This is a genomic window from Neoroseomonas oryzicola (assembly GCF_012163135.1).
GTDB classification, from domain to species: Bacteria; Pseudomonadota; Alphaproteobacteria; order Acetobacterales; family Acetobacteraceae; genus Neoroseomonas; species Neoroseomonas oryzicola.
Genome location: NZ_JAAVUP010000003.1, coordinates 644,569 through 685,653, shown reverse-complemented (window position 1 = coordinate 685,653; position 41,085 = coordinate 644,569). Strand labels below are relative to the sequence as shown.

General features: G+C 73.2%; 43 protein-coding genes (1 of these 43 only partly in view). 23 read left to right on the top strand and 20 right to left on the bottom strand.

The window, feature by feature from the left end; all coding sequences use genetic code 11:
• On the bottom strand, positions 1–725 hold a 725-nt coding region (locus GWK15_RS14830), incomplete at its 3' end, for an RraA family protein (protein WP_168042089.1).
• Positions 726–782: 57 nt separating this feature from the next.
• Positions 783–1,664 carry a diacylglycerol/lipid kinase family protein gene (locus GWK15_RS14825; RefSeq protein WP_245211639.1) on the bottom strand — a complete coding sequence of 294 codons (882 nt, stop codon included), beginning with the start codon at positions 1,662–1,664 and terminating at the stop codon, positions 783–785.
• Positions 1,665–1,861: 197 nt separating this feature from the next.
• Here GWK15_RS14825 and GWK15_RS14820 point away from each other — a divergent pair, with 197 nt between their 5' ends.
• Complete coding sequence (locus GWK15_RS14820) at positions 1,862–2,662, top strand: UDP-2,3-diacylglucosamine diphosphatase (RefSeq protein ID WP_168042088.1); 801 nt, start codon at positions 1,862–1,864, stop codon at positions 2,660–2,662.
• A 5-nt stretch (positions 2,663–2,667) separates the two neighbouring features.
• A complete protein-coding gene (locus GWK15_RS14815) occupies positions 2,668–3,723 on the top strand; it encodes a glycosyltransferase family 4 protein (RefSeq protein WP_209442194.1) in 1,056 nt (351 codons plus the stop codon).
• 102 nt (positions 3,724–3,825) lie between these two features.
• Here the strand turns inward: GWK15_RS14815 and GWK15_RS14810 are convergent, their stop codons facing one another.
• From GWK15_RS14810 to GWK15_RS14800, 3 genes are read right to left on the bottom strand one after another with little or no spacing between them, the layout of a single operon-like run.
• Complete coding sequence (locus GWK15_RS14810; protein WP_338147258.1) at positions 3,826–4,860, bottom strand: CobW family GTP-binding protein; 1,035 nt, start codon at positions 4,858–4,860, stop codon at positions 3,826–3,828.
• Positions 4,857–5,630, bottom strand: coding sequence for a response regulator (locus tag GWK15_RS14805; RefSeq protein WP_168042086.1), 774 nt, complete (start codon positions 5,628–5,630; stop codon positions 4,857–4,859). The genes GWK15_RS14810 and GWK15_RS14805 overlap by 4 nt, the downstream gene beginning before the upstream one ends.
• A 6-nt stretch (positions 5,631–5,636) precedes the next feature.
• Positions 5,637–6,971, bottom strand: a complete 1,335-nt coding sequence (locus tag GWK15_RS14800; RefSeq protein ID WP_168042085.1) for an aspartate aminotransferase family protein — start codon at positions 6,969–6,971, stop codon at positions 5,637–5,639.
• 165 nt (positions 6,972–7,136) lie between these two features.
• Here GWK15_RS14800 and GWK15_RS14795 point away from each other — a divergent pair, with 165 nt between their 5' ends.
• From GWK15_RS14795 to xdhB, 9 genes are all read left to right on the top strand, one after another.
• The gene (locus GWK15_RS14795; protein ID WP_168042084.1) at positions 7,137–7,790 is read left to right on the top strand and encodes a glutathione S-transferase family protein; all 654 of its coding nucleotides are present in this window, start codon (positions 7,137–7,139) and stop codon (positions 7,788–7,790) included.
• Positions 7,787–8,671: a VOC family protein gene (locus GWK15_RS14790; protein ID WP_168042083.1), complete on the top strand. Its 885-nt coding sequence runs from the start codon at positions 7,787–7,789 to the stop codon at positions 8,669–8,671. Before GWK15_RS14795 ends, GWK15_RS14790 begins: the two co-directional genes overlap by 4 nt.
• Positions 8,668–9,117, top strand: coding sequence for a tRNA (N6-threonylcarbamoyladenosine(37)-N6)-methyltransferase TrmO (tsaA, locus tag GWK15_RS14785; RefSeq protein WP_168042082.1), 450 nt, complete (start codon positions 8,668–8,670; stop codon positions 9,115–9,117). The genes GWK15_RS14790 and tsaA overlap by 4 nt, the downstream gene beginning before the upstream one ends.
• Complete coding sequence (locus GWK15_RS14780; RefSeq protein ID WP_168042081.1) at positions 9,114–9,866, top strand: FkbM family methyltransferase; 753 nt, start codon at positions 9,114–9,116, stop codon at positions 9,864–9,866. The genes tsaA and GWK15_RS14780 overlap by 4 nt, the downstream gene beginning before the upstream one ends.
• Positions 9,863–10,474 carry a DUF938 domain-containing protein gene (locus GWK15_RS14775; RefSeq protein WP_168042080.1) on the top strand — a complete coding sequence of 204 codons (612 nt, stop codon included), beginning with the start codon at positions 9,863–9,865 and terminating at the stop codon, positions 10,472–10,474. The genes GWK15_RS14780 and GWK15_RS14775 overlap by 4 nt, the downstream gene beginning before the upstream one ends.
• A gap of 24 nt (positions 10,475–10,498) precedes the next feature.
• Positions 10,499–11,464: a hydroxymethylglutaryl-CoA lyase gene (locus GWK15_RS14770; RefSeq protein ID WP_168042079.1), complete on the top strand. Its 966-nt coding sequence runs from the start codon at positions 10,499–10,501 to the stop codon at positions 11,462–11,464.
• Between the two features lie 181 nt (positions 11,465–11,645).
• A complete protein-coding gene (locus GWK15_RS14765) occupies positions 11,646–12,800 on the top strand; it encodes a CaiB/BaiF CoA transferase family protein (protein WP_168042078.1) in 1,155 nt (384 codons plus the stop codon).
• A 63-nt stretch (positions 12,801–12,863) separates the two neighbouring features.
• The gene (locus GWK15_RS14760; protein ID WP_168042077.1) at positions 12,864–14,261 is read left to right on the top strand and encodes a xanthine dehydrogenase small subunit; all 1,398 of its coding nucleotides are present in this window, start codon (positions 12,864–12,866) and stop codon (positions 14,259–14,261) included.
• 73 nt (positions 14,262–14,334) lie between these two features.
• Complete coding sequence (gene xdhB / locus GWK15_RS14755; protein WP_168042076.1) at positions 14,335–16,593, top strand: xanthine dehydrogenase molybdopterin binding subunit; 2,259 nt, start codon at positions 14,335–14,337, stop codon at positions 16,591–16,593.
• Here the strand turns inward: xdhB and GWK15_RS14750 are convergent.
• Positions 16,574–17,299: a trypsin-like serine peptidase gene (locus tag GWK15_RS14750; protein WP_168042075.1), complete on the bottom strand. Its 726-nt coding sequence runs from the start codon at positions 17,297–17,299 to the stop codon at positions 16,574–16,576. The two genes, xdhB and GWK15_RS14750, sit on opposite strands and share 20 nt — an antisense overlap.
• Complete coding sequence (locus GWK15_RS14745; RefSeq protein ID WP_168042074.1) at positions 17,299–17,472, bottom strand: hypothetical protein; 174 nt, start codon at positions 17,470–17,472, stop codon at positions 17,299–17,301. The genes GWK15_RS14750 and GWK15_RS14745 overlap by 1 nt, the downstream gene beginning before the upstream one ends.
• 181 nt (positions 17,473–17,653) lie before the next feature.
• On the opposite strand from GWK15_RS14745, the gene GWK15_RS14740 reads away from it, so the two are divergent.
• Positions 17,654–18,055, top strand: a complete 402-nt coding sequence (locus GWK15_RS14740; protein WP_168042073.1) for a hypothetical protein — start codon at positions 17,654–17,656, stop codon at positions 18,053–18,055.
• A 6-nt stretch (positions 18,056–18,061) separates the two neighbouring features.
• Here the strand turns inward: GWK15_RS14740 and GWK15_RS14735 are convergent, their stop codons facing one another.
• Positions 18,062–18,886 carry a DUF3473 domain-containing protein gene (locus GWK15_RS14735; protein WP_168042072.1) on the bottom strand — a complete coding sequence of 275 codons (825 nt, stop codon included), beginning with the start codon at positions 18,884–18,886 and terminating at the stop codon, positions 18,062–18,064.
• A 214-nt stretch (positions 18,887–19,100) separates the two neighbouring features.
• Here GWK15_RS14735 and GWK15_RS14730 point away from each other — a divergent pair, with 214 nt between their 5' ends.
• From GWK15_RS14730 to GWK15_RS14705, 6 genes are all read left to right on the top strand, one after another.
• Positions 19,101–19,367, top strand: a complete 267-nt coding sequence (locus GWK15_RS14730) for a phosphopantetheine-binding protein (RefSeq protein WP_168042071.1) — start codon at positions 19,101–19,103, stop codon at positions 19,365–19,367.
• A gap of 5 nt (positions 19,368–19,372) precedes the next feature.
• Positions 19,373–19,978 carry a COG4648 family protein gene (locus tag GWK15_RS14725; protein ID WP_168042070.1) on the top strand — a complete coding sequence of 202 codons (606 nt, stop codon included), beginning with the start codon at positions 19,373–19,375 and terminating at the stop codon, positions 19,976–19,978.
• A gap of 4 nt (positions 19,979–19,982) precedes the next feature.
• Positions 19,983–21,284, top strand: coding sequence for an AMP-binding protein (locus GWK15_RS14720; protein WP_168042069.1), 1,302 nt, complete (start codon positions 19,983–19,985; stop codon positions 21,282–21,284).
• 118 nt (positions 21,285–21,402) lie between these two features.
• Entirely contained in the window at positions 21,403–21,693 is a 291-nt protein-coding gene (locus tag GWK15_RS14715; protein WP_168042068.1) for a 3-hydroxyacyl-ACP dehydratase FabZ family protein, read from the top strand.
• Complete coding sequence (locus tag GWK15_RS14710; RefSeq protein ID WP_168042067.1) at positions 21,690–22,592, top strand: LpxL/LpxP family acyltransferase; 903 nt, start codon at positions 21,690–21,692, stop codon at positions 22,590–22,592. Before GWK15_RS14715 ends, GWK15_RS14710 begins: the two co-directional genes overlap by 4 nt.
• Positions 22,593–22,595: 3 nt before the next feature.
• Entirely contained in the window at positions 22,596–22,997 is a 402-nt protein-coding gene (locus GWK15_RS14705) for a DUF2237 family protein (RefSeq protein ID WP_168042066.1), read from the top strand.
• Between the two features lie 211 nt (positions 22,998–23,208).
• Here the strand turns inward: GWK15_RS14705 and GWK15_RS26580 are convergent, their stop codons facing one another.
• From GWK15_RS26580 to GWK15_RS14685, 4 genes are all read right to left on the bottom strand, one after another.
• Positions 23,209–25,401, bottom strand: a complete 2,193-nt coding sequence (locus GWK15_RS26580) for an ATP-binding protein (protein WP_168042065.1) — start codon at positions 25,399–25,401, stop codon at positions 23,209–23,211.
• Positions 25,402–25,513: 112 nt separating this feature from the next.
• Positions 25,514–26,728 (bottom strand): MFS transporter, encoded by a 1,215-nt coding sequence (locus tag GWK15_RS14695; protein ID WP_168042064.1) that lies wholly within the window; start codon positions 26,726–26,728, stop codon positions 25,514–25,516.
• A gap of 1 nt (position 26,729) precedes the next feature.
• Complete coding sequence (gene polA / locus GWK15_RS14690) at positions 26,730–29,564, bottom strand: DNA polymerase I (protein WP_168042134.1); 2,835 nt, start codon at positions 29,562–29,564, stop codon at positions 26,730–26,732.
• A 43-nt stretch (positions 29,565–29,607) separates the two neighbouring features.
• Positions 29,608–29,835 carry a zinc-finger domain-containing protein gene (locus GWK15_RS14685; RefSeq protein ID WP_168042063.1) on the bottom strand — a complete coding sequence of 76 codons (228 nt, stop codon included), beginning with the start codon at positions 29,833–29,835 and terminating at the stop codon, positions 29,608–29,610.
• 297 nt (positions 29,836–30,132) lie between these two features.
• On the opposite strand from GWK15_RS14685, the gene GWK15_RS14680 reads away from it, so the two are divergent.
• The 3 genes from GWK15_RS14680 (at position 30,133) to GWK15_RS14670 (ending at position 32,184) form a co-directional block, all read left to right on the top strand.
• The gene (locus GWK15_RS14680; protein WP_168042062.1) at positions 30,133–31,044 is read left to right on the top strand and encodes an alpha/beta fold hydrolase; all 912 of its coding nucleotides are present in this window, start codon (positions 30,133–30,135) and stop codon (positions 31,042–31,044) included.
• Entirely contained in the window at positions 31,041–31,700 is a 660-nt protein-coding gene (locus tag GWK15_RS14675) for an ElyC/SanA/YdcF family protein (RefSeq protein ID WP_168042061.1), read from the top strand. The genes GWK15_RS14680 and GWK15_RS14675 overlap by 4 nt, the downstream gene beginning before the upstream one ends.
• 97 nt (positions 31,701–31,797) lie before the next feature.
• A complete protein-coding gene (locus GWK15_RS14670; RefSeq protein ID WP_168042060.1) occupies positions 31,798–32,184 on the top strand; it encodes a hypothetical protein in 387 nt (128 codons plus the stop codon).
• On the opposite strand, the gene GWK15_RS14665 is transcribed toward GWK15_RS14670, so the two are convergent.
• On the bottom strand, positions 32,162–33,499 hold the full coding sequence (locus GWK15_RS14665) for an NAD(P)/FAD-dependent oxidoreductase (protein ID WP_168042059.1): 1,338 nt from the start codon (positions 33,497–33,499) through the stop codon (positions 32,162–32,164). The two genes, GWK15_RS14670 and GWK15_RS14665, sit on opposite strands and share 23 nt — an antisense overlap.
• 61 nt (positions 33,500–33,560) lie before the next feature.
• On the opposite strand from GWK15_RS14665, the gene GWK15_RS14660 reads away from it, so the two are divergent.
• Positions 33,561–34,379, top strand: coding sequence for a glycosyltransferase family 2 protein (locus tag GWK15_RS14660; protein ID WP_209442193.1), 819 nt, complete (start codon positions 33,561–33,563; stop codon positions 34,377–34,379).
• Entirely contained in the window at positions 34,363–34,848 is a 486-nt protein-coding gene (locus tag GWK15_RS14655; protein WP_168042058.1) for a hypothetical protein, read from the top strand. Before GWK15_RS14660 ends, GWK15_RS14655 begins: the two co-directional genes overlap by 17 nt.
• Positions 34,849–34,851: 3 nt before the next feature.
• Here the strand turns inward: GWK15_RS14655 and fabG are convergent, their stop codons facing one another.
• The 7 genes in view from fabG to GWK15_RS14620 are tightly spaced (at most 28 nt apart) and all read right to left on the bottom strand, a layout consistent with a single transcriptional unit that may run on beyond the window.
• Positions 34,852–35,556: a 3-oxoacyl-ACP reductase FabG gene (fabG, locus tag GWK15_RS14650; protein ID WP_168042057.1), complete on the bottom strand. Its 705-nt coding sequence runs from the start codon at positions 35,554–35,556 to the stop codon at positions 34,852–34,854.
• On the bottom strand, positions 35,553–35,978 hold the full coding sequence (locus GWK15_RS14645) for a phosphotransferase (protein ID WP_209442192.1): 426 nt from the start codon (positions 35,976–35,978) through the stop codon (positions 35,553–35,555). Before GWK15_RS14645 ends, fabG begins: the two co-directional genes overlap by 4 nt.
• Entirely contained in the window at positions 35,975–36,763 is a 789-nt protein-coding gene (locus tag GWK15_RS14640; protein WP_168042056.1) for a beta-ketoacyl synthase chain length factor, read from the bottom strand. The genes GWK15_RS14645 and GWK15_RS14640 overlap by 4 nt, the downstream gene beginning before the upstream one ends.
• Positions 36,760–37,944, bottom strand: coding sequence for a beta-ketoacyl-ACP synthase (locus GWK15_RS14635; protein ID WP_168042055.1), 1,185 nt, complete (start codon positions 37,942–37,944; stop codon positions 36,760–36,762). Before GWK15_RS14635 ends, GWK15_RS14640 begins: the two co-directional genes overlap by 4 nt.
• A gap of 5 nt (positions 37,945–37,949) precedes the next feature.
• Entirely contained in the window at positions 37,950–40,247 is a 2,298-nt protein-coding gene (locus GWK15_RS14630) for an MMPL family transporter (RefSeq protein ID WP_168042054.1), read from the bottom strand.
• Positions 40,248–40,275: 28 nt separating this feature from the next.
• A complete protein-coding gene (locus GWK15_RS14625; protein WP_168042053.1) occupies positions 40,276–40,863 on the bottom strand; it encodes a LolA-related protein in 588 nt (195 codons plus the stop codon).
• Positions 40,864–40,865: 2 nt separating this feature from the next.
• A protein-coding gene (locus GWK15_RS14620; RefSeq protein WP_168042052.1) for a phosphoenolpyruvate carboxykinase crosses the window boundary here: on the bottom strand, positions 40,866–41,085 show its 3' portion. 1,376 nt of this gene lie beyond the right edge of the window; the window shows 220 of its 1,596 coding nt (coding positions 1,377–1,596); the start codon falls outside the window, past its right edge — the gene reads right to left on this strand; the stop codon is at positions 40,866–40,868.

Sequence of the window (41,085 nt, the reverse complement as noted above, 5' to 3'; positions counted from 1 at the left end):
GGCGGGGGCCGCGCGCACGGGGCTGCGCCCGCTCCGCCCACACCCAGCCCCCAGGCCCCCTCGCACCCCTTCGCGCGCAGGCCCTCGAGCACCCAGGCCCGGTCATAGGTGCCGGCGTCGATCGCCGCCTGTGCCTTCTGTTCCTTCGCGTTATGGGCTTCGGCCAGCGCGATGACCTCCGCCGCATGGGCGCGCGGCACCACCACCACGCCATCGGCATCCGCCACGATCAGGTCGCCCGGCATGACCACCTGGCCGCCGCAGGAGATCGGGTAGCCGATCTCGCCCGGCCCATCCTTGTAGGGACCGGAGGGCGTCGCGCCGCAGGCCCAGACGCCGATGTCGAGCGTGGCGAGCGCATCCACGTCGCGCACCGCGCCGTCGAGCACGATGCCCTGCACGCCGCGCTTCTGCGCATGGCCGATCATGAGTTCGCCCATCAGCGCGATGGACAGGTCCGCCCCGCCGTCGCCGACGATGATGTCGCCGGGTGCTGCCATGTCGCAGGCGCGGTGCAGCATCAGGTTGTCGCCCGCGCGCGCCTTCACCGTGAAGGCCGGGCCGGCGATGACCTTCCTGCCGCCGAAGGGGCGGAAGCCGCCACGCATGGTCTGGATGCGGCTCATCACGTCGCCGATGTTCGCGGCCGGCAGCTTCGCCGCGCGGGCGATCAGCGCGGCGTCGACGCGCTCGGTGACGGGGGCGATGCGGAAGCCGATGGGCATTCTGGACGGTCCTTCGAAGCGGAAGGCGCGCAATGCAGCACGGGCGCCGGGGCGCCGCTAGGGCACCACGATCCGCATCGGCCTGGGCGCCGCACCAATGTCGACCGGCAGGTGCCCCGCCGCGTCGCCATCGGCCTGGATGGGGATGCCCTCGCCTGACAGGCGGACGTGATCGGCGCGGCGGATCTCGACGCTCGACAGGTGCGAGATCAGGCCGAGCGGCAGCGCCGCCCCGTAGCGCAGCGCGGCAAGCGCCCCGGCGTCGCGGAACAGCGCGACATGGAAGCCCTCGGCGCGCGGGTCGGCACCCGGCGCGAGCAGGAAGCGCCCGGCATAGAGCCGTCCCTTGGTGACGATGACGCTCGCCGCCGTCTCCTCCCGCCCGTCGAGGGTGACGGTGACGGGCGCGAAGGGGTAGCGCGGCATCTCCCGCATCGTCTGCCAGACATAGGCGCCCTTGCCGATCGCGCGCTTCAGCCCGGGCACCAGCGCGTGGACCACCGCCGCGTCGAAGCCCGCGCCGAGCATCTGGACGAACAGCAGCTCCCGCCCGTCCGCATAGCGCGCCAGGCCCGGATGCAGCAGCGCGGTGCGGCCCATCGCGAGCACCTCCGCCGCGCGATCGGGCGCGCGCGGCAGGCCCAGTTCCAGCGCCAGCACATTCGCCGTGCCGAGCGGCAGCACGCCGAGCGCGCTGTCCGACCCGGCGAGGCCGGCCGCGACCTCGGCGATGGTGCCGTCGCCGCCTGCCGCGACGACGGTGCGCACGCCGTCCAGCGCGGCCGCGCGCGCGAGCTCCGTCGCATGGCCGCGCCGCGCGGTCTCGGCGATCTCCGGCCGCAGGCCGAGGCCGCGCAGCAGGTCGAGCGCGACCAGCAGCCGGCGACGGCGGCGCGCGCCCGCGGCGGGGTTGAAGACGATGAGCATGCGCGTCGCCATGAGGCGGGGCTTCTCGCGTGCCGGCGTGACGATTCGGGGACGATCCCGCGACGGCAGCATGACATGGAACGCCCACGCCGCATGCTTCATCCAAGATTCACGCGCGGGGCGCGGGGCGCGGGCTATCGGCGCTGCGACATCGCAGCACGGCGCCGAATCGCACGCGCGACGCCGGCGTCCCACGGAGCATGGGCCGGATGCACGATTCGAATCCGCGACGCCGATACCGCAGCATCTTCCTCTCGGACGTGCATCTCGGCACGCGGGGCTGCCGCAGCGACTTCCTGGTGGATTTCCTCCGCCGCGTGGATTGCGAGCGGCTGTACCTGGTGGGCGACATCGTCGATGGCTGGCGGCTTCGGAAATCCTGGTACTGGGACGCCGACCACGACGAGGCGATCCGCCTCGTGCTGCGCATGGCCCGCCACGGCACCGAGGTCGTCTACATCCCCGGCAATCATGACGAGCTGTTCCGCGACTGGCTGGGCCTCGAGGTCGCGGGCGTGAAGCTGGTGCGGGAGGCCGAGCACACCGCGGCCGACGGGCGGCGCTTCCTGGTCATCCACGGCGACGAGTTCGACGGCGTGATCCGCTACGCCAAGGTGATCGCCCATCTCGGCGACTGGGCCTATGACTGGGCGCTGACGCTGAACCGCTGGTTCAACGCCGCGCGGCGGCGGCTCGGCTATCCCTACTGGTCGCTGTCGCAATGGCTGAAGCGCCAGGTGAAGGAAGCGGTGAAGGCGATCGACCGCTTCGAGAGCGCGCTTGCGACCGAGGCGAAGCGGCGGGGGCTCGACGGCGTGATCTGCGGCCACATCCACCATGCCGAGATGCGCACCGTGCAGGGCGTGCTCTACATGAACGACGGCGACTGGGTGGAATCCTGCACCGCGCTGGTCGAGCACGCGGACGGTCGCTTCGAGCTGATCGACTGGGTGCAGGAGAACCGGCTGTCCTTTGCGCGCCCGCCGCGCCGCGCCGTCGTTCCCGCCTGACCGCGATGGACGATTCCGCAACGGCGCCCGCCGCAGACTGCATCGGCGCGCGCGGCGCGCCGCTGCGCATCCTGATCGTCTCCGACGCCTGGTTCCCGCAGGTGAACGGCGTGGTGCGCACATTGTCGATCGTGGTGGATCATCTGCGCGCCGGTGGCGACACGGTGGAGGTGATCGGGCCCGACCGGTTCCTGAACATGCCCATGCCGGGCTATGCCGAGATCCGCCTCGCCGTCGCGCCGCGGCGCAAGCTCGCGCGGCTGGTCGATGCCTTCCGGCCCGAGGTGGTGCACATCGCGACGGAAGGGCCGCTCGGCTGGGCGATGCGCGCGATCTGCCTCAAGCGCGGCTGGCCCTTCACCACCGCCTTCCACACGCGCTTCCCCGAATACCTGCACGCGCGCACGCGCATCCCGGTGGCCTGGTCCTGGGCGGTGATGCGGCGATTCCACGAGGCGGGGGCCGGCACCTTCGCGGCGACGCGGTCGCTGCGCGAGGACCTCGCCGCGCGGGGCTTCACCAAGCTGCGGGCCTGGACGCGTGGGGTGGACCTCGCCCGCTTCCGCCCCGAGCCCCGCGAGGCCTGGGAAGGCCTGCCCCGGCCGGTCTTCCTCTATGCCGGACGCGTCGCGGTGGAGAAGAACATCGCGGCCTTCCTCGCGCTCGACCTGCCGGGCAGCAAGGTGGTGGTCGGCGACGGGCCGGCGCGGGAGGGGCTGCAGAAGCGGTTCCCGGAGGCGCATTTCACCGGCTATCGCGACAACGGGCTGCTGGCGCGGTCCTATGCCGGGGCGGATGTCTTCGTGTTTCCCTCGCGCACCGACACCTTCGGGCTGGTGCTGCTCGAAGCGCTGGCCTCCGGCACGCCGGTCGCGGCCTTTCCGGTGACCGGGCCGCGCGACGTGGTGACGGATCCGCTGGTCGGCGCGCTGAGCGAGGATCTGCGTGCCGCCTGCCTGGAGGCGCTCACCTGCGACCGCGCCGCCTGCCGGACCCATGCCGAGGCGTGGTCCTGGGAGGCCTGCGCGGCGCAGTTCCGGGCGGCGCTGGTGCCGGTCTAGCCGCTGTCCGACGCGACGGCGGCGATCCCGCCACGCGACGACACTCGCCGGGCGACGTTGCGGGCCGGCGCCGCCTCGGACCGAAGCTCCGGACGGCCGTCCTTACGCCGGCGGCGGGCTCCAGCGCGCGATCTCGGCCTGGATCTTCGCCTCGTCCTCGCCGGCCTGGCAGGCCTCGAAGCCCTTCCGCAGCCAGGGGCGGTTCAGGTCGCGGCCGATGAAGACGATCTTGGACCGCTTCGGATCGCCCTCCTTCACCTCGCCGATGAAGTCGCCATCGGCGATCATGTGCACCGCCTGGAAGGCGAAGCGGCGGCTGTCGCCCTCGTAGTAGAGGATGCCCTTGGTGCGCAGCAGGTCCTGGCCCTTCGACGCCAGCACCTGGGTGATCCAGGCGTTGAAGCGCTCCGGGTCGATCGGCTTCTCGACCTCGAAGGAGACGCTGTTCACCTCGGAATCATGCTCGTGGTCGTCCTCGCCGGAGAGGAATTCCGGCTCGCGCTCGAGGATGCGGTTGAGGTTGAAGGCATCGCGGCCGACCACGGCGTCGATCGGCACGTCGGACTTGGTCGCGCGGCGGATCTCGGCATAGGGGTTGATGGCGCGGATGCGGCGCTCGACCTCGGCGGCCTCCTCGGCGCTCACCAGGTCCATCTTGTTCAGCACGATGATGTCGGCGAAGGCGATCTGCTCCTGCGCCTCGCTGCTGTCGGACAGCCGCGCGGGCAGGTGCTTCGCGTCCACCACGGTGACGATGGCATCGAGCTTCGTCGCGCGCTTGACGTCCTCGTCCACGAAGAAGGTCTGCGCGACGGGGGCGGGGTCCGCGAGGCCCGTCGTCTCGACGATGATGCCGTCGAACCTGTCGCGCCGGCGCATCAGCCCGCCGAGGATGCGGATCAAATCCCCGCGCACGGTGCAGCAGATGCAGCCGTTGTTCATCTCGAACACTTCCTCGTCGGCATCGACGACGAGGTCGTTGTCCACGCCGAGCTCGCCGAACTCGTTGATCACCACGGCGAACTTGCGGCCATGGTTCTCGGTGAGGATGCGATTGAGCAGCGTGGTCTTGCCGGCGCCGAGGTAGCCGGTCAGCACGGTGACGGGCACGGGCTCGCGGGCGGTCGTTTCGCTCACGGGGTGTCTCCAGGGGATGTGTCGCTTGCGGCCCATATGGGGTCGCGGCGGGCGGCCGTCAGCCGGTCGTGGCGCAGCGCGCTGCGCGTCGCCGTCAGGGCAGAGGCCATGGGGTGGACGGCGCGGCGGCCCTGCGCCGATCGGTCCGCCATCTCGCGCGCCATGGCGGTGGCATGAAGGGCGCCGATCGCGTCCAGCGCCTCGGCCAGTGCCTCGGCCGCGGCCAGGATCTCCGCCGCCGGGGCGCCGTGCTCGACGATGGGGGGCAGCAGGCGGGCGGCGAGCGCCAGCGCCGCCTCGTCCAGCGCGGCGAGCGCGGCGGGGCCATGGACCTCGCGCAGCCCGGCCCGCCGCGCCGCGTCCAGCAGCAGGGGCGGCGCGCGGTCCAGCACCACCCGGCGCAGCGCGGCCTCGAGCGCCTCCGCACCGAAGGGCTGCATCAGCACGGCGTCGAAGCCCTCGGCCAGCGCCTTGTCGCGCGCGAGGTGATCCACGCCCGTCGCCAGGCCCAGCAGCGGCAGCGCGCCGTTCCGCCCGCCCGATCCGCGCAGCAGGGCGGCCGCGCTCTTGCGGCGGTTGCCGGGCGTCAGGACGCTCATCACCACCGCCTCGTGCGGCTGCAGCGTCAGGCGCAGCTCGGCCGCGGCCCAGTCATGCACGAAGGTGACGCGGTGGCCCGACGCCTCGAGCATCGTCCGCACGACGGCCGAGGCGCCGGCGCGCGGATCGATGAGCAGGACGCTGAGGGGCGGGCCCGGCTCGGCAGTCATGGCGCCTCAGGCGGCTTCCGCGCGGATGGCGTCGGTCAGCGTGCCGACGATCCGGTCCACATGCGGCTTCTCGACGATCAGCGGCGGGGAGAGCGCGACGATGTCCCCCGTCACGCGCACCAGCACGCCGGCGTCGAAGCAGCGGCGGAACACGTCCATCGCGCGGGCGCCGGGCTTGCCGGGACGCGGGGCGAGCTCGATGCCGCCGATCAGGCCGATGTCGCGGATGTCGATGACGTTCGGCGCGTCGCGCATCGAATGCATCGCGTCCTGCCAGTAGGGCTCGATCGCGCGGGCGCGGCCGGGCAGGTCCTCGGACTGGTGCAGCTGCATCGTCGCGATGGCCGCGGCGGCGGCGAGCGGATGGCCCGAATAGGTGTAGCCGTGGAAGAACTCGATGCCGCCCGCCACGCCGTTGACCACCGTGTCGTAGACGCCGTTCTTCACCGCCACCGCGCCCATCGGCACGGCGGCGTTGGTCAGGCCCTTCGCCATGGTCATGATATCGGGCACCACGCCCAGCCGCTCGGCGCCGAAATTGGTGCCGAGCCGGCCGAAGCCGGTGATCACCTCGTCGAAGATCAGCAGGATGCCGTGCTTGTCGCACAGCTCGCGCAGGCGCTTGAGGTAGCCCGCGGGCGGCACCAGCACGCCGGTGGATCCCGCGACGGGCTCCACCATCACCGCGGCGATGGTCTCGGCGCCGTGCAGCGCGACCAGGTTCTCGAGCACGTCCGCGAGATGCGCGCCGGCCGGCGGCTCGCCCTTCGCGAACAGGTTCTCCTTGAGGCCGTGCGTGTGCGGCAGGTGGTCGACATAGGGCAGCAGGGCGCCGAACTGCTTGCGGTTGGCGCCGATGCCGCCGACCGACATGCCGCCGAAGCCGACGCCGTGATAGCCGCGCTCGCGCCCGATCAGGCGCACGCGGGAGGATTCGCCCCGCGCCTTGTGGTAGGCGAGCGCGATCTTGAGCGCGGTGTCGGCGCTCTCGGATCCGGAATTCGTGAAGAAGACGCGGTCCATCCCCTCGGGCGTCATCTCCGCGATGCGGGAGGCGGCCTCGAAGGCGATGGGGTGGCCGAGCTGGAAGGTCGGCGCGTAGTCGAGGATGGCGGCCTGCTTCTGGATCGCCTCCTTGATCTCGACGCGGCCGTGGCCGGCGTTGCAGCACCACAGGCCGGCGGTGCCGTCCAGGATCTCCCGCCCCTCGGGCGTGTAGTAGGACATGCCCTCGGCGCGGGCGATCATGCGCGACGTGTCGCCCTTGAAGTACTTGTTGTCCGAAAAGGGCATCCAGTAGGCGTCCAGCGAATTGGGACGCGGCACGCTGATCTCGTTCATTCCGGGGCACTCTCCAGGCTCGGCAGTGGCGCAAGGAACACCCGGGCGGCCCGCGGGGCAAGCACTCTCCCGGCCCGTCATGGAATTCCGCCGCGCCGGCCCCTGCCCTTTGGCCCGGGCGCAGCCCGTGGCATGGTCCGCCCGCGCCGGAAGGAGGGCGCGCGCATGGCCCATGGTCGCCTCGTCATCGGCAGCAAGCGGTATTCGTCCTGGTCGCTCCGCGGCTGGCTCGCCGTCCGCCTGGCCGGCCTCGATGTCGAGGAGGTGGTGATCCCGCTCGCCGGCGGCGTGACGCCCGCCGTGCGGGAGATGACGCCCTCCGGCACGGTGCCCTACCTCGAGCATGACGGGGCGCGGATCTGGGAAAGCCTCGCCATCGTGGAATATTGCGCGGAGATCGCCCCGGAGCTCTGGCCGGCGGACCGGGCGACCCGCGCCCATGCGCGCTCCATCGCCTCCGAGATGCATGCCGGCTTCCGCGGGCTGCGCATGGCGATGCCGATGAATCTCGGCCGCACCTTCCCCGGCCAGCGCCGCACGCCCGAGGCGCTGGAGGACATCGCCCGGATCGAGGCGATCTGGGCCGGCGCGCTCGCCGCCCATGGCGGGCCCTTCCTGTTCGGGGAACGCTTCGGCCTGGCCGACGTGATGTACGCCCCGGTCGTCACCCGCTTCCTGACCTGGGGGCCGGAGCTGTCGGAGACCTCGCGCGGCTACGCCGCCGCGGTGCGCTCCCACCCGCTGATGGAACGCTGGTACGACGAGGCCGCGGCCGAGCCCGCCTCCTGGCAGATCGAGAAGTACGAGAACCCCGCATGAGCACCGCCGTCGCCCTCGACCATGTCGGCATCGCCTCGCGGGACCTCGGCCCGATGTGCGCGGCCTATGAGAGGCTCGGCTTCGCGCTGTCGCCCATCGCGCAGCAGAGCGGGCGCCGCCGGCCGGACCTGCCGGTGGAGAAGTTCGGATCCGGCAATCGCTGCGCCTTCCTCAGGCACGGCTACATCGAGCTGATCGCGATCCTCGACCCGGCGCTGTACGACAACACGCTCAATGCCTTCCTCGCGCGCTATCCGGGGATGCACATCCTCGCCCTGGCGATGGAGGATGCGGAGGGCAACCTCGCGCGGATGCGCGCGGCCGGGATCGACATCCCGGGCATCGCCTGGCTCGAACGCCCGGTCGAGGCCGGCGGGCCGATCGCGAAATTCGCCCGCCTGCCCTTCCCCGACCCGCCGGAGGGGCGCGTGCAGCTCATCCGCCACCTGACGCCCGAACTGGTGTGGCAGGAGAAATGGATGAACCACGCCAACAAGGCCGTGGCGCTGGAGGAAGCGATCCTCTGCGCCAAGGCCCCGGCAGAGACGGCGGCGCGGCTGTCGCGCACCTCGGGCCTGCCGGTGGAACCGGACCCGGCGGGCGGCTTCCTGCTGCGCCTGCCGGGCGCGGCCCGGGCGGCCGGGCCCTTCGCTCCGGTGATGGAAACCCGCGTGCGCATCCTGACCGAGGAGGCGCTGCCGGCCGTGCTGCCCGGCGTGAGCCCGCCCGCTTCCCCCTTCATGGCCGGGATCGTGGTGCGGACCGAGGATGGCGGCGCCGCCGCACGCCAGGTGCTGCAGGGCATCCCGGTGGTCGAGGCGCCGCAGGGCGTGATGGTCCCGCCCGCCTACGCCGCCGGCGCGGCGGTGGTCTTCGCGTGAGCGAGGCCGACTGGCACGCGACGCGCCCCGGCGAGGTCGAGGGCGGCGATCCCGCCCGCGCCGATGCGTCGGTCGCCTTCATCGGGCGCATCCGCACGCCCTTCGCGACGCGCGCCGAGTGCCCGCATCGCGGGCGGGTCGATGGCCCCGACTGCCACATCGACATAGACGCGCCTTGGCGGCCGGCCCTGCGCGGCATCGCGGCGGGGGATCGGCTCGAGGTGCTCTACTGGATGCATCTCGCACGCCGCGACCTGCTGGTGCAGGTGCCGAAGGGGCGCGGGGCGATGGGCACCTTCGCACTGCGATCGCCCAACCGACCGAATCCGATCGCGACCTCGATCGTCGACGTCGTCGCGGTGGACGAGGCCGGGGTGACGGTGCGCGGGCTCGACTGCGTGGACGGCACGCCGCTGGTCGACCTCAAGCCGGCGCGGGCGGCATGACGCGATTCGCGGCCGCCATCGGCGCCTCGCTGCGCACCTACTACGCGCCAGGGCGGGCCGGGCTGCTCGATGCCTTCCATGCGCGCTTCCTCACGGCGGGAGACCTCGCCTTCGATGTCGGCACCCATGTGGGGGACCGCACGGCGTCCTTCCGGCGGCTGGGCGCGCGGGTGGTGGCGGTGGAACCGCAGCCGCGCCTGGCGCGCGCGCTGCGGCTGATGTTCCGCCGCGACCCCGGCGTGACGCTGGTGGCGGCGCTGGTCGGCGCGGCGCCGGGCGAGGCGGTGCTGCGGCTGAACACGGCGAACCCGACGGTCGCGACGGCCTCGGCGGACTTCATCGCCGCCGCGGACGGCGCCGCCGGATGGGAAGGGCAGCGCTGGGATGCCGAGGTCGCGCGGCCGGTGACGACGCTCGACGAGCTCGCCATGCGGCACGGCCTGCCCGCCTTCGTGAAGATCGACGTGGAGGGCTTCGAGGCCGCCGTGCTGCGCGGCCTGACGCGCCCGCCCCGCGCGCTGTCCTTCGAGTTCACCACCATCCAGCGCGGGGTGGCGCGGGAGTGCCTCGGGCTGCTCGATGCGCTCGGCTACCGCGCCTTCAATGCCTGCCTGGGCGAGAGCATGGCATTCGCGCATCGCGGGCCGGTTGGCGCCGCCGCGATGGCGGACTGGATCGATGCCCTGCCGCACGCGGCGAACAGCGGCGACGTCTATGCCGCGCTGGCGCCGGAAAGGCTCATGCCATGACGGACCCGCGCCGCTTCGCGCCCGCCGCGGCGCGCAACCGCGACCCCATCCTCGACGTGCTGCGCGGCATCCTGCCGGCGCGCGGCGTGGTGCTGGAGGTCGCGAGCGGCAGCGGCGAGCACGCCATCCACTTCGCCGCCGCCATGCCCGCGCTGACCTTCCAGCCGAGCGACCCCGACGCCGATGCACGGGCGAGCATCGATGCCTGGGCGCGCGAGGCGGCGCTGGCGAACCTGCTGCCGGCGGCCGCGCTCGACGCGAGCGCCTGGCCCTGGCCGGTCGGGGCGGCGGATGCGGTGGTGTGCATCAACATGATCCACATCTCGCGCTGGGCGGCGACCGAGGGGCTGCTGCACGGCGCGGCAGCGCTGCTGCCGGAAGGCGCGCCGCTGGTGCTCTACGGGCCCTACAAGCGTGGCGGGGACCATACGGCGCCGTCCAACGCGGCGTTCGACGCGGACCTGCGCGTACGCAATCCCGAATGGGGCGTGCGGGACCTCGAGGCCGTGGCGGCGCTCGCGGCGACGAAGGGCTTCGGGCCGCCCGAGGTGACGGAGATGCCGGCCAACAACCTGACCGTGGCCTTCCGCCGCGGCCCGCGGCGATAGACGGGAACACCGGAGGAGACGGCGATGAGCGACCTGCCAGAAGCGGTCCGCATCACGGAGGAAGGCCCGCGCGAGGGCTTCCAGATCGCGACGACGCCGGTGCTGACGGCCGACAAGATCGCGCTGATCGACGCGCTGTCGGCGACCGGGGCGCCCCGCATCCAGGTCGCGTCCTTCGTCAGCCCGAAGCGCGTGCCAGGCTGGGCCGATGCAGATGCGGTCGTCGCGGGCTTCGCGCCGAAGCCGGGCGTCACCTACACCGCCCTGTGGTTCAACCCGCAGGGGCTGCAGCGGGCGCTGGCCTTCAAGGACCGGCTCGCCGTCTACGGGTCCATCACCGTGGCGGCGTCCGAGGCCTTCTCGCTCAAGAACCTCAATCGCGACCGCGCGGGGCAGATCGCCGCGCAGCGGGAGAACGTGGCGGAGCACCTGGCCGCCGGCGTGCCGGTGACGCGGGTGTCCGTCCAGGCGGCCTTCGGGTGCAACTTCGCGGGCGACATCGCGCCGGCGCAGGCGATCGCCGCGGTGGCCGTCGCCATGGGACTGGCGCAGGAGACCGGCTGCACGATCGAGCGCATATCCCTGGCCGACACCATGGGCTGGGCCAACCCGCTGCTGATCGAGCGCGTGGTCGGCGCGGTGCGGTCGCGCTGGCCGGAGCAGAAGGTCTCGCTTCACCTGCACGACACGCGCGGGCTCGGCATCGCCAATGCGCTCGCGGGGCTGCGGATGGGGGTCGCGGATTTCGACGCCGCGGTGGGAGGCGCCGGCGGATGCCCCTTCGCGGGGCATCCCGGCGCGCCGGGGAACATCGCGACCGAGGAACTCGTGATGCTCTGCGAGGAGATGGGCATCGCGACGGGCATCGACATCGATGCGCTGATCGCCGCGGGGCACCTCGCGGAACGCGTGCTGGGCAGGACGCTGCCCTCGGCGCTGCTGCGGGGCGGGTCGCTGACGGCGTTCCGGGCGAAGGCGCGCGCCGCGTGATGGAGGGGCTCCGCCCCTCCGGACCTCCCGGCCAGGGCTCTGCCCTGGACGGGACGAAGGCCCAGAGGCCTTTGCCAACCATGATTTGGCGCCACCCCCGTATCGGTTCCCAAAGGCCTTTCGGCCTTTGGTGGGGTGGCTTGGAGGGGCAAGGCCCCTCCAATCCCGAAGGACGCATCGCATGACGACCGCCTCTCTTCCCCTCGCCGGCATCCGCGTCGTCGAGTTCTCCCACATGGTCATGGGCCCGACCTGCGGCCTGGTGCTGGCGGATCTCGGCGCCGAGGTCATCAAGGTCGAGCCGCCGGGCAAGGGCGATCGCACGCGCTACCTGGTGGCCTCCGGCACCGGCTTCTTCCCGGCCTTCAGTCGCAACAAGAAGTCGGTGCAGCTCGACACCGAGAGCGAGGAGGACCTCGAGACGCTGAAGCGGCTGATCGACACCGCCGACGTGGTGCTCGAGAATTTCCGCCCCGGCGGGCTCGAGGCGAAGGGCCTCGGCTACGAGGCGCTGTCGGCGCGCAATCCGCGCCTGATCTACCTCTCGCTCAAGGGCTACCTGCCGGGGCCGTACGAGAACCGCACCGCGCTCGACGAGGTGGTGCAGATGCAGTCGGGCCTCGCCTACATGACCGGCCCGCCGGGGCGGCCGCTGCGCGCCGGCGCGCCGGTGAACGACATGATGGGCGGGATGTTCGGCGCCATCGCGATCCTCGCCGCGCTGCGCCAGCGCGATGCGACCGGCAAGGGCCAGCACCTGCAGTCAGGGCTGTTCGAGAACGCGGCCTTCCTCGTCTCCACCGCCATGCTGCAGCAGCGCATGACCGGGCAGGACCCGACGCCGATGCCCGCCGGGCGCCGCGCCTGGGGCGTCTACGACGTGTTCGACACGAAGGATGGCGAGCAGATCTTCATCGGCGTCGTCACCGAGCGGCAGTGGGAGATCTTCCGCCGCGAGCTGAACGAACCCGCGCTCGACAACCCCGACTATGCGACCAACACCGAACGCGCGAAGCGGCGCGAGACGCTGATCCCGCTGGTGCAGTCGCTGCTGGCGAAGCACGAGGTCGCGGCGCTGGAGACGATGTGCGAGGCGGCCGGCCTGCCCTTCTCCCGCATCGCCCGGCCGTGGGACCTGTTCGAGGATCCGCACCTGCTCGCGAATGGCAGCCTGCTGCCGGTGACGCTGCCCGATGGGCGCGCGGCCAGCGTCCCGGCCCTGCCGATGCAGTTCGGCGCGGAGAGGCTCGGCGTGCGGCTCGACCTGCCGAAGCCTGGCGAGCACGACGCGGAGATCCTCGGCCCGCTGCGCGCGGGACGGAAGGCGGCGGAATAGCGCGACGGCGACGGCGGCAAAGTCCTTCTCCGCCGCGGCCCGATGCTTGCTACGCTTGGGGCCATGATCCGGTTCACCCTGAATGGTGAGGTGGTGGCGGTGCCGGAGGGCACCTCGCCCACGATCACCCTGCTGGACTGGCTGCGTGGGCCAGGCCGGCTGCCCGGCACCAAGGAAGGCTGCGCGGAAGGCGATTGCGGCGCCTGCACCGTGGTGCTCGAGAACCCGGACGGCACGCGCACGCCGGTGAATGCCTGCCTGATGCTGCTTGGCCAGGCAGCAGGGCGGGCGATCCGCACGGTGGAAGGGCTGCGCGGCGAGGATGGCGGGGCGCATCCGGTGCAGCAGGCGCTCGCCGCGCATGACGGCACCCAATGCGGCTTCTGCACGCCGGGCATCGTCATGTCGGCCTGGGCCTGGACGCGCGGCGGCGGCGATCCGCATGAGGCGCTGGCGGGGAACCTGTGCCGCTGCACGGGATACCGGCCGATCCTCGATGCCATGACGGCGATGGAGGATGACGGCGCGCCGCCGCCGCTCGCGCCCGATGCGCCGCGCGAGGTTGCCGCAGGGTCGCAGCGCTTCTTCCTGCCGCAGGGGCCGGAGGAGGCGCTGGCGCTGCGCGCAGCGCATCCCGGTGCCTGGCTGCTCGCCGGCGGGACCGACCTCGGGCTGCGCGTGTCGGAGCATCGCGAGGCACCGGAGGTGGTGATCTGCCTGCTCGGCGTGCCGCGCTGGCGGCGGATCGAGGTGACGGCGGAGGGGATCCTGGCCGGGGCGACCGCCTCCTATGCGCGGTTGCTCGACGCGTGCGCGGGGGATGCGGATTTCGCGCCGGTGGCGGCGCTGCTGCGACGGCTGGGGTCGCGGCAGATCCGGGGGATGGGGACGCTGGGCGGGAATCTCGGGACGGCGAGTCCGATCGGGGATGCGCTGCCGCCGCTGATCGCGCTGGGGGCGCGGGTGACGCTGGCCTCGGTGCGCGGGGAGCGCGAGATGGCGGTGGAGGATTTCCTCATCGGCTATCGCGAGACTGCGCTGGCGGCGGACGAGATCGTCACGCGCGTGCTGCTGCCGCGGCCGCCGAAAGGCGCGCTCCTGACGTGTGAGAAGCTGTCGAAGCGGCACGACCAGGACATCGCGACGGTGGGCCTGTCTGTGCTGCTGACGTTTGCCGATGGCGTGGTGGCCGCGGCGAGGGTCGCGCATGGCGGCTGCGGGCCGCGGGCGGCGCGGGCGCCGGGGGCGGAGGCGGCGCTGGTCGGTTCGCCCTTGGATGTGGCCGCGGCGGAGCGTGCGGCGCGGGCGCTGGAGGCGGAGGTGACGCCGCTGTCGGACCTGCGCGGCAGCGCGGCGTATCGCCGCCGTGCCGTGGGCAATCTCTTGCGCCGCATGGCGTTGCGGCGCGTCGGCGTGCCGCCCGAGGTGATGGCGCTCGATGCCCCGGGTGTCGTCGCATGATGGAGCGTCGCGGTTCGAGTATCGAAAGAAGGGAGGGGGTTCGGGGGAGGTTCCCCTCCACCGACCTGCTGCCATGACCACCGGCGTCCCCGTTCCCCATGACAGCGCCCTCGCCCATTGCACCGGCGCCGCGCGCTTCGCCGACGACCTGCCGGACCCGCCTGGCCTGCTGCATGCCGCGCTGGTGCTGAGTCCCGTCGCGCATGGCGTACTCGGCGCGATCGAGGCGCCGCCGGGCGTGATCCTGGTGACCGCGCGCGACGTGCCCGGGGCGAACGACGTCTCGGCGTCCGGCAAGGGCGGGGAGCCGTTGTTCGCGGAGGCGTCCGTGCAGCATCACGGCCAGCCTATCGCGATGGTGCTGGCGGAAACGCGCGATGCCGCGCTGCGAGCGGCGGCGGCGGTGCGCTGCGCGATCTCCCCGCTGCCGGCGCTGCTCGACATGGAGGAGGCGATCGCGCGGGAGTCCTTCCTGATGCCGCCGCAGGTGGTCGCGCACGGCGATGCGGCGTCGGCGATCAGGGCGGCGCCGCTGCGCGCGGAGGGCACGTTCCGCGCCGGGGGTCAGGAGCATTTCTACCTCGAATCCCAGGTCGCGATCGCGGTGCCGGGGGAGGATGGGGAGATCGCGATCACCTCCTCGACGCAGCATCCGACGGAGGTGCAGCACATCGCGGGGCGGGTGCTGGGGATGGACTACAACCGGCTGCCGGTGACGTGCCGGCGCATGGGTGGCGGCTTCGGGGGGAAGGAGAGCAACGCGTCCTGGATCGCCGCGGCGGCGGCCCTCGGGGCCTGGCGCACGGGGTGGCCGGTGAAGCTGCGGCTGGCGCGCAAGGCGGACATGGCGGCGACGGGCAAGCGCCATCCCTTTCTGTTCCGCTGGCGGGCGGGGTTCGACGCGTCGGGGCGGATCCTGGGGCTGGAGGCGACGCTGGCGGCGGATGGGGGGCATAGCCTCGACCTCACGCCCGGCGTGGTGTTCCGCGCCATCACCCATGCGCTGAACTGCTACGACGTGCCGGCGGTGCGGATCACCGCGCTGGCGCTGCGAACGAATACGGTCTCGCACACCGCCTTCCGCGGCTTCGGCGGGCCGCAGGGCGTGCTGCTGATGGAGGACGTGATCCGCGGCGTCGCCCGCGGGACGGGCCTGGCGCCGGAAGCCGTGCGGGAGCGCAACTTCGCGGGTGGGCCGAACGATGCGCTCACACCCTACGGCCAGGCGCTGGAAGGCGACCTGATCCGCCGCGTCTGGGCCGAGTGCAGGCAGGATGCGGAGTGGGACCATCGCCGCGCGGAGATCGCCGCCTTCAACGCGACGCATCCCTTCATCCGGCGCGGGCTGGGGTCCTTCGCGCTCGCCTTCGGGATCTCCTTCGGCGTTCGCCACCTGAACCAGGCGGGGGCGCTGGTGCATGTCTACACGGATGGCTCGATCCGCCTGAACCATGGCGGGACGGAGATGGGCCAGGGGCTCAACATCAAGGTCGCGCAGGTGGTGGCGGAGAGTTTCGGCGTGCCGCTCGACCGCGTGCGCATCACGGCGACGAGCACGGCGGAAGTGCCCAACACCGCGCCGACGGCGGCGAGCACGGGGTCGGACCTCAACGGCTGGGCGGCGCATCTCGCGGCGACGACGATCCGCGGCCGCATGGCCGAGGTCGCCGGCGCGCTGTGGGAGGTGCCGGCGGAGGATGTGCGCTTCGCGGAGGGCCGCGTCTTCGTCGCGCGGCCCGGCGACAACCGCGCGATGGGCTTCGCCGACCTCGCGCATCGCTGCTGGATGGAACGCGTGTCGCTCTCGGCGACGGGCTTCTACCGCACGCCGGACATCCACTGGGATCCGGCGACGATGACGGGGGAGCCGTTCTTCTATTTCTCCTACGGCGCCTCGGTGGCCGAGGTCGCGGTGGACCTGCTGACCGGCGAGCACCGCGTGCTGCGCGCCGACCTGGTGCAGGATTGCGGCCGCTCGCTGAACCCGGCCGTCGACCGCGGCCAGATCGAGGGCGCCTTCGTGCAGGGCATGGGCTGGCTGACCTGCGAGGAACTGGTCTGGGATGCGGAAGGACGCCAGCGCACGCTCGGGCCGTCCACCTACAAGATCCCCGGGTCGCGCGACGTGCCGCCCGCCTTCAACGTGCGGCTGCTGCAGGACGCGCCGGCGCGGCAGGACACGATCTTCCGGTCGAAGGCGGTGGGCGAACCGCCGCTGATGCTCGCGACCGCGGTGTGGAACGCGATCCTGGACGCGACGGGGCTCGATCGGATCGACCTGCCGGCGACGCCGGACCGGATCCTGACGGCGCTCAGCGCAAGGGGATCGTGAAGGCCGGCACGGCGACGCCGAGCGGCCGGCCCAGCGCCGCCTTGGTCTGGATGCCGACGACGACGTAGGACCCGTCCTCGCCCCGCGCGATCAGCGGCGCGCCGGAGGACCCGCTGGTCCCGGCGCAATTGTGCCCGACCATCACGCCCTGGCTGCCGAAGGTGCCGAAGACGACGACGCGGCAGGCGAGGTCGGCCAGCAATTCCCCCGGCCGGTCGTGCTGCCAGGCGGGCAGGGTGAGGGCCAGGCCCTCGCGCGGGGGTTCCTGGCCCATGCGCATGGCGCGGCCGGTGCCGAGCGGCGCGTCGAGCGTCACCACGGCCCAGTCGGCCCGCCAGGGGGCCTCCTGCCGCGTGTCGAAGTTCGGGCCGCTGCGCAGCGACACGCCGCGCGCGCTGCGCCCGCCGATGCGGAAGGTGATGGAAGCGGCCGGCACCAGCGCGCCGGCATCCTCGGTCACCAGGCAATGCGCGGCAGTGACGATGCTGCGCGGGCCGACCAGCGTGCCGGTGCAGCGATTGCCGGAAGTGGTCTCGACCTCGCCCACCGCGTTCCAGGGGACGCGGTCGGCCGGGACGGGCCGGCGCGTGTCGACGCTGCCGAGGCCCGGGACCGGCTGCGCCACGGCAGGACCGGCGAGCAGAAGCGCGAGGATGGCGGCGCGCAGAACCGGCGCGCGGCATGCACCGAAGATGCGGGTGGTCATCAGGTGGTGGGCGGCGCCGGCGGCGGATGACAGGACCGCGGCGGGCGCGGCACCGGCGAACTCGGCGGCTGGTCCGGCGACTGGGTCTGCGCCGCGGCGCCGGACAGCGGCGCCGGCGCGGGCGCCGCCCAGAAGGCAAGGCCGAGGCCGGTCAGGATGAGGATGCGCCGCATGGGCGAAGGCTAGAATCATTTGCCCCCGGAAGAAAACGGGGAAGCGGCGTGTCGCGAGGCACCGGCCCGTGCCCGGCCACCCGGTCCAGGGTCCTGGCGTGGTACTCCGGGTGGGGGTGCCGCGCGCGTCGAACAGCCGCTGGGCTGGACCGGCTTGGGCCTGCGGTCCAGGCTCGGCCGCGTGATCGTCACCTTCCTGCGCATCCTGCTGCTCGGCGGCGTCGTGTTCGGCGCGGTGGTCGCGGCGCTGAACCACCTGCCGGCGATGCTCCCACGCGCGCCGGCGCCCGCGGTGGCGGTGGCGGATGCGGAACCGGCAGTGCCGCGCCGGTCGCTGGCGCAGGTCGCGACCTCGGTCGAGACGCCGCTGGGCGATGCGACCTTCCGCGCCTGGTGCACCTGGACGCTGCGGCAGAAACTGGCGGGCCAGGCGGAATGGACGCTGGCCCGCACCGCCTCCTTCTGCCTGTGCATCGCGGACCGGGCGCGCGAGCGCCGCGTCGGCGACCTGCCGGATGTCGGCCGTGCCGATTTCGTCGCCGCGGTCGGGATGCTGGAGGCGCGGCTCTGCCGGGCCGGCTGAGGCCGCCTATTCCGCCGGGGCGGGCTGCAGCGCGCCGGCCGGCAGCCAGGTCGCGGCGCCGCGCCGCAGGGCGGGCAGGCGCTCGGCGAAGGTCACCGACCGCCGGCCTTCCAGCAGCCCCTGCAGCCGCGGCAGGGTCGGGCCGCGGTTGAGCCACAGCATCAGGCTGCCGAAGGCCCCGGCGTCGCGGCGATGGACCAGGGCTTCCTCCTGGTCCAGGTCGTAGGGGTGGCAGTAGGACCAGAGCGCGCCCTCGGCCTCCTCGGCCGCCCAGCGCCCGGCCATCCAGCGCAGCCGCCAGGGCGGCAGCCAGCGCAGGTACATCCCGCCCAGGAAGGGCAGGCGGAGCGGCCCGACGCGCGCCACCGGCACCGGCAGCTCGAGCAGCCCCGATGCCCACAGGAAGGGCCGCCGCGGCGCCCCCGGCCAGCCCGCCAGCGGGTTCCAGGCCGGCAGCACCGAGGAGGAATAGGAAAAGCCCAGCCCGGCCAGGATGTCGCTCGCCCAGGACGCCTGGGGCGTGAGGGAGAAATAGGGCGCGCGGTAGCCCATCGGCGCCTGGCCGGTGACGTCCGCCAGCCGGTCGCGGGCCGTCGCCATGCCCGCGCGGAAGACTACCGGCGTCTCCTCGGCGATCGGGCAGTGGCGGTGGCCATGGGAGGCGACCTCGTGCCCCCGCGCGGCGATGGCCCGCACCAGCGCGGGGTCGGCGGCCACCACCGCGTCCTCCACGAAGAAGGTGCCCTGGGCGCCGGCCGCCTCCAGCAGGTCGAGCAGCCGGCCGGTCTGGGCCGCCGCCCTCTGGCCTCCGGCATGGTCCTCGACGTCCACGGTGAAGGTGAACAGGGCCGGAAGCGCGGCCAGACGCCGGGCCGCACGCGCCGTCGCCCTTGTGAGGCCACTTTCGCGTTGGTAATTTCGGTATCCGAGGGTAGGCGGCATCGAAGCGGAGGTCGCTGGTCGGGCGCGTTCCGTCAAGGGCGCGCCGCAGGGCCATCGGTGGTACGGGACCGGAACCGTAACGGAAAGCTGCGGGAGACCGATTTTGACGACGACCCTCTCCTTGGAAGCGGAGGTCGCCAAGCTGATCGTCGAGGCCCTTCACCTCGAAACGGCGCCGGAGGAGATCGATCCGGAGGCGCCGCTGTTCGGGGAAGGGCTGGGCCTCGATTCGATCGATGCGCTCGAGATCGCGCTGGCGGTGTCCAAGCGCTATGGCTTCCAGCTGCGCTCGGACGACGAGCGGAACCACCGCATCTTCGCCTCGCTGCGCGCGCTCGCCGCCCATATCGAGAAGAACCGGACGGGCTGAGGCGCATGCGCCTGGCGCCGCGGCTCGCGATATCGCTGCCGCTCTCGGGACTGTTGCTGGCCGCGCGGGCGGGCGGGATGGATCTCGCCTCGGCCGCGCTGGCGGCCGGGCTGATCGGGGCCATGGTCTCGCCGGCGGGCGGCGTCGCCGGCGTCGCGGCGACCGCGGCGCTGGCTGCCGCGGGTGCCGCCGCCTGGGCGAGCGGCCCGGGCGGGCCCGCCATGGTGTTCGCCGCCCTGCCGCTGGTGGGCAACCTGGTGCTCGCCTGGCATTTCGGGCGAACGCTGCGGCCGGGCGCCGAGCCGCTGATCACCCGCTACACCCGCGCCGACCATGGCGAGGTCTCCCCCGCCCTCGCGGTCTACACGCGGTGGCTGACGCTGCTGTGGACGCTGTTCTTCCTGGGCTTCGCGGCGGTGAACCTCGCGACGCTCGCGGGCCACGGGCCGGCGCCGGGGCCGGTGGCGGCGCTGAACCTGCTGCTCTCGCTTGCCTTCTTCCTCGGCGAACATGCGGTCCGCGCGCTGGTCTTCCCGCGCCTCGGCCCGGTGGGGCTGGGGCGGACGCTGCGCGCGATCTGGCGGGCGGATGTGCAGGGCCATGCGGGATGACGCCATGCTGCCCCTGACCTCGCGCACGCCGGAGGAGGTGATCTTCCACCGCGGGGACGTGCCCGTGACGGTCCGGCGCTTCCTCGCCGAGGTCGCGTCGCTCGCCGCGCGGCTGCCCGAGGACGGGCCGGTGCTGAACTTCTGCGCCGACCGGTATCTCGCGCTGCTGTCCTTCGCCGCGGCGCTGTCGCGCGGGCATGTCACGCTGCTCTCGGCCGACCGGACGCCGCAGCGGCTTGCCGACATCGCGCGGCTGCACGGCGCGCGCTACGCCCTATCGGACACCGAGGTCGCGCTGCCACTGCCCGTGCTGGCGCCCGAAGCCGAGGCCGGCGCCGCCGCGCCCAACCCCGCCATTCCCGCCGCGATGGTCGCGGCGATCGCCTTCACCTCCGGCAGCACGGGGGAACCGCGGCCCCATGCCAAGCCCTGGGGCGCGCTCGTCGCCGGGGCGCGGGCGGCGGCCGAACGCTTCGCCGTCACACCCGGGACGAGCATCGTCGGCACCGTCCCGGCGCAGCACATGTACGGCTTCGAGACGACGCTGCTGCTGCCGCTGCAGGGCGCCGGCGCGGGGCATGCGGGGGCGGTGTTCTATCCCTCGGACGTGGCGGAGGCGCTTGCCGCCGTCCCCGCGCCGCGGCTGCTGGTGACGACGCCGCTGCAACTCCGCGCGCTGCTCGGCACCGGCATCGCGCTGCCGGCGGTCTCGGCCATCATCTCCGCGACCGCGCCGCTGGCCGACAGCCTCGCTGCCGAGGCGGAGGCCGCCTTCGGCGCGCCGGTGCTCGAGATCTACGGCGCCACCGAGGCCGGCTCGATCGCGTCGCGCCGCACGCTCGAGGGCGAGGCCTGGTCGCCCTATCCGGGCGTCGCCTTCGCGATCGGGGAAAACCGCGCCGAGGTCACCGTGCCCGGCCTGCCCGCGCCCGTGCCGCTGTCCGACGTGCTGGAAGCGGCGGGCGGCGACCGCTTCCGCCTGGTGGGCCGGCAGGGGGACATGGTGAAGCTCGCGGGCAAGCGCGCCTCGCTCGCCGGGCTGGGGAAGATCCTCTCGGACGTCGAGGGCGTGCGGGAGGCGATGTTCCTCGCGCCCGAGGACCTCGACCACAATCCACGGGCGCGGCTCGCCGCCTTCGTGGTGGCCCCGGGGATGAGCGCGACATCCGTCGTCGCGGCGCTGCGCGGGAGGGTCGAGCCCGCCTTCCTGCCGCGGCCGGTGGTGATGCTCGACGAACTGCCGCGGGACGAGGTGGGGAAGGTCCAGCACAAGGACCTGGCAGGGCTCGCGTGGCGCAGGTCGTGAGGCGGGGGGAGAAGGGAACTTCTCCCCCCGAACCCCCCTCAACCTTCTTTGGAACCAAGGAACCAGAAAAGGGAGGGGGTCCGGGGGAGGTACACCCTCCCCCGGCCTTCAGCCCGCCATGACGGGGTCCTTCGTGATCCCGCCGGATCACCCATCGCTTGCCGGCCACTTCCCCGGCCGCCCGATCGTGCCCGGCGTGCTCTTGCTCGATCAGGTCGCGCAGGCCGCGCGCGCCGCCTTCGGTCTCGGCCCGCCGGCCGGCCTGCCCCGCGCGAAGTTCGCCGCGCCCGTGCTGCCGGGCGAGGAGGTGCGCATCGCCCTCGACCGCCGCGGCGCGGCGCGCGTTGCCTTCACGCTGACCGTCGGGGAGCGCGTCGTCGCCTCCGGGGACATGGCCTTCGCGCCATGACCGGGGGCTGGGCCGCCACGCCGGAACGCGGGACCGGCGCGGCGCTGCGGCTGATGGCGCGGATCGCGCTCGGCCTCGGCTGGCCAGTCGCGCAGGCGCTGCTGCATCCGATCACCGCCTTCTACCTCGCGACCTCGCCGGCGGCGCAGAAACGCGCGGCGCGGCGCTACCTGACGCGCGCGCTGGGGCGGGAGGCAGGCTGGGGCGACCTCTGGCGGCTGTATTTCTGCTTCGCCTCCACCATGCTCGACCGCGTCTACCTGCTCACGGGGCGCAGCGCGGGCTACCGGGTGGAGATCACCGGGCTCGAGACGTTGCACGCCGCCGCCGAACGCGGGCAGGGGCTGGTGCTGCTCGGCGCGCATATGGGGTCCTTCGAGGCGCTGCGCGCCGTCGGCGGCGCCGGCGCACCGGTCGAGGTGCGGATGCTGATGCACACCGCCAATGCCGGCCCGGCGGATGCGCTGTTCGACAGCCTGGACCCGACGCGGCGCGCGGCGGTGATCGAGCTCGGCCGGCCCGAGGCGATGCTCACCGCGCGGGAAGTGATCGAGCGCGGGGGCGTGGTCGGCATCCTCGCCGACCGGGCGCCGCGCGGGGAACGCATGGTGCCGGTGGACTTCCTGGGCGACCCGGCGCCCTTCCCGAGCGGACCGATGACGGTCGCGGCGGTGCTGCGCGCGCCGGTGGTGCTCGGCTTCGGGCTGTGGGTCGGCCCGCGCCGCTATGCGCTGCACTTCGAAGCCTTCTCCCCCGCCCTCGCCCTGCCGCGGGAGACGCGGGAGGAGGCGCTGCGCGGCTGGATCGCGCGCTATGCTGCGCGGCTGGCGGAGATGTGCCGCGCGCATCCGCACAACTGGTTCAACTTCTACGATTTCTGGCGGGAGGAGGAGCGGTAGCGCATGGACGACGTCTTCGATCGCCGCGAGGAGCGCCCGCGGCCGCGCAACGTGATCGGCGGGCCGCTGATGCCCTGTTCGGTTGCGCCGCTGACCGGCTTCTTCCGCGACGGCTGCTGCAACACCGGCCCGGGCGATGTCGGGCTGCACGTGGTCTGCGCGGAAATGACCGAGGAATTCCTCGCCTTCAGCCGCAGCGTCGGCAACGACCTCTCGACGCCGCTGCCGGCATACGGCTTCGCGGGGCTGAAGCCGGGCGACCGCTGGTGCCTTTGCGCGGCGCGGTGGGAGGAGGCGCGGCGCGCCGGCGTCGCGCCGCTGGTGCTGCTGGAGGCGACGCACGAGGCGGCGCTGCAGGTGACGACGCGCGAGCACCTGATGGCGCACGCGATCGACGCGGCGTGACGCGCTGATACCAACCGCACGACATTCCGACCTGCGCTAGGCGCTCATGCAGCGAGGCAAGCGAAGCGCCGGCGCCTGAGGGCACGAAGCTGAGATCTTCGCGCGGCTGGCATGACGCCGTTTGCGCCTGGGCTCGCGACAACGCCTCCGCGCCACTGCCAGCGCGGGCATCTTCACCCGATCGGGCGATTCCGCCTGACGGGGATCTGCCCTACGCCTTCTCCGCCTGGCGCTGCCGCTGCGCGGCAAGGCGCGAGAGCACCGTCTCCGCGTCGTAGGGCTTGCCGATCAGCTCAAAGTCGCCGGCGCCGCCATGCTGGGCGAGCGCCTCGGCCGCATAGCCGGAGGCCAGCAGCACGCCGAGGGAGGGACGCAGCCGCCGCGCCTCGCGCGCCAGGTCCACGCCGGTCATGCCGCCGGGCATCACCACGTCGCTGAACAGGATGTCGACATGCGCCCCTTCGCGCAGCAGCGCGATCGCGCTCGGCCCATCCGGCGCGGCGAGCACGGCGAAGCCCGCATCCTGCAGCATGTCCACCGCGACAGCGCGCACCGCGGGCTCGTCCTCGACCACCAGCACCGTGCAGCCGACGCCCGAATGCGGGTCGGGCTTCGCCACCGCGGCGGTGCCGCCGCTCGGCTCGTCCATCGCCGAGCCGAGCGGCAGGTAGAGCGTCACCGCCGTGCCGCGCCCCGGCGCGGACTGGATCGACACATGCCCACCGATCTGGCGGATGAAGCCGAAGACCTGCGACAGGCCGAGGCCGGTGCCCTGGCCTAGCGCCTTGGTGGTGAAGAAGGGCTCGAAGGCGCGTTCGCGCACCTCGGCCGACATGCCCTGGCCGCTGTCGCGCACCTCGATCGCGACATAGGGGCCGGGCTGCGCATCGGCATTGCCGGCCAGCGCCTGTTCCTGCAGCCAGGCGCGGCGCGTCGTGATGCGCAGCGTGCCGCCCTTGGGCATGGCGTCGCGCGCATTGATGGTGAGGTTGAGCAGCGCCGCCTCGAGCTGCGCGGCATCCGCGTTGCAGGCGGGCAGGCTGGGGTCGAGCGAGAGCTCGACCGACATCGTCTCGTCCAACGCGCGGCGCAGCAGCGGCAGGAAGTTCTGCACCAGCGCGTTCGCGTCGACCGTCGCCAGCGTCAGCGGCTGGCGGCGGGCGAAGGCGAGCAGGCTGGCGTTCAGCCGCGCGCCGCGATCGACCGCGGCGACGGTCGCGGCGATCAGCCGCTTGGTGCGTTCGTCCGCGCTGGGCCCGAGATGGCGTTCGAGCGAGCGCGCGGTGCCGAGGATGGCGGTGAGCAGGTTGTTGAAGTCATGCGCCACGCCGCCGGTGAGCCGGCCGAGGCCCTCGAGCCGCTGGGCGTTGCGCAGGTTTTCCTCGGCGGCCTCGCGCCGGGCGATCTCGGCGCGCAGCTCGGCGGCGTTCGCCTCGAGGCGTTCGAGCGTCGCGGCGTCGCTGCGGTCGGTGGTGCGCACGCGCATGGCGAACAGGACGAAGGCCAGCCCGAGCGAGAGGCTGACGCCGAGGTTCAGCAGGTTGTCCTGCAGCCAATGGCCGACGCCGGCCGGCGGCGCGGCGTAGACCACCACCAGCGGGTAGCTGCCGATCCGCTGCCAGGCGACGACCTCGGGCGTGCCGGTGGCAAAGGGATCGGCGAGCATCGGCGCCGTGCGGCCAGCGGCGATCGCGGCGCGGAGCGGATCGCCGGGCGGGAAGCCGCGCCCCTCGGCCCCGTCGGAGCGCAGCAGCACGGCGCCGTCGTCCCGCACCAGGGCGAAGCGGCTGCCCTCGGCGCCGAAGCCCTGCCAGGCGGCGAGGAGGCTCTCGCCCTTGAGCTCGGCGAAGAAGGCGCCGTCCGGCGGGCGGCCTTCCGGCCCGCGGCTGCGGCCGACGAGGAGGATCGGCGCCGGGCCGAAGGCCTCGCGCGGGGCGAGGTCGAAGAGTGGGGCGCGCGGCGCCTCCCGCAGGCGACGGACCGTGTCGATGCCCGAGAGGTCGGCATTCGCCGCGCCCTCGATGCCGGAGGCGATCGCGACGCGGCCATCGGGACGCATCAGCGCGAAGCCGGCGAGATGCGGCACGCCCTGTTCGAAGCGGCGGAGGTCCGCCAGCACGGCGGTGCGGCGCTGCTGGATCTGGGCCCAGTTCAGCCCGGCGGTGGCGTCGTCCACCCGCTCGACCGCCAGCAGGGCGCCCTGCACGGCGAGGGTCGTCTGCTCGGCGGCGCGCAGGCTCGCCATCAGCGCGTCCTGGTGGCTCGCCTCCCGCCGGTGGGACCGGTCATGGAGGGTGAGGATCAGGAAGACGAGCGCCGGCAGGACGACGGCCGCGAGGAAGATCAGCGACGTGACGAAGGGCGGTCGCGCAGCCAGCCGGTTGATCCTGGACCGATCGTACACGCCTCTCGCCCTCAGCCGGTGGCCGACCGGCCCCCGCCGCGCCGGTCCGCGACTCGTCCACCGCGAAGGATTGCCCCAATCGCCGCCGCGCGATCAAGCCTCGCGACGCAGGTCATTCCGCGGCCGGGGCCTCGGCGAGCCGCCGGCGGCGGCTCAACCGCCATTCCTGGGCCAGCGCCATGATCGAGGTGATCAGCATGAAGGCGGCCGCGGCGACGAAGATCAGCCGCGGCGATCCGGAATCGAGCAGCCAGCCGAACAGCGGCGGGCCGACCATGCCGCCCAGGTTGAAGCCGGTCGAGACGATGCCGAAGACCGCGCCCGCCTGGCCCGGCGGGGCGGCGGCGCGCACCAGCATGTCGCGGGAGGGCATGATCATGCCCGACAGGAACCCCGCCGCCGCCATCACCGGCACCAGCAGGAGGCCGCCGACCGCCCCGGTGCCGACCAGCAGCACCATCGCGGCCGCCGACCCGAAGCCGAAGGCCGCGACCAGGCCATGGTGCTTCGTGCGGTCAGCGACGACGCCGCCGAACAGCACCCCGCCCGCCGAGGCGAACAGGAAGCCCGTCAGCGCCGCGTTCGCGAGCGTCAGCGACAGCCCCTGCCCGTCCACCCAGGCGGCGACCGAGAAGTTCTGCAGCCCGCCATTGGACAGGGCGAGGGTGACGAAGAAGGCCGTCATCGCCAGCACGGCCGGGGAAAGCACGCGCGTCGGCGCCCCGCCCGCCGCCTTGGCCGCGGCCGGCTTGGGCGCGGATTCCGGCGCGCGGCCGAAAACGAGCGGGATGGCGGCGAGCGGCCCGATCGCCCCCGCCGCGATGAGTGCGGCCGGCATGCCGAAGCCCGCCGCGATGCCGAGCACGAAGGCCGGCGCGATCGCTCCGCCGAGGAAGCCGGCGAAGGTGTGGATGGAGAAGGCACGGCCCACCCGTGCCTCGCCGATCGAGGCGCCGAGGATGGCGTAGTCCGCCGGATGGTAGACGCTGTTGGCGAGCCCGGCCATCGCACCCGCCGCGATCAGCCAGGCATAGCCGCCGGTCAGCCCCAGCATGATGAAGGCCGCGCCGCCGAGCACCAGCGCGCAGGCCAGCATCCGCCGTGGCCCCAGCCGGTCCACCACGAAGCCCATCGGCGCCTGGGTGAAGAAGGAGACGACGTTGAACACCGTCAGCGCCAGGCCGAGCTCGACATAGGAGACGCCGAGGCTGTCCTTCAGCAGCGGGAACAGCGGCGGCAGCACCAGGTAATGGACATGGCTGACGAAATGCGCGGCGCAGATCTGCGCGAGCGTCCGCCTTTCCTGCGGCGTCCAGCCGGCGGCCATGTCAGTGCGCCTCCGCCCAGGAATGGCCGGTGCCGACATCGACCGCGAGGGGCACGCGCAGCGTCGCGACGTTCTCCATGATGTCCTTCACCAGCGCGGAGGTGGCCTCGACCTCCTCCTTCGGCACCTCGAAGACCAGTTCGTCGTGCACCTGCAGCAGCATTCGCGCCTTGAGCCCGGCGTCCTTGAGCGCGCGCGGCAGGCGGACCATGGCGCGCTTGATGATCTCGGCGGCACCGCCCTGGAAGGGGGCGTTGATGGCGGCACGCTCGGCGCCGGCGCGGCGAACCGGGTCCTTGGTCGAGATCTCGGGAATCCAGAGCTTGCGGCCGAAGGGGGTGCGGACGAAGCCATTGGTCCGCGCCTCCTCCTTCAGCCGTTCCATCTCCTGCCGGATGCCGGGGTATTGGGCGAAGTAGGCGTCGATGATGGCGCGCCCTTCGGCCGGCGGGATGCCGAGGCGCGCCGCGAGGCCGAAGGCCGACATGCCGTAGATGATGCCGAAGTTGATGGTCTTGGCGCGGCGGCGGGCTTCCTTGTCCACCTTACCGGGCGGGAGGTGGAAGATTTCCGCGGCGGTGCGGGCGTGGATGTCCTCGCCATGCTCGAAGGCCTCGCGCAGCGTCGGCACCTCGGCGAGGTGGGCGAGCAGGCGCAGCTCGATCTGGCTGTAGTCGGCCGAGATCAGGACGTTGCCGGGCTCGGCGACGAAGGCGCGGCGGATGCGCAGCCCTTCCTCGGACCGCACCGGGATGTTCTGCAGGTTGGGATCGTTCGAGGACAGCCGCCCCGTGCTGGTCCCCGCCATGCCGTAGGAGGTGTGCACGCGCCGGTCGGCGGGGTCGATCTGCGCGGCCAGCGCCTCGACATAGGTGGATTTCAGCTTGGCGAGCTGGCGCCAGTCGAGCACCCGCGCGGCGAGGTCCACGCCCTGCGCCGAGAGGTCCTCGAGCACCGAGGCATCGGTCGAATAGGCGCCGGTCTTGCCCTTGCGCCCACCCGACAGCTTCATCTCGTCGAACAGGATCTCGCCGAGCTGCTTCGGGGATCCGACGTTGAACTCGCGACCCGCGAGGGCATGGATCTGCTTCTCCAGCACCGCGAGGCGCTGCGAGAAATCCTCCCCGATGCGGGCGAGCTCGGCGCCGTCGACCTTGATGCCGGCGGCTTCCATCTCCCGCAGCACGCCGACCATGCGGCGCTCGACCTGCTCGTACAGCGCGAGGGCGCCGTCCTCCCGCAGCCGCGGCTTGAGCAGCAGCCACAGCCGCAGCGTGACGTCGGCATCCTCGGCCGCATAGGCCGTCGCCTTGTCGAGCGGCACGAGGGAGAAGGGGATGCGCGCCTTGCCCGTGCCGGTCACCTCGTCGAACTTGATCGGCGCGTGATTGAGATGCAGCACGCTGAGCTCATCCATGCCCTGGCCGTGCTTTCCCGCGGCCATGGCGTAGGAGATCATCATCGTGTCGTCGATCGGCGCGATCGCCGCGAAGCCGCCATTCTCCTCGCGCGCGAAGACCTCGAGGTCATACTTCGCGTGCTGGAAGACCTTCAGCACGGACGGGTCCTCGAGCAGCGGGCGCAGGATCGCGAAGGCGCGCTCGGGCGCGATCTGCTCGGGCGCGGGCCCCGACAGCATGTCCCCGGAATCGCCGTGGCGGATCGGCACGTAGCAGGCGCGGCCGGGCGCGGTGGCGATGGAGAAGCCCACCATCTTCGCCCGCCGCGCATCGAGGCTGTCGGTCTCGGTGTCGATGCCGATGACACCGGCGGCCTGGGCGTCCGCGACCCAGCGCGCGAGCGCCTCCTCGGTCGTCACCGTCTCATAGGCGCCGAAGGGGGCCGAGAGATCGGGCGCGACGGGGCCGGCGGTCGGCGCGTGGCGCAGCGCGGCGGGCGGCGCGCCGCGGCGGGGCGCCTCGCTGCCCTCCCCCAGCTTGCCCATGCGCGCGAGCAATGAGCGGAAGCCCATGGCGCGCAGGAAGTGCTCGAGCTTGTGGTCGGCCGGCGGCTTCGCGACGAAGTCGTCGATCGGCTCGGGCAGCGGCGCGTCGGCGTCGAGCGACACCAGCCGCTTCGAGATGCGCGCCATCTCGGCATTGCCCATCAGCGCCTCGCGCCGCTTGGGCTGCTTGATCTTCTCGGCGTTGGCCAGCAGCGATTCCAGGTCGCCGTATTCGTTGATCAGCTGCGCGGCGGTCTTGATGCCGATGCCCGGCACGCCGGGCACGTTATCCGTGGAATCGCCCGCCAGTGCCTGGACCTCGACCACCTTGTCCGGCGTCACGCCGAACTTTTCCAGCACCTCCGGCTCGCGGATCGGCTTCTGCTTGATCGGGTCGAGCAGCTGCACGCCCGGCCGGACCAACTGCATCAGGTCCTTGTCGGAGGAGACGATGGTCACCTGCCCCGGCCCTTCCATGAGGAAGGCCTTGGCGTAGGCGGCGATGAGGTCGTCGGCCTCGAAGCCTTCCTGCTGGACCTTGGCGACGCCCAGCGCATCCGTCGCATCGCGGATCAGCGCGAATTGCGGGACCAGGTCCTCGGGCGGGTCGGGGCGGTGCGCCTTGTAGTCGGCGTAGATCTCGTTGCGGAAGTTCAGCCGCGCCGCGTCGAACACCACCGCGATGTGGGTCGCCGCGTGGCGCGTGAGGAACTGCGAGAGCATGGTTGTGAAGCCGTAGACGGCATTCACCGGCACGCCCTCCGGGTTCGTCATCGGCGGCAGCGCGTGATAGGCGCGGAAGATGTAGCCGGAGCCGTCCACCAGGATGAGGTGGCGCTCGCCGGGCTTCACCTCGGGCAGGGCCTCGGATGCGGCGGCGGCATCCGCCATGACGGTGCCCCGCGGCCGGCCGGCCTCGGGGGCCTTCGCGTCGTCAGTGCCCATGGTCCTCGCCTGCGCCCTCGGCGAGGACGTAGGTGATGGAGCAATAGGGGCAAGTGACCTCGCGGTCCTCGATGGTCATCCAGATGCGCGGATGGCCGAGCGCGCCGGCGGCCTCGCCGTCGCAGGCCACCTTGCGGGCATGCACCTCGATCCGCTGGTCGGGCGTCACGCCTTCCACGGGCTTCGGGGCATAGCCGGTCATCAGGGGGTCACGCATGACAGTCCTCGTATCCTCGGGGCGCACCATAGTCGCGGCGGACGTGGTGGACCAGCCTGGCGGCCGGTACCATCTCGGGTGGCGATGGATGGCGCGGAGCAGGAACGGGCGGAAGAAGGGCGGGGGCGGGTGAACCTCCCCCGCTCCCCCTCCCTTTTCTGTCGATTGGAGACTGACAGCGGCGGCCAGCACCAAGTGACCAAAGAAGGGAGGGGGTACGGGGGAGGTTCCCCTCCCCCGCGTCGCGCCATTCTGGCCGCGCTGGCCCTTGCCGCCTGCGCCCCGGCCCGCGCCCCGATGGGCCCGCCGGTCGTCGCGCCCACGCTCGCCGACGACGCCCTGGTCATGCCGGACGGCACCCGCCTGCCCTGCTACGGCTGGCTGCCGCCCAGCCCACCCAAGGCCGTCGTGATCGGCCTGCACGGCATGAACGAGCACGCCCGCGCCTTCGCCGAGGACGCCGCCGGCTGGTTCACCACCGAGGGCGTCGCCCTCTACGCCTATGACCAGCGGGGCTTCGGCGCCTCCCCCAACCGCGGCATCTGGGCCGGGCACGAGACCATGGCCGCCGATGCGGCCGAGGCCGCGCGCCTGATCCGCGCCCGCCACCCCGGCGTGCCGGTGGTGATGATGGGGGAAAGCATGGGCGGCGCCGTGCTGCTGGTCGCCGGCGCCTCGGCCCATCCGCCGCCGGCGGATGGCTACGTCCTGCTCGCGCCCGCGGTGGTAGGGCGGGCGGCGCTGGGCTGGTTCGCGGCCGGCATGCTCGACGTGCTGGTCTCGCTGGTGCCGATGATGGGGTTCCAGAATTCGGCGCCGGGCTTCCAGCCGACCGACAACCTGGCGGCCTGGCAGCGCTGGTCGCGCGACCCGCTGCTGATCCGCCACACCCGCGTCGATGCGCTGGCGGGGCTGGTGGACCTGATGGAGGCGGCGGTGCAGGCGGCGCCGCGCTTCCATGCCCCGGCGCTGCTGCTCTATGGCGGGCGGGACCGGCTGGTGCCGGCGCGCCCGACGCGGCAACTGCTCGCCTCCCTGCCCGACCGCTCGGTCCAGCGCGTGGGCTACTACCCGGATGGCTGGCACATGCTGCTGCGGGACACCCAGGGGCGGACGGTCGCCGGGGACATCACCGCCTGGGCGCGGGACCGTTACGCCCCGCTGCCGTCCGGCGCGGAGGAGGCGGCGCGGGCCTGGCTCGCGGCGTGAACGAACGCCCTCCGCCGTTCCTCGGACACGATGGCGCGATCACCCTGGTCGCGGCGCTGCTGGTCGCGGCGCTGACGCTTGGCATCGCACCCGGCCTCGCGGTGCTGGCGGTGCGACGGACGGCGCGGAGCGCGCCAGAGCTGCCGGACGGCGAACCGGCGCGGATCCTGGTGCTGGGGCATCGGCTGGAAGCCGGGCGGCCCTCGGGCGAATTCGTCGCGCGGCTGTCGCGGGCGCTCGGCCTCGCGCGGCGATGGCCGGCCGCACGCGTGCTGGTGCTGGGGGGCGCCACCAGCCCCGGCGCGCCGACCGAGGCCGAGATCGGCCGCGCCTGGCTGGTCGCCCAGGGCCTCGATCCGGCGCGCATCGGCATGGAGACGCGCTCGCGCCACACGCTCGAGAACCTGCGCAACCACCGCGACGCGACGGCCGATGCGGGCGCCGAGGCGCTGGTGACGAGCCGCCTTCACCTGCATCGCGCGCTGCTCATGGCGCGCAACCTCGGCCTCGCGCCCATGCCGGTCGCGGCGGAGGCGTCGCTGCAGCCCGACCTGCCGCGCCTGCTCGGCGAGGGCTTCATGGTGCATTGGTACCTGACCGGCCGCGCCCTGGCGCGCCTGCTGCGCCGTCGCGCCTGGCTCGCGCGCATCGGTTGATGCACCGCAAGTCCGGTGCATGATGCCGCGGCCAGGATGCGCGCGCCGCGCGGGCGCAGCGCGTCGCGGCGATGACGCAACGGGAAGCGGAGGAAACATGAAACGGCGCTCACTGCTCGGCATGGGGCCGGCGGCCGTCGCGCTCGCGGCGCTCGGCCTCGCGGGCTGCACGCGGCCCATCTACAATGTCAGCCAGCATCCCTTCATGCAGCCCGGCACGATCGCGAACCGGACGGCGCAGATCCAGCAGGCCGCCGCCGGGCTGGGGTGGGAGACGCAGGTGGTCCGCCCCGGCGTGATCCGGGCGACGCTGCACCTGCGCACCCATGTCGCGGTCACCGAGATCACCTACAACGAGCAGGTCTTCTCGATCATCTACGTCGAGAGCACGAACCTGGACTACGACGGGACCAGCATCCACAAGAACTACAACGGCTGGATCCAGAACCTGGAACGCGCGATCAGCGTGCAGCCGACGGCGTGACGGAAGGCGCCGCCGGGGGGACCTTGGTCAGTCCGCCCGGCCGCAGCCGGTAGCCGAAGCGATGCGCGAGCGAGAGCATGCGGTAGGCCGCCTTGAAGGCGATCACCGGCATCTGGCGGTTCGAATTGGCGTGCACGTCGCCGGCGAGCAGGCTGATCAGGCCCTCGCGCATCCGGAAGCGGTTGCTCGGCGTCATGAACATGTCGCGCAGCACCGGGGTGTTGATGCGGTAGATCAGCCAGGACAGCGACCCGATCGCGCGCTTCACCTTGCGTTCAAAGGCGCGTGCCATGGCCGCGCCGCGCGCCCGGTCGTCGAGCCAGGTATGCGCGACATCGGCGCCCATCTCGGCACTCGCCATGGCGAGCAGTACGCCCGAGGAGAACACCGGGTCGATGAAGGCATAGGAATCGCCGGCCATCAGCCAGCCATCGCCCTGCATGACCTTCGAGGCGTAGGAGTAGTTGCCCGTCGTCGTCACCTCGGAGACGAGGCGCGCGCCCTCGATCCGGCGGGCGACGGAGGGCACGGCGCGCAGCGTCGCGAGGAAGAACTCCTCGGCGCTGCCGCGGCGGCGCTTGAAGAAGCCGGGGTTGCTGACGACGCCGATGCTCATCACCCCGCCGGTCAGCGGGATCATCCAGAACCATCCCTCGTCGAAGAGGTGGACGGTGATGTTGCCGTCCTCCTCGCCGTCGAAGGGTGCGACGCCATGGAAGTGGCCGTAGATCGCGGCGGTGTTGTTGTGCGGGTTGCGCGCCTTGGTGCCCATGGTGCTCGCGAGGAAGGTGTCGCGGCCCGAGGCGTCGATGACGTAGCGCGCGCGGAAGGCGTGCATGGTGCCGTCCTCCGCCCGCGCCGTGATGCGATGCCCTTCCTGCGCGTCGAGCGCGACGTCGAGCACGCGGATGCCTTCCCGCGCATCGGCGCCGGCGGCGCGCGCGCGGGCGAACAGCACCTGGTCGAACTCGCTGCGCCGCACCTGGTAGGCGTAGGTGTAGTCCTGGTTGAGCCCCGCGGCGAAGGAGAAGGCGGTGTGCCCGCCGTGTTCGTCCGAGACGAAGCGCGCGCCCGGCTTGTACATGCCGATCGCCGCGATCGCCTCCTGCAGCCCCAGGCGTTCGAAGATCCGCAGGTTGAGCGGCAGCAGGCTCTCCCCGATGTGGAAGCGGGGATGGTGGTCCTTCTCCAGCAGCACGACGCGGCGGCCCTTCTCGGCGAGCAGCGTCGCGGCGGTGGACCCGGCCGGCCCGCCGCCGACGATCAGGACGTCGCACAGGGTCTCGCCGGCGAGGGCGGCGGCGTCGAGCGGCATGGTGCCTAGGTCCCGCTGAGGTTCGGAGGTAAGGTGCTGCCTGCATTCCAGCCGGATTCCCGTGACCGAAGCAACCGCAGCGCCGCCGCCCCTGCCCCCCGGCACGGCCCTGCCGCCCCTCGCGCTCGCGATCGTGATCCCCGCCTACCAGGAAGGGGCGACCATCGCCGGCCTGATCGCGCGCATGCGCGCCGTGGTGCCGGAGGTCCCGCCCCTGGTCGTCGACGACGGATCGACCGATGCGACGGCCCGGGAGGCCCTCATGGCAGGGGCCGAGGTGCTCGCCCTGCCGGCCAACCAGGGCAAGGGCGCGGCGCTGCGCCAGGGCATGCGCGCGGCGCTGGCGGGCGGGGCCGGATACGTCGCGACGCTGGACGGGGACGGGCAGCACCGGCCGGAGGACCTGCCGCGCCTGCTGGCGCTGGCCCGGCCGGACCGCATCGTCATCGGATCCCGCCGGCGGGCAACCGGCCAGCCAGCGGCCCGGCGGCGGGCCAACCGGGTCGCGGATTTCTGGATCTCCTGGGCGGCGGGCCACGCGGTGGCCGACAGCCAGTCCGGTTTCCGCATCTATCCCGCCGCGGCGCTCACGGCGCTCGACCGCTACGAGGGCCGGGCGCGGCGCTTTTCCTTCGAAAGCGAGATCCTGATCGACGCCGCGCGGGCCGGGATCACCACCGTCGCGGCCGACATCCCGGCGCTCTATGCCGGCACGCTGAAGCGCCCCAGTCATTTCCGACCCGTTGCGGATATTTCACGCATCGTGATGATGGTCGCCGGGAAGCTGCTGGCGCGCGGGATGGACCCGGCGGGGCTGCGTCGCGCCCTCGCAGGGCTCCGGCGGCTCGAGGAGGAGGGACGGAATGATGTTTCGCCGTGATGCGCTGCGCGGCTGCCTGCCGGCCCTGATCGCGGTGGGCGGCGGCATCGGCCTCGGCGCCTGCCGCGAGCAGCCGATCTACGAGAGCACCAACGGACAGTTCCAGGGCCGCGCGAGCCTGCAGGAACGCGAGGCGCAGATCCGCCGTGCCGCCGCGTCCCAGTCCGGCTGGTCGGTGCAGTCGATGCGCCCGGGCCTGGTGCGCGCCAGCAATTCCTGGCGCAGCCACCAGATGACGGTCGACATCGCCTTCGACATCCGCACCTTCACGATCTCGTACGTGAACAGCGTCAACCTCGACTACGACGGCGCCCGCATCCACCAGGCGTACAACGACCGCGTGCGCGGGCTGGAACGGGCGATCATCCAGTACAGCGGCGCACCGGGCGGCCCGATCTCGAGCAGCGGCGGCGGGCGCGGCGGCAGCGACGCGGTGCCGGTCTCGGGCGGCGTGGTCAGCCAGGAGTAGTGATCAGGCCATCCCGCCGTTGATCGAGATGGTCTGCCCCGTGATGTAGGCGGCGCGATCCGAACACAGGAAGGCGACGAGGTCGGCCACTTCCTCCGCGCGCCCCAGCCGCCGCGCGGGGACGATCTGCTTCACCGTCTCGGGCGGCACGGCGGCGGCGATGGCGGGGCTGTCGATCAGCCCGGGCGCGACCGCATTCACCGTCACGCCGCGCGGCGCGCATTCCAGCGACAGCGCGCGCACCGCCCCGATCAGCCCCGCCTTGGCCGCCGCGTAGTTCGCCTGGCCGCGATTGCCCATGATGGCCGAGACCGACGACATCGCGACGATCCGCCCCCGGCGCGTGCCCATCATCGGCAGCAGCAGCGGCCGCGCGACGTGGAAGAATCCGTCGAGCGAGACCGCCATGACGCGGCGCCACTGCGCTTCCGTCATCGCGGCCATCGGCACGTCCTCATGCGCGCCGGCATTGTGGACCAGCACCTGGATGGGGCCGGGTTCCAGCAGGCGCTCGCAGGCGGCGAGGCTCGCCGCGTGGTCGGCGATGTCGAAGGCGACGCTCTCGCCGCCGAGCTCCGCCGCCAGCGCCTCGGCGCGCGCGACATTGGCATGGGCATGGACGATGACGCGCAGCCCGTCGCGGGCGAGGGCGCGGCAGATCGCCTCCCCGATCGGGCTGCTGCCGCCGGTGACGAGGGCACGGATCATGCGAGGACCACCGTGGCGCGGCCGGAGAGCAGGCGGCGCCCACCGCCCTCGACCGCGAAGCCGTAGATGAAGCCGCGGCTTTCGCGCGCCAGCGCCGTGGCGCTGACGGCGAGGTCGCCTTGGATGTCGTCGAGCCGTTCGGCGCCGACCTCGACACCCGCCAGCGCGGCGAGGAAGCCCACGCCCTGCGGCCCGCCATCGGTCAGCGCACCATGCAGCGCCATCGCCTGCAGCGCGTATTCCAGGCCGCAGACCGCCGGCAGCACGCCGTCGCGGCGCAGTGGGTTCGATGCATCGCGATGCGTGGCGGACAGGCAGGCGATGCCATCCGCGTCGCAGGCCGTGACGCGGTCGAGCAGGCACATGCCGCCCTGGTGCGGAACGAGGCGCGCGATCGCCGCGCGCGTCGCGGGCAGGCTCACGCCGCCACCGCCACTGCGAGGCGCGTATCCTCGAGCATCGGCAGCCGGACCGTCCCGCCCCTGCCGCCGGCAAGCACCGCGAGCAGCGGCAGGGCGCGCGCGACCGGGTTGGCGTCGTGCAGCGCCGCGAGGCCATCGGGCAGGTCCGACGCCTCCGCGGCACTGTCCTCCTGCGCCAGGGTGATCCGCCCATGCGTGCCGCCCTCGGGCACCAGCACCAGCGCGAGGGCGAAGGACGCCGCGGTCGGCCGCAGCGCATCGAGCGGCGCGGGCAGCGGCACGTCATGCGCGACGAACAGCACCGGGCGCCGCGCCACCACCGCCTGCGCCGCGGCGTGCAGCAATCCCGTCCCCAGCACGCCGTCATGGCCGCCGAGGCTGACGGAGGGCCGCGCCGACCCCACCGCGATGCCCCAATAGCCCGCCGCCGCGTTGTGCACGGAATTGTGGAACTGCGTCGGGGAGATCGCGCCATCCGGCGTGTGCAGCGCCTGGAGGATCGAGGTGATGACATGGCCCTCGCCGTTCGAGCTGGCGAAGACGGTGTCGAGTTCCTCGGGCGGCAGGCCGCTGTCCTGCACCGCCTCGGTCGCCACGGCGAGGGCGAGGCGCACGGAGGGGCCGGTGCGGCGGCGCTCGGTGGCGGGCAGCAGGGTCGGGGCGGGCGGCGTCAGCGGCGCGGGCTCGTAGGGCACGGCACCCGCCAGCACGGCCGCGGAGGGCGCCCAGCCCATGAGCCCGGGGCCGAGCAGGCCGATGCCGGCGATGCCGACCGCGAGGCTCACGGCAGCCGCCCGATCACCAGCGCGCAATTGCTGCCGCCGAAGCCGAAGGAATTGGACAGCACGCGCGCCACCGGCGCGGCGGCGTTGGCGACCGCGATGCGCGCGGCGAAGGACGGATCGGGCTGCGCGATGCCGAGGCAGCCGGGCACCAGCCCGTCCTCGACGCAGATGGCCGCGATCGCGGCTTCCAGCGCGCCGGAGGCGCCGAGCGTGTGCCCGGTCCAGCCCTTTGTCGAGGAACACGGCACCGCGTCGCCGAAGATGCGCGCGATGGCGCGGTCCTCCATGGCGTCATTGGTGCGCGTGCCGGTGCCGTGCATGTTCACGTAGTCGATCGCGCCCGGTCCGATCCCTGCGCTGTCCAGCGCGGCGCGCATCGCCGCCACCGCGCCATGGCCTTCCGGATGCGGGGAGGACATGTGGTGCCCATCCGACGACGCCCCCGCGCCGAGCAGGCCGAGCGCGCCCTGGTCGCCCGGCCCCGCGCGTTCCAGCAGGGCGAAGGCCGCGGCCTCCCCGATGCTGATGCCGTCGCGGTCCTCGGCGCAGGGTCGCGTCGGCCCCTTCGCCAGCAATTCGAGCGAGCCGAAGCCGTGCAGCGTCAGCCGGCACAGCGTGTCCGCCCCGCCCACCACCGCGGCGTCAGCCAGCCCCGCCGCGATCAGCATCGCCGCATCAAGGAAGGCCCGCGCGCCCGAGGTGCAGGCCGTCGAGATCGACACGCAGGGCCCCTTCAGACCGAGCCGCGCGCGGACGTAGCGCGGCAGCGCGTGCAGGTCGTGGGTGCGGGCGAAGTCGTAGGGCGGCAGCGCGCCATCCGCGCCACGGCGCGACCAGGCCTGCTCCGTCTCCTCGATGCCGGAGGTCGAGGTGCCGAGCACCACAGCGATGCGGTCCGCGCCGTGGCGCGCGGCGGCGTCGGCGACCGCATCCGCGAAGCCGTCCTGGCGGAGCGCGAGTTCCGCAAGCCTTGTGTTGCGGCAGGCGAAGGCGGCGAGCGGGGCGGGCGGCTCGATCGCCTCGGCCTCACGCACGCGGCCGATCCAGATGCCCTCGGGCATGCCGGGCAGGTCGCAGCGCGTCAGGCCGCCGGCGCGCGCCTGCAGCGCCTGGCGCGTGGCCGCCAGGCCCACGCCCATGGCGCTGGTCGCGGTGATCGCGGAAATGCGCAGCGGCAGCATGGACCTCAACTGGTCCCGGCCCGGCGCGGCGCCAGGGCACAGGCGAGCAGGAAGGCCGAGGCGACGCCCACCGTCACGGTCAGTCCCGTGGCGTGCAGCACCGGCGTGGCGCAGAGCGCGAGCAGGCCGAAGGTGAGCAGCGTCGTGACCATGCAACTGATGACCGAACCCAGGGCACGTGCGGCGTCCTCGGTGCTCTCCTCGCCGGAACGTGACATGAACAACGCATAGTCCATCCCCACGCCGGCCAACAAGAGCGCCGCGGTGAGGTGGAAGACCCCGATCCGTTCCCCCAGCGCAGCGAGGATGGCGAAGGTCAGCAGCAACGCCCCGGCGAGCGACAGCGCGATGCGCAGCCCGCCCGCGAGCCCGCGCCCGGCGCCGAGCAGGACCAGCACCAGCACCGCGCCGACAGCGCCCCATTTGAGCGCCTCGCGGACGCCCTGGTCGAGCAGCGCCCCGGTCTCGGCCTTGAAGTCGACCAGCAGCAGGCCGGGCACGGTCGCGGCGGCGGCGCGCAGCGCGTCCATGTCGCGGATGCCACCGGGCAGCAGCAGGGCGCGCCAGCCCTCCCCGTCCTCCCGCAGCAGCGGGGCGAGGCGCGCGGCCAGCGTCGGCAGCGACCCGAGGTCGGCCGGCGTCAGGGGCGGCAGGCGGCGCGCTTCCTCCATGCCGTCGAGGAAAGGCTGGAAGGCGGTGGCGCGGAAAGGCAGGCCCTGCCGCGCGGCGTCGAGCCGTTCCGCCAGCGTCGCGGCATCCGGCAGGGCGGCGATGCGGGCGCGCTGGGTCGCGATGGAGGGCAGGAAGCGCGCGGGGTGGTCGATCGCCTCGACGGCGCCGGAGGCCATCAGCGCGGCGGCGGCGGCCTCGGCGCCGCGCAGCGCGGCCTCGGCATCCGGGGCCCGCAGCGCAAGCACGACGCGGACATCCGGCGCGCCGACCTGGGCGCGGAGCTCGCCATCCAGGGCGCGCACCGGCTCGGGCACCGGGCTCAGCGCCGCGAGGTCGCGTTCCATCCTCGGTCCGCCGGCGACCGCCAGCGCCATGGCGACCACCGCGAGCAGACCCAGCACCACGCCGCGCCGCGCCGGCAGCCGCAGGAGCAGGTGCGCGAGGCGTTCGGGCAGCGGCCGGACGAACAGTCCCTCGGGCGGCAGCAGCGGCGGCAGCAGGAAGCGGGTGGCAAGGGCCGCGCCGAGCAGTCCGGTCGCGGCGAACAGGCCGAGTTGCGCCAGGCCCGGGAAGCCCGAGGCCAACATCGGCGTCAGCCCCGCCACCGCCGCGGCGGCGGCGAGGCGCAGCGTCGGCCAGACGCGCCGCGCGGTCTCGCGCGGGGTCTCCCCCGGCGCGCGGTTGGTCACCAGCAGCAGCGGATAGTCGTCGCAGACGCCGAGCATGGTGATGCCGAAGCCGATCGCCGCAGCATGGACGTGGCCGAACACCGCATCGACGACGAGCAGCGCGGCCAGGGTGCCGACCGACAGCGGCAGCGCCACCACGGCGAGCATCATCGGCGAGCGGTAGCGCCAGAGCAGGAAGGCGCCCACCAGCACGAGCGAGAGCTTCGACACCAGGGCGACGTCGGCGCGCACCGTCGCCGCCGCCTCGGCCGCGAAGACGCCCGGGCCCGAGACCAGCAGCCGCGCCCCGTCCGGCGGATCGGCCGCGGCAAAGGCGGCGCGGATCGTCGCGACAGCCTGGGCCTGCGCCTCGGTGTCGAGGCCCGAGGCGCGCGTCTGGGCGAGCAGCAGCGCGCGGCCATGGGCCATCCAGACGCCGTGCTCGGTCGCGACGCGCGCCTCCCCGGCCCAGCCGCGCAGCATGGCGAGGAAGGCGCCGGTCGGGTCGGCGAAGGCGAAGCGGCGCACCAGCGGCGCGGCGGAAGACCGCAGCCCGTCCAGCACGCCGTCGAGCGCCTGGCGCAGCGCGGGCTCGGCGAAGGCGTCGGGCGTCGCGGCGGGCGAAAGGGCGTAGCGATGGGCGAAGAGCAGCGCGGCTTCCTCATCGCCCACCATGGCGGTGCCGTTGGCCACCAGCGCGAAGGCGCCGGATTGCGCCATGGCGCGCGCCATGGATTGCGAGATGCGGGCGAGATCGGCCGGCGGCGCGCCCTCGATGCCCGCGAGCAGCAGCGTCGTGGCCGCGCCGCTGCGCAGTTCCTGCAACAGGAAGGCGGCCTCGGGCGTGGTGGGCGCGGGGAGGAAATCGGCGATGTCGGACCTGACCTCGACCACGCGCATCGCCAGCGCGAAGGCGCCGGCCAGCGCGGCGAGGGCGAGCAGGAGCGTGGCGAAGCGCTTCATGCGGCACGTCCCACGCAGGCCAGGCGCGTCACGGCAGGCGTGTCGCCACCAGGCGGCTGCGGCCGTCGCTCCCCTGGGTCTCGACCGTGGTCATGAAGCCGCCCTCGCCTTCCAGCACCACGCGCTGCACCGCCGCCCGCGCGCGGACCGACAGGGGCACGAGCAGGATGCGCCAGCGCTCCGGCGTGCCGCTGAAGGTCACCTCATGGTAGCGGCGCAGCGTGGCGAGGTCGCCGGCCAGCGTGGCGCGGATCGCCTCGACCAGCGGACGGATCTCGGGGGCGGTGTCGAGGGCGAGCGTCTCGCGGATGCCGCGCTCGGGGCGCTCGAGGGTGAGCGTGTCGCCCTCGACCAGGAAGAGTTCCAGCGCGGGCTCCAGGGTGCGCTTCTCGAGCCGGTCGGGCGCGCGCCAGGACAGCAGGCCGCGCGAGGTCAGCGGGCGGTCGAGCTCGGGAAGCTCCTTGTCCTCGACGAAGCGCGCCCGCACCTCCCGCACTGCGGCGAGGCGCGCCATCACCGCGGCGAGCGGATCGGGCGCCTGCGCCGCGAGGGGCAGCAGCAGCGCCGCGCGGCGCGGGACGGACGGGGGGACGAAGCGCCCCCCGTGCCGCGCCATGGTCAGGCCGCCGCGCGGATCGCCGCGGCCTTCACGTCCTCGCCGACCGCGCCGGCGAAGGTCGCGAAGTTCTTCTCGAACAGCCCGACCAGCTGCGTCGCGGTGCGGTCGTAGGCGGCCTTGTCGGCCCAGGCCTCGCGCGGGTTCAGCAGCTCGGAGGGGATGCCCGGCACGGCCTTGGGCATCATCAGGCCGAAGAAGGGATCGCGGACGAACTCGACC

Excerpts from the sequence above, each read along its gene's own strand:
- GWK15_RS14765 (WP_168042078.1), top strand. The coding sequence starts at position 11,646 with ATGACGACCGCCTCTCTTCCCCTCGCCGGCATCCGCGTCGTCGAGTTC.
- GWK15_RS14665 (WP_168042059.1), bottom strand. The coding sequence starts at position 33,499 with ATGCCGCTCGACGCCGCCGCCCTCGCCGGCGAGACCCTGTGCGACGTC.
- GWK15_RS14715 (WP_168042068.1), top strand. The coding sequence starts at position 21,403 with ATGACGGGGTCCTTCGTGATCCCGCCGGATCACCCATCGCTTGCCGGC.
- GWK15_RS14790 (WP_168042083.1), top strand. The coding sequence starts at position 7,787 with ATGAGCACCGCCGTCGCCCTCGACCATGTCGGCATCGCCTCGCGGGAC.
- GWK15_RS14630 (WP_168042054.1), bottom strand. The coding sequence starts at position 40,247 with ATGAAGCGCTTCGCCACGCTCCTGCTCGCCCTCGCCGCGCTGGCCGGC.
- GWK15_RS14695 (WP_168042064.1), bottom strand. The coding sequence starts at position 26,728 with ATGGCCGCCGGCTGGACGCCGCAGGAAAGGCGGACGCTCGCGCAGATC.
- xdhB (WP_168042076.1), top strand. The coding sequence starts at position 14,335 with ATGACCACCGGCGTCCCCGTTCCCCATGACAGCGCCCTCGCCCATTGC.
- GWK15_RS14770 (WP_168042079.1), top strand. The coding sequence starts at position 10,499 with ATGAGCGACCTGCCAGAAGCGGTCCGCATCACGGAGGAAGGCCCGCGC.
- polA (WP_168042134.1), bottom strand. The coding sequence starts at position 29,564 with ATGGCGGATGCCGCCGCCGCATCCGAGGCCCTGCCCGAGGTGAAGCCC.
- GWK15_RS14795 (WP_168042084.1), top strand. The coding sequence starts at position 7,137 with ATGGCCCATGGTCGCCTCGTCATCGGCAGCAAGCGGTATTCGTCCTGG.
- GWK15_RS14680 (WP_168042062.1), top strand. The coding sequence starts at position 30,133 with ATGGGCCCGCCGGTCGTCGCGCCCACGCTCGCCGACGACGCCCTGGTC.
- GWK15_RS14710 (WP_168042067.1), top strand. The coding sequence starts at position 21,690 with ATGACCGGGGGCTGGGCCGCCACGCCGGAACGCGGGACCGGCGCGGCG.
- GWK15_RS14745 (WP_168042074.1), bottom strand. The coding sequence starts at position 17,472 with ATGCGGCGCATCCTCATCCTGACCGGCCTCGGCCTTGCCTTCTGGGCG.
- GWK15_RS14825 (WP_245211639.1), bottom strand. The coding sequence starts at position 1,664 with ATGGCGACGCGCATGCTCATCGTCTTCAACCCCGCCGCGGGCGCGCGC.
- GWK15_RS14625 (WP_168042053.1), bottom strand. The coding sequence starts at position 40,863 with ATGGCGCGGCACGGGGGGCGCTTCGTCCCCCCGTCCGTCCCGCGCCGC.
- GWK15_RS14780 (WP_168042081.1), top strand. The coding sequence starts at position 9,114 with ATGACGCGATTCGCGGCCGCCATCGGCGCCTCGCTGCGCACCTACTAC.
- GWK15_RS14655 (WP_168042058.1), top strand. The coding sequence starts at position 34,363 with ATGATGTTTCGCCGTGATGCGCTGCGCGGCTGCCTGCCGGCCCTGATC.
- GWK15_RS14805 (WP_168042086.1), bottom strand. The coding sequence starts at position 5,630 with ATGACTGCCGAGCCGGGCCCGCCCCTCAGCGTCCTGCTCATCGATCCG.
- fabG (WP_168042057.1), bottom strand. The coding sequence starts at position 35,556 with ATGATCCGTGCCCTCGTCACCGGCGGCAGCAGCCCGATCGGGGAGGCG.
- GWK15_RS14635 (WP_168042055.1), bottom strand. The coding sequence starts at position 37,944 with ATGCTGCCGCTGCGCATTTCCGCGATCACCGCGACCAGCGCCATGGGC.
- GWK15_RS14760 (WP_168042077.1), top strand. The coding sequence starts at position 12,864 with ATGATCCGGTTCACCCTGAATGGTGAGGTGGTGGCGGTGCCGGAGGGC.
- GWK15_RS14815 (WP_209442194.1), top strand. The coding sequence starts at position 2,668 with ATGGACGATTCCGCAACGGCGCCCGCCGCAGACTGCATCGGCGCGCGC.
- GWK15_RS14670 (WP_168042060.1), top strand. The coding sequence starts at position 31,798 with ATGAAACGGCGCTCACTGCTCGGCATGGGGCCGGCGGCCGTCGCGCTC.
- GWK15_RS14685 (WP_168042063.1), bottom strand. The coding sequence starts at position 29,835 with ATGCGTGACCCCCTGATGACCGGCTATGCCCCGAAGCCCGTGGAAGGC.
- GWK15_RS14725 (WP_168042070.1), top strand. The coding sequence starts at position 19,373 with ATGCGCCTGGCGCCGCGGCTCGCGATATCGCTGCCGCTCTCGGGACTG.
- GWK15_RS14720 (WP_168042069.1), top strand. The coding sequence starts at position 19,983 with ATGCTGCCCCTGACCTCGCGCACGCCGGAGGAGGTGATCTTCCACCGC.
- GWK15_RS14775 (WP_168042080.1), top strand. The coding sequence starts at position 9,863 with ATGACGGACCCGCGCCGCTTCGCGCCCGCCGCGGCGCGCAACCGCGAC.
- GWK15_RS14800 (WP_168042085.1), bottom strand. The coding sequence starts at position 6,971 with ATGAACGAGATCAGCGTGCCGCGTCCCAATTCGCTGGACGCCTACTGG.
- GWK15_RS14820 (WP_168042088.1), top strand. The coding sequence starts at position 1,862 with ATGCACGATTCGAATCCGCGACGCCGATACCGCAGCATCTTCCTCTCG.
- GWK15_RS14750 (WP_168042075.1), bottom strand. The coding sequence starts at position 17,299 with ATGACCACCCGCATCTTCGGTGCATGCCGCGCGCCGGTTCTGCGCGCC.
- GWK15_RS14705 (WP_168042066.1), top strand. The coding sequence starts at position 22,596 with ATGGACGACGTCTTCGATCGCCGCGAGGAGCGCCCGCGGCCGCGCAAC.